Below are 52034 nucleotides of genomic sequence, written 5' to 3'. Positions count from 1 at the left end.
TCCAGTTGGGCGTAGACGGCGGCGGGTTCCCAGCCCGTGTCGGCGAAGACCGCGGCGTCGAACCGCGGGATCTCCCGACGGGCGGCCAGCAGCAGACAGACCGAGCTTTGCACACCGGCGCCGAGACTCAGGTATCGGTGGGCGGCCGTCATCGGCGCCCTCCACCACTGTCCGATGTGGACACATCGGTTCCCGGTCCGGGGGTCGGGGGCTTGGCGAAGATGAGCACGTCCTCGTGCGCGATGAGGTGCATCGGCGTGCCCGCGGCCCGGGCTTTGCGCACCGACTGCAGCTGGAAGAACGACGGCCGGGCGACGAGTTGGCCGTCGCGGACCGCGGCGAGCAGCGCGATACACCGCTCGGTCGGGACGAGTCCGGCGCGGATGCCGGCGCCGATGACCGCGGAGGGCAGGTCGACGAGCTCGCCGCGTTTGCGCCACGGCCGGGCGGTGACCACGACGATCCCGCCGGGGCGCAGCAGGGTGGCGCAGCCGCGCAGGATGTCGGCGAAGCCGTCGGTGAGACCGGTCAGGTCGCGGTAGGCGAGGTTGCCCTTGTCGGTGCCGTCGTTGTACCGGTTGTTGGAGATGTCCAACTCGTCGCCGACGGCGACGTGGCCGTGCACGGTCGGCCCGTACGGCGGTGACGTCACCACCAGAGCGACCTGCCCGGCCAGGGCGGCCGGGACGAGCGACAGGATCGCGGTGGCGTCCCCGCGGATCACGCCGCCCCGCCCGGCCGCGCCCTGGGTGCGGGCGTGACGCAGGTTGGCGTCGGCGATGTCGGACCAGCGGGACTCGTACTCCACCCCGAGCGCGTCACGGCCGGCGTGCACGGCCTCCACCAGGGTGGTGCCGATCCCGCACATCGGGTCCAGGACCAGGTCGCCGGGGCGGGTGTAGGCGGCGATGGCGTGCGCGGCGATCGCGGGCAGCATCCGGGCCGGGTGCTTGACCGAGTCCGGCACGTACCGGCCGCGGCGCTGCACCGGCCCGGTCTGCTGCGCGGTCGCCCACACCGACAGCCCTTCCGGCACCGGCATCGCCGTGGGCCCCCCGCCGATGGCGCGGTGCCGGCCGTCGTACGCCTCGGCGCCCGGCTCGGTGACGTCCGGCCGGCCGGTGCCGCGGCCCGGCTCGTCGGGGCCGGTGGCGAGGACGGTGCGGGGCTCACCCATGGCGCTCACCACCGTCCAGGCCGTCCCGGCGGTGCCGGCGCGGCGCCGCCTTGTGCGGGGTGGCCGGGGTGAAGACGAGCAGGTCGGCGTGCACCCGCAGGTGCGCGACGGTCCACTGTTGCCCGGCGGCGGTCGCGCGGGCGCGGGCCAGGGTGAGGAGTTCCTCGTCGTCGACGTGGTAGACGAACGCGTCGCCGTGCTCGCCGCTGATGTCGGCGGCGACGGCCGCGATGTGCTGCAGATAGCCCAGCCCGGCACGGGCGGCGGCGGTGACGATCGGTGAGAAGTCCTCCGGCGCAGCCTCCTGCCCGATGCCCGGCTGCCCGGCGCTGGCGTGTCCGGCGGGGGCGGCCACGACGAGGACGAGGCAGCCACCGGGGCGCAGCAGCTCCCGGCAGGCGGCCAGCAGCCAGGCCAGCCGGACCCGGCCCGCGGCCGGGTCCGGATCGAGCGGCCAGGTCGCGACGGCCAGGCTGGTCAGCCCGGTCAGCGACACACCCTCGGGCACCGGCGACACGGGCGGGCCGTGCGGCGGCAACTGCGCGTCGGACAGGTCGTCACCGAACCAGTCGGCCAGCGACACCGCCCCGGCATCACGGTCCGTCTCCAGGTCACCGCCAGCGTCGATGCGGGCGGCACGCGCGGGACGGGCGCCGTGGTACGGCAGCCGGTGGTCGGTGTCGGTCTCGTCGTCGGCGTCGGCGGGGCTGCCGGTGCCTGTGGCGGTGGCGGGGCCGACGATGAGGGACGCGACGTCGGTGAACCAGGCCCGGTGATGGCGGCGGGCGCCGGTACTGCAGGCGGTGGTGAGGACGTGGTCGTCGGTCAGGTCGACGACCACCTCGCCGGGGCGGCTGTAGGCGGCGACGAGCCGCCGCGCCAGCCGGGCGGGCATTGACGCGCCGCGGTCGCCGCTGGCACGGGCGGTGCGCCAGACGGTGATCGGCACCGGCGGGTCGCCGGCGACCAGGTCGACCAGCGGCCGGCCCTCGCCGGGCGCGCCGGCGAGGCCGAGGTCGGGATCGGGGTTGGGGTTGGTGGGGTGGTGCGGCGGGTGCTTGCTCATGTGACTGTCGGCTCCGCGCCGCGCCGTGAAGCGCTGACATCCCCCTATCCGGTTCTGTGAGCCCTGGCGAACACCCTTGCCGCTCACAAGCCGCTCACAGCCGCTCACGCCCGCAGACGGTGACCGATCGCGGGGGTGATGTCCGCTCACAGCGGTGATTCCTGTCAAGCACCCGGCCGCTCACAAGCCGCTCACGGCCGCCCGTTCGTCGCGCCCGTACCCGGACTCCGTGCACGGTCCGCCGCGCAGCGGGTCACGGTGCCGCCCGCCGCGCACCGTGGCGCTGCCGGTCCAGCCGTGCCGGTCGCCGACTGGGCCGGTTGGGCCATGCCCCCTACACCTGGGGCGGTGCGCCCGGCGTGGCCGCGCTGCGAGGCCGCCGAGGACGGCGGCGGTGACATCGGCTCCAGTCAGCAGTGACGGCGGGCGCACCGCGCCGCCGACGTGCGGCGGCAGCATGCCGCGACACCGATGTCATCGATGCTGATCGTTGACACGGGCGTGCCGGCCAGCGGAGACCACTGTCACAGGCGACCGCATCGACCGGTCATCTTCGCTGTCACAGGCCGCCGCCGGCGCGGCATGCCGCCAGCGGCGGGCGGCCGATGCTCCCAGCGCGTGAGCGCGCCGTGAGCGGCTGTGAGCGGGCTCGGCGGGGTGCCGCGTGGCGCCGAGCCGCTGGACGGCAGCGCCCGCGCTGCCGCGTGTCACGGCGTCATGGCCGCATGTCCAACGTCGACCGTCGTGTCAATCCGCAGGTGAACGACTGTGACAACCGTCCATGTCAACGATCACAGTCGATGTCAAAGATCGTGTGACTCGGTCGGCGCCGCAGGCTGTCACGCCCTGCCCGCGGCCGTCCTGACCGGCGTTGTGTGTGCCGCGTGAGCGGTGTCTGGCGCACTGATGCCTGCGACACCGCCGTGACACGCCGCCGGTGTCAATCCCCGATCTTCACTGTCATAGGAGCTGTGACATGACCGTGTCCGCCGCCGCGCACCACGCCGACCGTGACACTGCCGCTGACACCACCCCTGATGGCCGCGTCACCGCCACGGCGCCGCCTGACACCGCCGCCGGTCACCCGGCCGCCGCCGGCGCCGGTCCGAGCGTCCAGGACCACGCCGGCGCCTGTACGGCCCGCGACGGGCGTACCGCCGGGCAGGAGGACTGGCCGTCGTCGCCGTTCGCGTGCGTGGACGCCGCGTTCGCCGCATTGACCTGCGACCCGGACCCGCTGTGCATCGACCTGTCCCACCTCGATCCGGCGCTCGGCCTGCCCAGTGGGCCGGTCAACGTGGCGGAGCTGCGTACCTGGCTGGCCCGGCACCGGCGGAACTGGGTCGGTCTGGACGCGGTGTGGCGGGAGCTGATCACCCGCGCCCGCCTGCACGGGCCGGCCTGGGTGGTCACGGCGACCGCGCTGGCCCTGCCTGCCCTCGTGCGGCACGCCGCCGCCCTGGTCGCCGGCGGCTGGCGCGGTGACCCGGACGACGTCGACGCCGAGGTCCTCGCAGGGTTTCTCGCCGCGTTGCGTGACCACGTCGACGTCGCCAAGCCGGCCCCGTACGCCAGCCTGTGCCGGGCCGCGCAGCGCGCCGGGCACCGTCTCGTGGCGCAGCAGCGCGACGTGCTGCTCGTCGATGACCTCGACGCCGTCGCGGCCGGCCCCCGGACTCCGCAGCGGCCGTGGGGTCACCCCGACCTGCTCGTGCGGCGGGCGGTCGAGCTCGGGCTGCTCGACGAGGCCGACGAGCAGCCCTACATCGACACCCGCCTCGGCCGGCGGGCGATCGAACCGATCGCCGTGCGGCTCGGCGTCACCGTCGACGCGCTGCGGATGCGGCTGCGCCGCGTCGACGCCCGCCTTGCCCGGGCCCTCGCCGACGGCGTCCTCACCGGGACGGTCTCCCCGCAGGCCCAGCAGGCCCTCGCCTGGCAGGCCGAACAGCGGCGGCTGGCCCGCACCGCCCAGGTCGCCACCGCCACCGCCACGACCACCGCACCCGCGCGGCTCGCCGCGGCCTGAACCCCGATCCGGCCGCCGACCGGCGGGCCACCACCGTTCCAGCCGTCACCGTCCGGGCCGTGCCGCCGACCACCTCCAGGTCGGCGGCACGGCCCGTTTCCGCGCCTGTTCGCGGCTCGCGGCCGCCCGCCCACCCGGCGGCCAGGCCCACCAACCAAGGCGGCGGCTGGGGGCAGCCGTCCGGTGTGAGCGGGCGTGTCGCGCACACGGGCGGCTGTGAGCGGGGCCTACGCGCACAGCCGCGGCGGTGTGCGGTGTTGTGAGCGGCTGTGAGTGGCGGGGGGTGTTCGCCACAGCTCACAAACCCGGATAGGGGAGTGCAGGACTTCCCGGCCCGGCCGATCGACGGCCCGAACCGCGCGGGTTCTGCCCGCCGCCGGGCGTACGTCCCGGTCGCGAGTGCCGCGCCGGCCTTGCGCTCGGGTGCCGCGCCAACGTGATGCGCTGACACCTCATCCACAGCCGACCCGTAAGGGAGGACGAGCTCCTCCCGAGCGCGCCACGGCTCGCGACGCACTCGCCCATACCGGGATCCGCTCGGCGGCGGCCACATCCGTCGCTGCTTCGAGCATTCGCCCCGCGCCGCCCGCCTCAGCAGCCCCGCCGCCCCGACATCGGGTGCCCGGGGTGCCGGGGCGCCGGCGCGGGGCGGGAGGTGACCCAACCATGTCCCCCACTGTGCGGGCACGCCCGCGTGCCCTCGACCCGCACCCCACCAACCTTGCCCCGGCCGGCGGCAACCCGGCCCTACCCGCTCATCCCGTCGCCGGCGCCGAGGCGCCGTCCGGGGCGCCATCCCGCACCGCGCGGCCCGTCGTGCGGCGAACCGCCCGGATGGTGACCATCGGCACGACCGCCGTCGTCCTGATCGCGCTCCCGTCGGCCGCCTACGCCGATCCGGGCGGGCCGATGGTCCTGGCGGCGAACTCGCTGCCGGTCGTCATCGCCAACCTGCAGAACTGGATCATGGGGATCCTGGCTGCGGTGGCCACACTGTTCCTCGTCCTGGCCGGCGTGTACTGGGCCACCGCCGGCGGTGACCCGGCCCAGGTCGACAAGGCCAAAGGCGCGTTGAAGAACGCCCTGATCGGCTACGGTCTGGCCGTCCTCGCGCCGATCCTGCTGCAGGTCGTCCAGGGCATCGTCGGGGGCTGAGCCGACGATGGTCTGGTTCCTGGACGACATGCTCGACTGGTTCGCCGACAAGATCCTGGCCTGCTTCGACGCGCTGATCGGCCTCATCACGAACGCGCTGCTGATCACCCCGGACGTCACGACGTTGCCGCAGGCGCAGGCCCTGACCGGCCGATCGGTGCTGATCGTCGACCTCGTCTTCGTATTGTGCTTCGTCGCGGCCGGCGTGCTCACCATGACCACCGGCGGCGACGAACGCGCCCGCTACACCGTCAAAGACCTGATCCCGCGCTGCATCGTCGGGTTCGTCACCGCCCACTTCTCCCAGCTGTGGTGCGCCAAGCTGATCGAGCTGGCCAACGCGTTCACCGCGGCGCTCGTGCAGGACAACCTCGCCGGAGACGGCGAGCCGCGCCCCGCCGCCCTCAACGGCATCAAGAACCACCTGCTCGCCGCCCAGGACCAGACCGCCGGGCTGCTGTTCTGCGTCTGCGCGGTCATCATCCTGATCCTGCTCGGCTCGACCGCGCTCTCAATGATCGGCAGGTTCACGACCGTGCTCCTGCTCACCGCCGCCGCGCCCCTCGCCCTGGCCTGCCACGCCCTGCCGCAGACCGACCCGGTCGCCCGGCTGTGGTGGCGCTCCTACGGCGTCGCCCTGGCGATCCCGGCCGTGCAGGGCCTCACCCTTTACGCCGGGCAGTGGATGCTCACCGACGGCAGCACCATGCTGCCCGTCGTCGGCCTGCCGATCGAACCCGGCGGCGTGACCAACCTGTTCGTCGTCATGGTCCTGCTCTGGACCACCGTGAAGGTCCCCGGCCTGATGCGCCGCTCCCTGTCCTCCGGTGGCCAGCGACCGAACTTCCTCGGCATGGTCGTGCGGGTCGTGGTGGTGCAGCAGCTGTCCCGTGCCGTGCCTGGCCTCGGTCGCGCCGCTCGGGCGGTGACCTGATGAGCCACAACCCGGCCGGCCGGGACCGCCGCGACGACGAGGCTGTGCGGGCCCGCATGCCGACGGTCGCTTCATACCGCCTGCTCTGCTGGTGCTGGTTGGATTCGGCACTGCCGGTCCCGCGGGTCGCGACGTTACTGGGTGTTGCTGAGGACTCGAAGCGCTCCCTGAGCCAAGATGTGGCCTGCCTTGACCGCTACGGTGACGCAGGGTGCGTCCAGCCATCCGGGGTCGTGGCTCTGTTCCCATGCGACGATGTCGGTCGCGATGGCCAGGGCCTGACCGTCCTGGGCCTGCAAGAGTGCGTGCGCCAGTTTCAGGTACGCGCCTGGCTGAGTCCCTTCGAGCTGTTCGGTCATGCCGGTGATGTGGTCGCCGGTCTGGTGTGCGTGGTGGGGATACAGCGCAGCAAGACAAGCCAACGCGTATCTGACCGCGGGTGGTTCGGTATTCCATCGGGCCAGCAGCGCGGGAACCTGCGCATCGACGGTGCGGTGAACCTGATGGGCCCGTTCGTCGGCGGCGGGCGGTCGGTTCTGGACAGCGGCGCGGTCGGCGTCGACGAGCAGGCCCTCGGCCCATCGGTCGGCCGCGATGAGCAGCCACACGTAGAGGTCGAGGCGCTGTTTGGCCGGCAGCGCCCCAGAAACGATCATGCGGGTCAGGAACGGCAACGTGGGGGCGGTCGCCGAGTAGCAGGTCCCTTGATGCAGCAGGTCGTCGCCGAACAGTTCGTCAAGGGTCTGGTCCCAGTCGCCGTACGGGTCGGCCAGTGCCCGCAACAGGTCGGGGACATCGTCGGCGGGGCCGTGGGCGTGTTCCAGCTCCGTCCAGGCGATCTCGTCCAGCCCGGACAGGTCGATTGGTATGTCCTCGGCATGGTCGGGTGCCAGTCCCAGGGTCGCCGGCGGCGGCGCCGTGCCGAGGACAACGCTGGGGATGGGAGGCCGTGCACCGGGGTTGGTGTACTCGATCGGGGCGTTGATCGGCCGGATCCGCGCGAGCAGGGTCGGGTCGCAGCGGCTGCCGCCGTTGCGGTAGCCGGCGTGTTGGCGTGCCACCACGGCGGCGTGGCGGCCGACCGCGTTGATGGTGCGGTGGCCCGCGAGGTCGGGCGGGTAGGGGCCTTCGTCGATGGCGGTGACGGTCCAACCCTTCGCCTGGCGGGCGGGTCTGGCGCTGACCAGTGGGAATCCGTACGCGGCCAGCGCCTGCGCCAGTGCCCGCGCGTGCTCCTCGTCCGGCACCACGAAGTCGTGGGTGCCGGAAACCGCAGACCAGCCGGCCATCTCATCGGGTCCTTTCACGATCTCCGCCAAGGTACGAGTGCCCTGCATCTCATGATCGCCTGGGAGCTCGTCCGGACCCACGGTGCTTACGGGTCGGGTGGGGTAAGCCGCACGGATGCTGCCACCTTCTGCCGGTAGATGGCCCGGGGTGGCGGGGTCCCAGGGGATGCACCAGCATCCGCTGGGGCCGCGACGGGGGCGGGGGCCCGGCCGGGGCGCAGCCAGTCGGAGACGGCGTCAGCGGGGATACCAAGCTCAGCGGCGGGTTGCTTGACGCTGACCTCGCCGTCGTGGACCGCGGCGGTCCGCGGGTCGACCGCGTCGACCAGCGCCCGCGCGGCCGTCAACCCCTCGACCGCCAGCCGTTCCGCCGAGGCCGGCACACCCCCGGTCGGTCCACTTCTGGGGCACGGTGACACGCCGCCTCCCTCGACCTCGCACACAAAGAACAGGCCAATGCGCTTGTGCTGCGTAAACAGCACGGCAAGGCGTTGGCCCCGTACCGGATGGAAAGGGTGAGTGATCACCAATGAGTCCGAAGAACAGCGCTGACGAGCCCTACAGGGCACGGGTTCCCACCGACGTCGACGCCCCCGACAGGATCGTCTACGGGCTGACGTTCCGGCAGCTGGCCATCCTCGCTGTCGCCGCCGTCATCGGCTACGGCGCCTGGAAAGCCCTCCACACCCTGCTGCCGGTCCCGGTACTGCTCGGCGGTGCGGTCGTCCTCGGCGGTCTCGTCTTCGGCCTGGCCGTCGGCCGCCGCGACGGGCTGCCCCTCGACGTGTGGCTCCTGGCCGGGCTGCGGCACTGCCGCGCTCCGCGGGCGCTGACCACGACCGACACCACCGCGCAAACCCCGGACTGGGTCGATACCTCCGTGAGCAGGATGCCCCCGCCCGCGCCACTGAAACTGCCGGCCGCCGCGATCGGCGACGACGGGCAGATCAGCCTCGGCGGCGCAAGAGCGGCGATGGTCGCCGCGACCAGCGTCAACCTCGCGCTGCGCACCCCCGACGAACAGGCCGCGCTGATCGACACGTTCGGCCGCTGGCTCAACAGCCTCGCCACCCCCACCCAGATCGTGGTGTCGGCGCAGCCCGTCGACCTGGCCTCCGCCGCCAGAAACCTGGCCCGCGCCGCGGACCGGCTGCCGCACCCGGCCCTGGCCTCAGCCTGCGCCGACCACGCCCAGTTCCTGGCCAACCTGACCGAACGGCGCGACCCGCTGCGCCGGCAGGTCCTCATCGTCACCCGCACCGGCGCCGGCGAACGCGGCGAGCACGCCGCCCGCCGCCGCGCCGACGACACCGTGCGTGCCCTGTCCGGCCTCGGTGTCACCACCCGCGCCCTGGACGGACCAGCGGTCACCGCCGCGCTCGCCGCGGCGGCCGACCCGTACCGGCCACCCCGGCCCGGTGGCCTCGCCGCCCCCGACGCGGTCATCACCGGACCCGCGGTCGCCAGCCGGAAACCCATTCGACGCAAGGAGCCATCCCCATGAGACGCACCAGAACCCGCCCGGCGGCGCGACACACCGTCGACACTGCGGCGCTGCCCCCCGCCGGAGGCGTGGCGGCGGCGGTCGCCCCGACCTCGGTCGAGGTCACCCCGCAGATGCTGCGGGTCGGCGACGGCTACGCCGCCACCCTCGTCGTCACCGGCTACCCCGCCGAGGTCGGCCCGGCCTGGCTCGAGCCGCTGCTGTCCTGGCCGGGCCGGCTGGACCTCGCGCTGCACATCGACCCGCTCCCGGCACCTGCCGCGGCGAAACGGCTCCGCAACCAGCGGGCCCGGTTCGAATCCTCCCGCCGTGCCGACGCCGAGCACGGGAAGCTCACCGACCCCTCCGTCGAGGCCGCGGCCGAAGACGCCGCCGATCTCGCCGAGAGGCTGGCGCGTGGTGCGGCCAAACTCTTCCGCGTCGGCCTCTACCTGACCGTGCACGCCCGCACCGAGGCCGAACTGCTCGACGCGTGCGCGCAGGTCAAGGCCGCCGCGGCGTCCACGCTGATCGAGTTGCAGCCGGCGACGTGGCGGCACCTGCCGGGCTGGACCACCACCCTGCCCCTGGCCACCGACAGCCTGCAGATGCTGCGCACCATGGACACCCAGGCGCTGGCAGCGGCGTTCCCCCTCGCGAGCTCGGATCTGCCGGCGCCGCTGCCCGGCGACCCGGCCACCACCGGCGGCGTGCTCTACGGGACCAACCCCGACTCTGCTGGCATCGTCTGGTGGGACCGCTGGGCCCAGGAGAACCACAACTCGGTGGTCCTCGCGCGCAGCGGCGCCGGCAAGTCGTACTTCGGCAAGCTCGACGTGCTGCGCAACCTGTATCAGGGCGTCGTGGTGTCCGTCGTGGACCCCGAGGACGAGTACGCGCGCCTGGCCGACGCGGTCGGCGGTGCCGTCGTACGGCTCGGCCAGCCCGGCGTGAAGATCAACCCCCTTGAGCTGCCGGCCGGGGACACCCGCCCCGACGTGCTCACCCGGCGTGGCCTGTTCCTGCACACCCTCATCGCGGTCCTGCTCGGCCATCAGCCGCCACCACAGGAACGCGCCGCGCTGGACCGGGCGATCCTGGCCACCTACCGGCAGGCGGGGATCACCGCCGACCCGGCCACCCACCGCCGGCCCGCCCCGCTCCTCGCTAACCTCGCCGCAATCCTGCGCGCCGACAGCGACCCCGCCGCGACGCAGCTCGCCGCCCGGCTCGCCCCATGGGTCGACGGGTCATTCGCGGACCTGTTCAACGGCCCGACCACCACCCGCCCCGACGGGCACCTGGTGGTGTGGTCGCTGCGACACCTGCCCGAGGAACAGCGCACCGTCGGCACCCTCATCGCCCTGGACTCGATCTGGCGCAGCGTCGACGCCCCCGGCAACCGCAGGCTGGCCACCCGCCGACTCGTCGTGGTCGACGAGGCGTGGCTGCTCCTGCGCGACGGTCAAGGCGCCCGATTTCTGTTCACGATGTCCAAGGCCGGCCGGAAACGCAACGCGGGTCTGTCGGTGATCACCCAGGACGTCGCCGACGTCCTGGGCACCGACCTGGGCATGGCCGTGGTGTCCAACGCGGCGACGCAGATCCTGCTCAAGCAGGCCCCGCAGGCGATCGACACGGTCGGAGACGCGTTCGGACTCACCGCCGGAGAACGGCGGATGCTGCTGTCCGCCCGCACTGGCCACGGCCTGCTCATCTGCGGCACCAACCGCACCGCGTTCGAGTCGATCGCCTCACCCAGCGAGCACGCCCTGGCCACCACGAAACCAAGCGAGCTGCTCGACCTCGACGACGAGGAGGACCTGCTGTGAGCAGCTTCCTCACCGGTTCCGGCAGCGCCTTGCCCGCGCTGGAACAACCCAGCCACCCGCCACCCGAACTCGCGTTGCTCGCCCCGCCGTCACCGGCGCCCAGCCCCTCCGGGCCGGGCGCCGGTTTCGGTTCCCCACCCCTATCGCCGGTCGCGGCGTGGCTGGTCGACACGGGGCACTGGGCGGCCGACCGGCCGTGGCTGCTCGGCGTCGCCGCCGCGGCGCTGGTGGCGTGGGTGGCCGGGCGGAACCTGCTCGACGGGTGGCGGCACCGCCGCCACGCCGCCGACGCCCGCCTCATCACCATCGCCCCGCCGCCCGAGGTCGACGAGCACAGCGCCGCCGCCTTGTGGGCGAATCTGCACGGGGTCCTCACCCCGTCGCGCCGGCGCCAGCTCCTCTACGGGTCGCCGCACGTGGTGTGGCAGTACACCTGGACCGGCCGGCAACTGCGGATCTCGGTGTGGGTACCCGGCAGCGTCCCGCCAGGTGCGGTCGAGGCCGCGATCCGGGCCGCCTGGCCCGCCGCGGCCACCACCACCGACCCGGACGCGCCGCCACCCATCCCGCTCGACGCGACGCCGGCGGTTGGTGGCCACCTGCTGCCCCAGGCCGCGGAGTGGCTGCCGTTCAACACCGGCTTCGACGCCGATCCGCTGCGCGCGCTCATGGCCGCTGGTGCCCAGCTGCGCCCTGGTGAGCACGCCTGTGTGCAGATCCTCGCCCGGCCCGCCCCGCCGCGCCGTACCACGCGGGCACGGCAGGCCGCCGGGCGGCTGCGTGATGGCAAGGCCGCCGTGCCGGTGCTCAACCCGGCCGCGCCGGTGCTCTGGCTGCTCGAGGTCTTCCAGACGGGAACCTCCGCCCGCCGCACCTCGTCGGGTGCGACACAACGCCGTGATCCGCAGGTCGAGCGTGATGTCCGGGCGATCCTGGACAAGACCGCGCAGCCGTTATGGACCGCCGGCATCCGCTACGGCCTGGCCAGCACCAGCCACCGCGAAGGGTCCTCGCCGGAGGGGCGGCTGCGGGGAATCGCCGACGCGGTCGCCTCGTCCTTCGCCGTCTACGCCGGCCGTAACCGCCTCGCCCACCGGGCCCGTATGCCCCACCCCGTCGCCGTGCTCGCCGGGCGGCGGCTCGGCGCTGGGTTTCTCCTGGCCGGCGACGAACTCGCCGTCCTCGCCGCGCTGCCGCGAGATATCGCGGTGCCCGGCCTGGACCGGGCGCGGGCGAAGTCGATGCCCGCACCAGTCGCGGTGCCGACCGGCGGCCGCGGGATCAAGGTCCTCGGCGACGCCGAGGTCGGCGGGCACGGCGTCGGCCTGTCCGTGCCGGACGCCCGCTACCACCTGCACGTCGTCGGCTCCACCGGCTCGGGCAAGACCACCCTGCTGGTCAACCTCGCCGTCGACGAGATCAGGGCCGGCCGCGGGACGGTGGTCATCGACCCGCACGGCGACATGATCACCGACATCCTCGACCGGCTCCCCGCGAACGTGGCCGACCGGTTGGTCATCTACGACCCGGACCAGCCCAACCCGCCGTGCCTCAACCCCCTCGAAGGCGACGACCCCGACCTCGTCGTCGACAACCTGGTCAGCATCTTCGGCACCATCTTCGCCAAGGCGTGGGGGCCGCGGATGGACGACGTCATGCGGGTGGCCTGCCTGACCCTGCTGCGCCACGCGAACGTGACGCTGCAGCACATCCCGCCGCTGCTCAACAGCGCCCAGTTCCGCTCGGCGATGACCGTCGACCTCGACGACCCGGCCGGCCTGTCCGGGTTCTGGCAGTGGTACGACGAACTCAACCCCGCGCTCCGCTCCCAGGTCATCGGCCCGGTCCTGGCCAGGTTGCGGGCGTTCCTGCTACGGGACTTCGTCAAACGCACCATGCGCTATCCCCGGTCGAGCTTCGACATAGGCAAGATCCTCGACGGCGGTGCGCTGCTGGTGCGGATTCCGAAAGGCCAACTCGGCGAGGACACCACCCGCCTGCTCGGCTCCCTGGTCCTGGCGCAGGTGTGGCAGGCAGCCACCGCCCGCGCCACCATCGCCCCCGAGAAACGCCGGGACGCCACGCTGATCATCGACGAGGCGCAGAACTTCCTCACCCTCGCCAATTCGCTGGACACGATGCTTGCCGAGGCCCGCAAGTACCGGCTCTCGCTGATCCTGGCCCACCAGGACCTCGCCCAGTTCCCGAAAGACCTCCTCGCCGCCGCGTCCTCCAACGCGAGAAACAAGATCTACTTCACGGTCGCGCCGGAGGACGCCCGCGTACTCGGGCGGCACACCCTGCCCGAGCTCGACGAGCACGACCTGTCCCACCTCGACGCCTACACCGCCGCCGCCCGCCTCGTCGTCGCCGGCCGCCAAACCCCCGCCTTCACCATGCACACCCGGCCACCCAAGCCGGTCGTGGGGGAGGCGACCGCGATCCGGCAGGCCGCCGCCGCGGCGGTGCCCGAACAGGACACCAGCGCCATCGACACGCTCGTCGAGCGGCTGTCGCAGCCGAACAGCAAGGGCGGCGAGGGGCGGCGTGGCCGGCCCAAGCAGTCCCGGACCTGATCCACGCCCGGCACGCCCTTTGGCCGGCGACGGGGCGCACATCGGCCCCGCCGCGCCTGTGCGCTGGTCCTGATGCCCACCGTGCGACGCCCGCCGTCAGCGGATGTCGTCGAGGTGGTCGTCGACCCGGACGCGGTGGGATACGTTCCCGCGTCCCGCCGCGACCCATTCCGGCATGCCTGACCTGCACTGTCAGTGCAGCACGTGCGCCTGACAGCACCCGATCAGGCTGCTCTCACCCGCCAGACACCCTCGCAAACGAGGGATCCCTTCCTGCCCAGGAGCTCCAACACCCATGTCGTCCAACGACCGCAACCCATCCGCGTCCCGCTCCTCCACCTACGGTTCCCACGTACCCGGCTCCGCTGTGCTCGGCTCGCCCGCTTCCCGCGCGTCCGCGTCCGGGTCCGGCTCGTCCGACGCCGCGCTGCCCGATGCCCGTGCCGTGCGCGCCGACCCGCTCGCCGCGTTCCGCCGCATCGTGCCCCGCGACCGCGCCCTCCTCGCGCTGCTCGCCGAGCACTACCTGCTGTCCACGCCCCAGATCGCGGCCGCGTTCTTCGACAGCCGCCGCACCGCACAGCGACGCCTGACCACCCTGCACCGCCTCGGCATCGTGCACCGCTTCGCCTACCCCAACGCCGACCACACCGCCGTGCCCTACCTCTACACCCTCGGCCCGGTCGGGCTGCAGCTGCACCCGGACGCCTACCACGACCCCGACAGCCGACACACCCGCCCGCCCCGCACCTCCCTCGAACGGGCCCGGCGCATCGCCGCCAGCGCCACCGCCGCACACCTGCTCGGCGTCAACCAGTTCTTCATCGACCTCATCGCCGCCACCCGCCTGCCCAACGCCGCCGGCGCGCGGCTGGCACGCTGGTGGTCCGAGCAGCACGCCACCGACATCTACGCCCAGTCCGGCGTCCGCCCCGACGGCCACGGCATCTGGCACGCCCACGCGCACACCGTCGGATTCTTCCTCGAACACGACCGCGGCACCGAGGACCTCCCACGCGTGGTGGCGAAACTGCGCGGCTACGCCCGCCTCGCCGAGTTCGGCCCCCGCTACCCGGTCCTGCTCTGGCTGCCCACCCCCGAGCGGGAAGCCAACATCCTGCGGCTGCTCACCGGCGTGGCCACGCCCATGCCGATCGCCACCGCCGTCCACGGCCCCGACCCCGCCGGGCGGGTCTGGACCCTGACCACCGACCTGCCCGTCAGCCCGGGCCGCCGACGGCGGCTGCACGAACTGCCGTCCGATCACGGCCCCCGCTCCGGCACCAACCCAGGCCGCTACGACCACTGACTGCCCGGGCAGGTTCTCGACGCACTTACACTGACAGCGTGCGCATGTTGCCGCTCCGGGCTACGGCGCTCGCCGGTGTGCTGCTGACGTGCGGGCTGTTAATCGCCTGTGCTGAGCCGCCTGATCCGCCGCCGCTTCCCGAGCCGTCGCCGCCGCTTCGTGCGTCGCCGTACCCGATGGCAAGCGACGTGACATACCGGTCGTACTGCGGATCTTCGCCGAACTGTCCTGCCGGTAGTGTTCCGGCAACGCTGCGCCGGGACTTCGCGGTCGATCAGCAGTGGCACTGCGTGGCGACCTCGAACCGCAACGTCGGCAACCCGTTCGGTGCGGCGCTTGCGAACGAGGGCCCGGTCCAGCTCATCATCGGCGGCAACGTGTCCGGCAACGCTCAGGTCCGGTTCGCGTTTCCGCCGACGGACAACACTCTCTTTGCCGGTACCGGCTACGGTGGCGCCAACATCAACTTCACCATCGAGCCCAGCTATGGCGGTCCGGTGCTCGTACGGGGTCGCCGCGTTGACGGCGACTCGCCGGTCGGCTTCGCCGAGGGTCGGCCGCTGGCCGAACTCCAGCTTCCGCCGACGAGCGAGACACCCGGTGCGTGGCGCGCGTTCCCGACCTACCTGCGGCTCCGCGACCCGGGATGCTACGTGTTGCAGATCGACGGGCTGGACTTTTCCACGCGCATCATGCTCCCAGCGGCGATTGCGCCCTGATGCGAGAAACAGCACACCTCTGAGCTCGAGAATCGGATCGTTGGTCTGGACCACGGCTCCAGAATCGCGAACGATTCCGAGCGGATCGCGGCAAAGTAGTGCCTAGCGAATGAGTGGCCAAGCGACGCTCGGCTACGGGCCTGGGTGAAATTTCCCCACACGCGTTGTCGATCGGGCGGCGGGTCGTTCGTGTAGCTGGTGACGGGCTGGCGACCGGCTGGCCCTGCACGCAAGGAGAGCGCGATGGGCAAGCTCGTTGCCGTTGAGAACGTGACGCTCGACGGGGTCATGCAGGCACCAGGCGGGGCTGACGAGGATGCGCGGGGAGGCTTCCGGCACGGCGGCTGGGCACACCCGTATGCCGACCACGTCATGGCCGAGACGATGGGCAAGGGCATGAGCGACGACGGCGTGATGCTGTTCGGCCGCCGCACCTACGAGCAGTTCTACCGCTTCTGGTCGAAGCAGACCGACGGCAACCCGTACACCGCAGTTCTCAACCGCAAGCACAAGTACGTCGCCTCGCGCACCTTGGCCGAGCCCCTACCGTGGGAGAACTCGTCCCTGCTGAAGGCCGACGTGACGCAAGCCGTGGCCGCGCTCAAGGGCGACGTCGCGGGCGACCTGGTCGTGCTCGGCAGCGGCGAGCTCGTGCGGTCGCTGGCCAGAGCGGGTCTCGTCGATGTCTACACGCTGTCGATCCACCCGCTCACGCTGGGTACGGGCACGAGGCTGTTCGCCGAGGGTGAGGGGGCCTACGGCACGTTGGAGTTGGTCGAGGCCGTGCCGACGACAACTGGCGTGATCATCGCAACGTACCGCCCGACCGCCTGAGAGGATCCTGTGGCATGAGGCAGTACCTGATCAGTGTTTACCAGCCCCCTGCCTGAGGTCCTCGCCCCGATCATGGCCAACCTTGGCACCCTGACCGAGGAGATGAAAGCCGCCGGCGCCTGGGTCTTCGCGGGCCGACCGGCACGCTGAGGCGTTGCTGTTGCACGCGCCAGACGATGCACCCGATCCCGGGCGGGAGGGCCCCGTGCTCGACGACCGGCTTCGGCTGATCTTCACCTGTTGCCACCCCGCGCTCGCGCCCGCCACCCGCGTCGCGCTCACGCTTCGGCTGCTCGGCGGGCTCACCACCGCCGAGATCGCGCGCGCGTTCCTCGTGCCCGAACCGACCATGGCCCAGCGGCTCGTCCGCGCCAAAGGCAAGATCCGTGACGCCGGCATCCCCTACCGCGTGCCCCGCGATGCCGATCTTCCCGACCGCCTCCGCGCAGTCCTCGCCGTCATTTACCTGATCTTCAACGAGGGCTACACCGCAAGCTCAGGTGACAACCTCGCCCGCGACGACCTGAGCGCCGAAGCCCTACGGCTCGGGCGTCTACTCGCGGCGTTGATGCCCGACGAGCCCGAGGTACTCGGCCTGCTCGCGCTGATGCTGCTGATCGAGTCGCGGCGGCCAGCGCGCATCGGCCCCGGCGGCGAACTCGTGCGGCTCAATGACCAGGACCGCACGCTCTGGGACCACGCGCTGATCGGGGAAGGCCAGGGCCTGGTCAGGCGGTGCCTGCGCCGCAACCGGCCAGGCCCCTACCAGCTACAGGCCGCCATCAACGCCGTGCACAGCGATGCCGCCACCGCCGCCCACACCGACTGGCAGCAGATTCTCGCGCTATACGACCACCTGGCCGCCGTGGTACCCACCCCGGTCGTCGCACTGCACCGCGCGGTCGCTGTAAGCCGAGGTGCACGGCCCGGCCGCAGCCCTGCCGCTCGCAGACGCCCTCGACGGCCTGGACCACCACTATGTCCTCCACGCGGTACGCGGCGACCTGCTCCGCCGGCTCGGCCGTGCCGAGGACGCCACGGCGGCCTACGAGCGCGCCGCCGCGCTCACCGACAACGCCGCCGAACGCCACTTCCTCCGCTCCCGCGCCGCCCTCTCAGCTTGAACCACACTGCCCTCAATTCGGCAGTTGCGGGTGCCAAGCGCTGGCCCGGCTCGTCACGCTGCGCTGCGCGCGCCTCGCGGCAGATGCGTGAACCCCAAACTAGCGCGGAAACGGCTTACTGGTCTCGCTCATCCAGCACACGCTCCCACTCGCCGATCAGACCGACTTCGAGCGATTCGTCCATTTGACCATGTTCGACCATGCCAATCACTTCTTCTGAATATTCGAGGACAAACGAGACATCGTGCTCACCAGAGATCCGACAGATCTCCCCGATGAGCTCCTTGACCTCTTCCATGTGGGCGCGATCTATCTGGCGATCAATTTCTTCGTCCCACGGCGGCAAGGCCGTATAGATCGACAGCACGAGCCCCAGCGAGCGGACAGCGCCAACACCTGGTTCGTCGAAGAACTCAGGTGGCCCAAGGATCCAGTGCCGCCGACCGGCCAACTGCTCAGACAACACTCGCAACGAGCTGGCGATCGAATCAGGCGCCGTTCCTTCCACCGCGGCGACCAGAAGGTCGATCGGATGTTCTTCCCGCAAGAAAGGCCTCCGGCTCATCGGACCACCGCCAGCCGGAGCCCTACGGCCTCCGAACCAACACCGGCAGAATTATAGAGTCGTTCGCGCCTGCATGATCAGATGCACTGTTCTCGGCATGAGCGGACGCTGCCAGTCGGCCGACGATCCCATATCCAATGACTCGGCCGTTACTCTCCGTCGATCGGCCTTTTTCGTACCTGCCTCTGGAGATCAGCCCGTACCGTTGTCCGTTGCTTGCTTGCTTGCTTGCTGGCGAGAGCCAAGGATCGATGGTTGACCGGCGTGGCGATTTCCATCGCAGCGGCAACGTGAGCGATTGGACGAGTTCCACAGCGCTCGACAAGACAGCCGCGTCCTTCAATGGACAGCGGTGCGTTGCGTCGCCGACCGCCGGGCGGGCTGTCGAACAGCGAGATCGCCGACCGGCCGGGCGGCGGTGTCGTCGCCGGGCGTCCAGCGGTGCGCAATAGTGATCGGATGAGTTTCGGCAGTCTGGCGGTGGTGTGCGCGGTCGCGCTGCTGGGGCCGCTGCTGGCGTTGCCGCGGCGTTGGCACCTGCCGGTCGTGCTCGGGGAGCTCGCCGCCGGGGCGGCGGTCGGGCGGACCGGCGCGGGCATGGTCGACGCCCGGGACGGCACGTTCGCATTCCTGGCGAACATCGGCTTCGCGCTGGTGATGTTCGTGGCCGGGACGCACGTGCCGGTGCGCCACCTGCGCCTGCGCGGCGCCCTGCGGATCGGCCTCACGCGCGTGGCGGGCGTCGCGGCGCTCGCGTGCATTCCCGCGGTACTGCTCGCGAACATCTTCTTCCACACCGGGCATGCGGCGCTCTACGCGGTGCTGATGGCGTCGTCGTCGGCCGCGCTGATCCTGCCGATCGTCGATGGCCTCGGCCTGGCGGGCGACGCGGTGCTGCAGCTGCTGCCGCAGGTCGCGATCGCCGATGCTGTGTGCATCGTGGCCCTGCCGCTCGCGATCGACCCGCGGCACGCCGGCCGGGCGGCACTCGGCGCCGGCCTGGTCCTCGCGGCAACGGCGGTGCTGTACGTGCTGCTGCGGTGGCTTGAGGCGTCGGGCCTGCGCAACCGGGTCCACCGGGTGTCCGAGCGGCGCAAGTTCGCCATCGAGATGCGCGTCAACCTCGTCATCCTGTTTGCGCTCGCGGCGCTTGCGCAGGCGGCACACATCTCGGTCCTGCTCGCCGGCTTCTGCTTCGGGCTGGCGGTCGCGGCGGTCGGCGAACCGCGGCGCCTGGCACGGCAGCTGTTCGCGCTGACCGAAGGGTTCCTGGGCCCGCTGTTCTTCGTCTGGCTGGGCGCGACGCTCGACGTGCGGGCGCTCGCCGCGGATCTCCGGTCGGCGGTACTCGCCGTGGCGCTCGGTCTGGGTGCGGTCCTGGTCCACGTGGCGATGCGGCTGACCGGCCAGCCGTTCGCCTACGGCGGCCTGGCCGCAGCACAGCTCGGCGTCCCCGTCGCCGCGGCGGCGCTGGGCACACAGCTCGGGCTGCTGCGTCCGGCCGAGGCCGCTGCCCTTATCCTCGCCGCGATGCTCACGATCGCCGTGGCCGTGTGGTCCGCCGCTGCCACGTCGCGTGCGGCAGCCTCGACGCCCTAGCGCAACTGCCCGGCCGCTGACCCCCGCCACGAGGCGGCGCCACTCGCTCACAGCGCAGGTCAACGCCGCCGGAGCCGGTCACCGTTCGGCCGGTCGCAGTCGGTGACCGTCACACCACAAGATCACCTGTGAGTGTGGTGTCGTCTCACCGCGACACCACGCACGACGCGGCCTGCCGCTCACAAAGCGCTCACAGCGCAGGTCAACCCCACTGTCCGCCGATCATGGCGACGGCGGGGCTGTGAGCGCAGGCCGCTACCGTTCACGGCACTACATCACACCTCATATATCGCTCCACCCCGGTTCGGTCCCACCTCGGGCCACCCGCCGCACCATCCCGGTGCCCGTCACCCACCCGCCCTATCGGGCCGGTCGGTACCGCACCCCGTGCGGCGACCCCAGGTCGCACCAGCCACAGCACCACCCAGCACGTCCGGCGCCGCACCCAAGCGCCACCAACCCGACCCGTTCCGCGAACCGACCCATGCACCCGGTGGGCCGGTCACTGCCGCGCGCCCTGACGGCGCCCAACACCTCCGGGAGGTACCCATCATGGCCAAGAAGCACCGCGCCACCACGACGTCGAGCACGAAAGCTAGTGCCAACGGCGCTGCGGCGGCGACACCGGCCCCGACCGTCAAGGTCATGATTGTCTGTGTGCCGGACGAGCTGCCCGGTGAGGCACTCACCAGCCGCCAGCTCGACACGCACTTCGGCGTCTCCGGCACCCTCGCCCCGCGCTTCTGGGCCACGCCCAGCATGTGGATGTGGCAGCGCAGCCAGCTGGTCGACCCCCGCAAGGGCCGCCCGGTCTACTGCGCCGGAGGCCCCGTCCGGCTGCTCGACCTGGCCGGCATGCGCCACGCCGCCGGTGTCGGCGCCGGTGTGCGTCACCAGGTGTGGTCGCGCGTCGTGCAGGGCACTCGCCCCGCGATGCCGTGGCCGCAGCTGCTGCACCAGCACCTCGCCGACCCGGCGCGGCTGTCGCTGCAGGACGCGATCGCCCGGTACAACAACCAGCCCCGCGTCATCGCGATGCGGATGCACAACGCCGTCAGCTACGGCGCCGGCCGCCTCGACCTGCGCGAGCTGGAGATGTTCCAGGCCGGCCCGGTGGCCTACCAGCACTACGCCGCCACCACGGCCCTGGCCGCCGACACGGTCATCTTGGCCGACGGCACCCGGCTGGCCCCGGCCAGCGACGCGGTCGCCCACCGGGTGACGTACCTCGAGCAGGCCACCCGCTACCTCGACGCCATCGACGCCGACCAGCGGCTGCTCGCCGTCGCCCTCTGACACCACATCACCAACGGAACCGGCCGGGCCAGCCCACTCGCCAATCCCTGCACCCGGGGGACTCGCAGTGTGCTGCCCGACCGGCTCCACCACCACGCCAGCGCCCGGCAGGCGCCGACGGCAGCCACGTTGGGCGGTCCACCCCAACGTCACCGTCGCCGCTCACCCACCCGGCTCCGCGGCGAACACCAAACGCAGGGGCGTGCGCCCGCAGCGCGAGCCCGACCTCCCACGACCCGCAGAAAGGGCCGCCCGTGCCCGAACTGATCTTCCCGCTCGACGAGGTCCTCCTCCTCGCCGAGCACGCCGCCGCGGCACCGGCCAACGCCGACCCGGTCGCCGACGAGCCGCCCGGCCCGGCCCTGCTGCTGGCCGCCGCCGACGGCATCTACCTGCTGTCCAACGGCCTCCCGCAACTGGACGCCGCACCCGGGCAGCCGCATGCGTACGGCATCCGCGCCGTCTACGCCGACGGCTACGGCCCCGGTACCCCCACCGCGGCCCGGGACGCCGCGACCGGCACCACTGGCGAAACCCTGACCGGCATTCCGGTACCCGCGCCGGTGCTGCGCCGCCTGCGCGCCACCGCCGCCGACTACGACCTGTTCACCATCATGCTCGGCGCCACCCACGCCCTGCTCGGCGTCGCCCGCCGCCACCCAGGCAGCAACCGCGGCCGGCCGGCGCCGACCAGCGGCTGAGCACGTCCGCCCGGCGCCCCGGGCCGGGGCCGCGATCCAAGCCCGGCCAGCGCACTGGCTGCCCTTTACCTCTTTCCCGTCCAACCCGTCCACGAAGGAGCGCACCGTGACCCATCGACTGTGGTTTCGCCTCGACGACGTCATCCCGCTCGCCGAGCACGCCATGGCGTGCAGCGCGCACAAGATCACCGACGCCCAGGTCCGCGCCGGCGCGCCGCTGCGTCCCGCGCTGATCTGGACCGGCACCGCCACCCTGGACATCCTGCAGTCCAACGGGGAACCCGCCTGGTACGGCAAAGGCGGGACCATCCACGCCGCCGAGGCCCACACCTGGCGGCACACCGCCACCGGCAGCTACGGCACCGCCAACCTCGACGGCTACCACACCGCATACCTACCCCTCGACGACAACGGCAAGCGGCCCGGCCTGATCGGCATCATCCGTGACGCCCGCGAGGAGCTGGGGCACTGGATGTGGGTCGACATCGACGCAGCCGACGAGCACCTGATCGGGCTGCACCGGGTCGGGTTCACCGAGCACCGCGACGACCTCGTCCCGGCCAGCGCCGCCTGGGTGCCCGCCACGGTCACTTGCGACCCCGTCGCCGGCGCCGCCTACCCGGCACTGATCCCCGACGGCTACACCACCGACGCCGGACACCTGCTGCCGCGCTTCGACCGCGCCACCGTCGGACGACTCGCCGCCGCCCACGCCAACCCGGACCGCAACAGCGACCCGATGCCCGGCGAGTACCCGCGCCTGCGGCTGCTCGACGACCTCTACGGCAACATGCTGCTCATCCACGGCGAGCACGACGACGGCACCGTCACCACCGTCCGCGAGGCCGACCAGGTCCACCCCGACGCCGACGGCCGCTACAGCGTCGGCGCGTACACATGGCCCTGGCACCTGGCCTGAACTGAGCGGTCTGAACCGCTGACCGACCACCCTGCCGCAGCCCGGGCCACGCCCCGCCGGCACGGCACCGCACCTGCCGGCGGCTCCGGAGCCCCGCGCGCCCCTTGAACCCGCACGACACGGCCGATGCCCGGCCACGCGCACCCGCGCACACCTTCCGGGCACGGCCGTACGGCCGTGCCCGGATTCCGTCCCGGCCCCTGACAGGGCCGCTGCCGAAAGGAATCCGACCATGGCCACCACCCAGACGACCCAGACCACGCAGGTCACCCGAGCCGTCGGCCGCGCCGACCGGGTCCGGCGACCGGTCACCGAGGCCGACATCGTCCTCGCCGCCCGCGTGCGGGCCAGCGACCGCGACGCCTTCACCGACCTCTATCGGTCCACAGTGGACCGCGTGGCCGGATTCGTCGCCGCCCGGGTCTGGCAACGCGACCGCGACCTGGTCGACGACCTCGTGCAGGACGCGTACTGCCTCGCCCTGGCCGAGCCGCACCGCATCGACCCGGACCTCGTGGGTTCGATGTACCGCCTCGCCGCCCGCGCCATGACCAACCACAGCTGGTCGCAGCGGCGCTACCTGCGCGCCGCCCGCACCCTCTACACCGACCGCACCGCCACCGCCGCCAACCCGGCCACGGCGGCCACGACCGCGTCACCAGACGGGCGGCGCACGATCGCGGCGGTCACCCTCACCGGCGCCGCAGCTGGCGGGTTCGGCCAGGCCCTCGCGCGGCTCACCACGGACCAGCGCCGCGCCGTGCAGCTGCGTTACCTCGACGGGCACACCCGCACCGAGGTCGCCGCCCGGATGCGCCGCACCGTCGACGCCGTCCGCTGGCTGGAAAACCGCGCCCTGCGCCGCCTGCACGACCTGTGCACCACCGCATCCAGTTCCGTCTGATCCCGCACCAGCCGGCGATCCGCACCACCTCTGCCTGCCCCGTCACCAACCACGGTGGCGGGGCGCTTTCCGTGTCCACGGTGGCTGCGGCAGCGCAGCCAGCGCGGGGCCTTCTCTGCTGCCCAAGCACATCCCTGCTGAAGGAGAAGTACCAAGTGGCTACCCGCATCGAACGCATCGTCGTCGACGACTTCGACGCCAGCACCGACGGCGTCGGCACCTACCGCTTCGCGCTGGAAGGCGTCGAGTACGAGATCGATCTGTCGCAGGCCAACCTGCAGCGGCTGCGGACCGTGCTCGCGCCTTTCATCACCGCCGGACGGCGGCTGCCCAAGCACAAGACCAGCAAGACCGCCGCTGCCAAGCCGACGCAGACCGGCAAGGTACGCCGCTGGTGGTCCGAGCACGAGCAGACCCACCAACTGCCCGGCTGGCGGGCAAACGGGCCGATTCCCCATCAGGTCTACGACGCCTACGCGAACGCCCACCCGGCCAGCACCCGCTGAACCCGCTCCTCCACCACGCCCGGCCGGACTGCCGTGACGCTCAAGACCTCCGCAACGGGCTGGAGGCAGAGGCTGCGGCGGCGCCGACCCCTGCAGGGCCGCCGGAAGCCTGAACCCGCCACCTGTCGCTGGTGACCGCCACGTATCGCCGGCAGTCACATGTCCGCACACCACCGGCGCATCCGACCGATCCGGCGCACGCACTTGCTTGTCCGCGCCGGTCAAGCGTGCATCAGTGCGCGCCCAACCACGAAACCCTGCTCCGGCAGGAGAAAGCAGGCTGATATGCCCAAACGCGCCAACCCCGGCACAACCACCGGCACCGATCCGGGCACCGACATCGGCATCAGCGTCGCCGCGGCGGCTGCAACGGCCGCCGGGGGCATGCCGCAGCTGGACGACAAGTCGCAGCAGATCCTCGCCGCGCTCGGCGAACTCGGCGAGGAGACCGCGGGCAACCTCGCCAAGCACACCGGCATCGCCTACCCGACGACCACCCCGAAGCTGCGCAAGCTCGACGCCGCAGGGCTCGCCGAATCCGACAAGGCCGGCAACGGCCAGACCGTGTGGCGCCTGACCGGCACCGGCCGAGCCCTCGCCAGCGCGGAGCCCTCCGACGGCGAGACCGCGCCAGCCACCGCCGAGCCGGTGCAGGGCATGCCGCCGTCGATCGGCAGCAGCCCCGACGTGCTCGACGAGCCAGCCGACACCGAGCAGCCATTGCCAGCGCTCGCCGAAGCACTGGTCGACGCCCTCGACGGCACGGCCGGTGAACCTCACAGCATTGCGCTTGACGGCAGCGCGGCCGCGTTCCGGACGGCCGAGGCCGCGCAGCCGGCTCCCGTCCCCGGCGCCACCACCGCGACAGCGGACCGGCCCGACAGTGCGCCAGTAGACGCAGACACCACGCAGGACACCGAGCCGGACGTCGTGGCGGACACCAGGGGCCTGCCCGACCCCACCACCGTCGCCGAGGCGGCGACCGGCGGCGGCACCAGCGATACCGAGGCGGCGTCAGCGCAGCCCGCCGTGCAGGCAGATGCTCCGCGCCCGACGCGGCGTGCACCCGGCGATCTCGACCGGTCGATCCTGGCCATCCTGCAGGCCCGCCCCGACCAGGTGTACAAGGTCGGCGAGCTGGCCCAGCTGATCAACAATGCGGAACGGGGCACCGGTCTGCCCAAGGCCAGCCCGGGCGCGGTCGTACTGGCCGCGCAGCGCCTTGTCGGGCGTGGCCAGGCCGTCCTCGCGGTGGAGAAGCCGGCCAGCTTCCAACTGCTGCCCGCCGCCGGTGCTGCCGGGGCGGCACCTGCGACAGTGCCCGCCCCCGACGCCGCGCCCGCCGGCTGACCGGACATCCACCCTGGGTCGCCCGAGGGCGGGCGCCGGAAGTATGCCCCTACCCGTGCCCGCCCTCGGCGCTCCCACACAACTGAAGGAGCGTCACCAGTGTCTCCCATCCTGCAATCCGTCCTCACCGCCGCCGGCGGGGTGCTGGCCGGGCTCGCCGCCGCCGTGCTGCCGCTGTGGGCGCTGGCCCGGGCGCTGCGCATCGCCCGGCACCAGGCCGGCCACGACGACACCACCGGCCTGCCCAACCGCCGGGCCCTGGTCACCGCGCTGCGCTCGGCGGTCGCCGAACGCCGCCCGTTCGGGCTGATCCTGCTCGACCTCGACCAGTTCAAGGCAGTGAACGACACCTACGGCCACGAGGCCGGCAACGACCTGCTCACCATCGTCGGGCAGCGGCTCACCACCCTGCCCGTGCCGGCGCGGCTGGCCGCTCGCCTCTCCGGTGACGAGTTCGCCGTCCTCGTCCACGGCGACCCGGACCAGGTCGGCGCCGCCGCCCAGCTCGCCGCGTCGGTGATCGAGTCCGAACCCGCCGCTGTGAGCGATGGGGTGGCGGTGACCGTCCGCGCCAGCGTCGGCTACACCACCAGCCGGCTCGGTGTCCCCGCCTGGACCCTGCTGCGTGAGGCCGACGAGGCCATGTACCACGCCAAGGGCCACCGGGTCGGCGTCAGCCGCTACCACCCGACCAGCGCCGCCACCGTCATGCGGTTCGACGGGCACCCTCAGGCGCAGCGCTGCCGCGACCGTCGCTGAGCCTGCGGCGCCGACAACGCCCTGTCCACCGGCCGCCGGTGCCCCCCAGCATCCAGGGGGCGCCGGCGGTTGTTCGCCGGCCCGTCGTGCGCGACCTCGCGCAGGCGCAGCGCACGCGATGCGCACACCTCACGCTGCGCCAGCCCAGCCCGACCGGATCAACACGTCCCGCCCGTCGCGCCGGCACCCGTCGACCAGATTCCGCCGCCAATCCGGAGTTGCGATGCTCGCCCCTGACACCGTCCGCACCCTCACCGTCCGGCTGCTGGCCGCCGCCGAACCCGACCCGCTCCGGCCCGAAACCGCCGGCCTCGATCCCTCCGCGCCGGTCCATCCCGCCGTACGGGCTGGCCGCGACGCCCGGTCACCATCCCAAATACCATCCGGGCCATCGTCCAGGTACGCGCTGCTCGTCGTGCACGACGGGGCCGCACCCGACACACCGCCCGGCACCCGCCGCATGTCCTGCATCGCGGTCGCCATCCACCCGCAGATGGTCGAGGCCTACCGCGGCGGCCTACCCGACCTGCTGGCAGACCTCGCCGCCGCTGTTTACCCGTCCGGCCAGGCGGCCGAAACCGGACTGTCGAAGATCATCCGCCGTGGCGCCGCCGACGTGCTCGCCGACGCCTTCGCCGCACCAGAGCCGGATATGCGACTGCTGGCCTGCGCGGTCAGCTACGACGACATCCACATCGGCGACACCCAGACCACCGACGCCCGCACCGGTGACGCTGGCGAGCAGACGAACCGCAGCCGGGACGGCGCGGACCACACAGACAGCCGCGTAGCGGTCCTGCCCGTGCGGCGGGTCGACGCCGTCGACATCGACGGCCGCGTCTACCAGGCCGTACGCCACCCCGGCGGGCACACCACCGTCCTGGTCGACGACGAACCCGACCCGCTCGACACCCCGGCCACCCACCCCGGGCTGACCGCCCTGCTCACCACCGCCGTCCACGCCACCGCGACGGCACCCACCGCCGGAGACAACTGATGCCGGCCACCGATCCGGGCGAGCTGGCCATCGCGATGCTGTTGCGGCAGGCGGCCGAGGCCCGCGACCGCGCTGCCGTGCACGCGACCCACTGGATCGGGGTGTGCGTCGCCGATCTCACCGCCCTGGCCGAAGCCCTCAACAACCAGCACCCGTGCCGCTGGCGATCCATCACCGCCATCGCTGAAACACGCGAGCAGCGGCGGACGGTCGAAGACATCCGGACCATGGTGCGGCGCTGCGCCGACGCGATCGCCGCCGGGCACGTCACCTACCGCACCCTCGACGACCTGCGCACCGCGGCGCTGTTGCTGCGCTTCACGCGCCCCGCACCACCGGTCCGCGACACCGCAGAGACCGCGAACCCGCTGTACAACCTCACCATCTGGCTGCTCGATGCGATCAGCGACTGCACCACCATCCTGCAGGCCGAACAAACCCTGCGCACCGCCGCGTTCCTCGGCCACACCAACGGATGAGCCACGGACGACTTGACCTTCATCCAAAGGCAAGCGTCGACCAAGTCCGTCGCCGTCCGGGGCCGCGCGACACCAGATTCCCAGGCCCTACGACGCCAGCCCGCGGTCGCCGGCGCCAGCACTGGGGCCGACCCAGCCCCAGGGTGAAGCAGGCACGCGACCTGATCACCCGCGCCTGCGCCGACCTGGCGACCCTCGGCGGCGCCTACGCCGCTGCATGGGCGAACATTCGCCGACCTCACCCGCTGACACCTGGGGCCCGCCGGGCCCTGGCAGGGCAACCCCCGAGCCGATCACCGCGCCGCCCCGCACCCCGGCGGTGCGGTGCTTCGCCATGCCCGCGCCGGTCCCGCGCGGGCGCACTCAGCCCAGTTCGTTCCCGTCCCTGCTCGGCGCCACAGCGCCGACCGTCCACAGTGGAGTTTTTTGATGCAGTTCGAAGCCGGACAGCGCGTCGCGCTGATCCGCACCACCGACCCGCACACCGATCTGCGCCCTGGCGACCAGGGCACCGTCCGCGGCGTCGACCGCGACCAGCGACGCGTCGACGTCGCCTGGGACCGCGGCTCGACCCTGTCGATGCTCCTCGACGCCGGCGACGAACTCACCACCGTCCCGGCCACGGCGGCCGTCGCCGCCAACCCGACCGGTCCGTCCCGCTCAGCCGGCGCGGGTGCGGCCGTCGCCTGGCCGGACCTGTTGACCGCGCTGTGCGCCGTCCGTGCGGTCGGCGCCGCCGACGGCGCGGACGCGGCCGAATGGTGGGTCCAGGACACCCTCGGCGGACGGGCCAGCGGCGACACCGCCGCCACAGCCCGGCGGATCCTCACCGGGATCGACGACGGCGACCCCGCGATCCTGGACACCCTGCCCGGCACCAACGCCGGCTGGGCCGCCAGCGGCGCCGCCCGCTACCACGGCACCACCGGCGCCGTGCACGCCGAGACGGCGGCCGCGCTCACCGGCGAGCAGTGGCAGCAGGCCGAAGCCGCCTACCTCGAGGGCTTCGACACTGCTGTCACCGACGCGATTGCCGCGGCCTGCCGCCGCACACTGCACCCGACCGGTGACGACCGGGACCTGGCGCACCTGCACCCGGACCGGGTGACCCTCGGCAGCGTCGGGGTGTTCTCCGGTGACTGGAACGACGCCGGCGCAGGCGCCGCCTTCCCGCTCACCGCCGGCTACGTCGGCACCCTCATCGACCGGTGGAACGGGTGGGCGGTGTTCACCTGCACCCGGGCGGTGGCGGAGGCGATCGTCGCCGACCAGCAGCAGGCCCGCGAGACCTACCGCGGCGGCCTCGCCCAGGCCGGGGTGCCGGAGACCGACCTGGACCGGCAGACGGACGAGACCTACCCGCGCATGTGGTGGGACGGCGACGTCATCGTCGTGGACTCCACGACCATGTACGCCGACCCCGAGGCGGTCGAACGGATCGAGCCGCGCCAGGACGGCGGGTACGTGGTGATGGGCGGGTCCTGGTGCTGGCAGGCCGTCGATCCGTACGACTGCGCCCGCATCGCCGGTGACCTGCCCGAACCCGGCCAGCAGCAGGAATGGATCCTGCTCACCCACACCCCCTACACCGTTGTGCCGCCCGCCCCGTACACGATCGACAGGCTGGTCGACCTCGGCACCGGCCGCGGGTACACCGCAGAGCTGCGCCACGCCGGCGCACCGGCCGCGATCGCCGTCGGGGTCGCCGCACCCACCGGCGCCGCACCACCGGCGCGGCTGGCCGCCACCAACGGCCGGTTCGACGCCGACGACTGGCGCTCCTACGTGGCGGCGGCCCGCCGCTGCGGCGAACCCATGACCGAAGCCGCCGTCCTCGACGCCCTCACCGAGGACGCCCTGCTTGACGCGGCAACGGCCGAGGCCGTCGCGGCCGGGGCCACCCTCGTGCGGCTGCTCGACGACACCGGCGGCATCCTCGCGCTGCACCGATTCAGTGTCGCTGCGTCCAGCCCGCAGGCGTTTGGCGTCCTGTGCGCCCACGTGCGCGGTGTGAAGCCGGACCCGCGCGGCTTCAGCTGGCAGTACTTCAACGGCCGTGTCTGGCGGCACCTGATGCCGGCCGCCGCAACCGAGCCGTTCCCGCCCGCCGCACCCGGTATCGAGCCCGCACCGGGCAACTGACCCGCCGCGTCACCGGCGCCTCGACGCACCCAGCACCAACACTCGCGCGACCGCGTCACCGCCATACCCCGGTGACGCGGTCGCTTGCCATGCCCACCCACCCGGCCCGCCCGACCCAGGCCCTGGGCCGCGCGGGCCTGCCCGAAGCCATCACGTGCCCGAACCGCAGGAGGACAGCGTCCATGTCGTACGAGCACCGCAGCCACACCCGCACGCATCCGAACACCGCCAGCACGACGAACCACACCACCATGGCCGACGTCCGCTGCATCGGCGCAGTCACCCGGCAGGCGCGTATCGCCGCCGAGACCCGCGACTTCGCCGTCCACGCCGCCGACCTGGCCACCGATCTGCTGCCGGCCGGATGGACCGCGCACGCCGCCCCGGCCGGCCGCGGCAGCGTCTACCTGCTGGTGCTGACCCCACCGGCCGGCACCGCCGTCGCGCAGCTGCTCGCCCCGCACGCCGGGCACGGCTGGGCGATCAGCGTCACCGACCCGGTAGCCGGCACCGACACCGTCCTGCGCACCGGCACCGGCGACGTCGCCTACCAGGCCACCCTCGCCGGCGCGGTCCGCGCCGCCCTCGACGCGCTCGACGCCGTGGCACCGGCAGCGCACCGCAGCGGCCGACAGCTGCCGGCCGCCGCCCGGTACGTCGACAGCGACTGCCTGATCGGGCTGACCGACCCGCGCCGGCCCGACCTCGTCCGGGCCCGCACCGTCGAGCGTGGCGGCCACCCGCACGTCATGCTGCCCACCCTGCGCCGCATCTGGACGCGCACCGGCCACGACAGCACCCGCCTCGCCGCCCGGCTGCTCGCCCACGACTGGCACTGCCTCGACCCCGCCACCACCCCGCCCACCGCCGCGACCGTCCCAGCCACCGGCGGCCCGCACACCACCGGCGGGGGCGGTGCCGTGACCCGGCGGCGGGTCGTCGCCGGGATCGGCATCACCCGCACCCCGACCGACCCCGACGGCACCGTCCTCGGCCCGGAGCCGGCCGCTGTCGTCCCCCTCGCCCACCTCGGCAACCTCGACGCCGCCTGGCTGTACCTGCTCGACCCGCTCGCCGACACGGTCACGGTCCACACCGGCGACGGCGACGTCATCAGCCGGCACCCTCTGCGGCCCTGACCACGCCGGCCACACCGGCGTCGCCCGCCGTCCGGAACACCGGCAACCTCCTGCGGCGCCTGACCAGCCGACACGTCCAGACCCTAGATCGGGCCGGGCACGAACGCACCGGCTGGTTCGGGCGCCGCGCAGCGTGCCCGGCCCGGCCGCGTCAGTCGCACCATTCCCCGCACCTTGTGCACCGCTGGAAGGACCACCTGTGACGCACCGCCCTGCCCGCAACCACCACGCCATCGATCCGCACCAGCCGGGCCGGCACCCCCGCACCGGCCGCGACCGGCCACACCGCCCGGCGCGTACCGGCGGGCCACCGACCCCCACACAGCGGCCATGACCAGCCGGGTCCTCGCGCTCGCCGCAGCGCTCGTCTGCGGCATCATCCTCATCTGCGCCGGACTGGCCGGTGCCGTGTTCACCTACGGCAGCGCCGCTGGCTGCGCCTCCGCCCTGCCCGGCACCGCCCCACCCGCCGGCCAACCCCCGGCCGGCCCGCCCTCGCCGAGCGGTCCGTTCCCTGCGATCGGCCGCTGGGACGCCACCCAGGTCGGTAACGCCGCCACCGTCATCACCGTCGGCGTCACGCGGCAGCTGCCCGCCCGTGCGTGGGTGATCGCCGTGGCCACCGCCATGCAGGAGTCCAGCCTGCGCAACATCGCCTCCGGCGACCGCGACTCGGTCGGGCTGTTCCAGCAACGCCCATCCCAGGGCTGGGGCACCGTCGAGCTGCTGCTGGATCCCGTGTACGCGGCCGGGCGGTTCTACGACAAGCTCGTCACGATCCCGAACTGGCAGACCATGCCGCTCACCGAGGCCGCGCAGGCCGTGCAGGTCAGCGGGCTGCCCGACGCCTACGCGCAGTGGGAACCGGACGCGGTCACCATCGTGCAGACCCTCACCGGCCTCACCGGCGGCTCGATCGGCCCGGCCGCCTGCAATGTCACCGTCAGCCCGGAAGGCTGGACCCAGCCGGTACACGCGAAACCAGGCTCGGGATTCCGCACCCCGCAACGGCCCGCCCACGACGGCGTCGACCTCATGGCCGCCCGCGGCACCCCGATCCACGCCGCCTCCGCGGGCACCGTCAGCCGAGTGCGGTGCAACGCCGTCGACGCCCGCACGGGCGCCGACTGGGGCTGCGACCGCGACGGCGACCCAGAGCTGACCCGGGGCTGCGGCTGGTACGTCGACATCGACCACCCCGGCGGCGTCGTCACCCGCTACTGCCACATGCTCACTCACCCCGCCGTGATCGAAGGCCAGCCCGTCGCCGCCGGCGACGTCATCGGCGTGGTCGGCACGTCCGGCCACTCGTCCGGCCCGCACCTGCACTACGAGGTGCACGTCACCACTGACGGTAGTCATGATCACGGCCGTGGAAGCGCGGTGGATCCGGTGTGGTGGCAAGCCGAGGTCGGCGCTCCGCTCGGCGCCTAGCCGACGCAAACCCTCGCCACGCAAGCCGTTCACGCCGCAACGCCCGCGGCGACCTGCTTCGCGAGGTACGGCAAGCGTCGATCGGACGGTCACGCGCGCCGGGCCCTGCTCATCTACCCAAAGTAACCGACGGCCGGGCGCATCGGCGCCCGACTCAACAGAGAGGAGAACCCGTTGACGACCCACGTGTCCCGCCCTGTCCACGCCGACCCGGGCGAGGCGTCGCCGGCCCTACGCGCCGCCGTCGCCGCCGTGCTGACCCAGCTGGAGGCCAGCCTGGACCGGCACGGCTGGGACCAGCCACCCGCCCTGATCGGCATCTTCCGCCACCCGCAGCCACAGTACGTCCCGCGCACCGCAGGCGTCGCCACCACCGACCGCAGTGCCCGCACGGGTTTGTCCACAGTGGAGTTTCTCGTGGAGGTCGACGCCGGCCTGGTTGGACCGGCCACCTGGCACCGCCCTGACTCGGCGCAGCCGGCGATCAACCTGCACCCGGTCGACGTGCTGCTGCGGCTACCCGACGAACTCGCCGGACCGGCCATGCGCACCTGGCTGCACGACTGGCTACACCTCGACGGCCGCCGACTCGTCGGGTTCGGGTTCTGCTTCGAAGGCTGGCAGGCACCGATCCGGCCCGGCTACCGCCACGGCGACCTCGCCAACGCCCGAGCCGACCAGCGCACCGAGGTCCGCGCCATCGCCGCCCTCGACGTCCACGGCCACGCCTGGCAGCTCATCCGCCCCCGCAGCGCCACCCGGCCGGAGCTCACGACCAGCGACACCACCGGCTGGCGCATCGCCGCCAGCCGCGTCCTGACCGGCCTGCACCGCCTCAACCAGCTCGGCCGCGCCCGCTGAACCACCGCGCTGCAGACAGACCACGTCCCCGAACCAAACGATCAACAACGATCAACGAAGGAGCGAACCCCGACATGGGAACCCGAGGCTACGTCGGCCGGCCCGACGCCACCGACCCGACCCTGCTGCACCTGCGCTACGTGCACTCCGACGCCGTCCCCGAGTACATGGCGCCCACCCTGGTCGCCATCCAACAGGTCACCTTCGCCGGTGACACCACCGCCACCGTCACCGCGCTGCTCAGCTGCGTCTGGGCCTACCTCGGCGCCGACGTGACCGCCAGCAACGCATTCCCGGCCGGCGACACGCCCGTCCCCGGTGTCGGCATGGCCATCCACGCCGCGCCGGCCGACCCGCCGATCACCGTGCCGACCCACCGGATCGGCGAGTTGTCCGGGCAGTGGATCTACCTGCTCGACCCGCAGACGAACACCCTCACCGTGCTGTCCACCGACGACCCCGCCAACCCCGCCGCCACCTACACGTTCACCGAACCCTCCACCACAGCCGCCACCGGCGGCCAGCAATGACCATCGAAAAGCCGACCGGCCCGGCCGGAACCGCCAGCGCGGCGCAACCGCCGACCCTGCACCAGTGCACCTGCCAGCAGCGCGCCGAACGCGCGGAAGCCGCGCTCGCGGAACAGCGCCGACAGACCCGCCAGTACCTGCGGGACCGGGTCGTTGCCGGCGACTTCGACACCGACGTCACCAACGACCTGCTCACCGCGCTCGACCTGCCGCCGTTGCCGCGGCACTGGACGGTCACCACCCGCACCACGCTGACCGTCACCGTCGTGGCCGACAGCTCCGACGACGCGTTCGACACCGCCCGGGATGTCATCGAAAACGCGGTCGACCAGATCGGCGCCGACGCCGACTTCGACGTCATGGACGTCGGCCAGGCGATCCCCGGCGAGCTCGCCGACGACTCTGTCGCCAACCCGGTCGCCGCGGCGGTGCACCACCCGACCCGCGCATAGCCGCGCGGGTCGGGCCGACCGCCGCTCGCCAGCACGACCAGCCCCTGATCGGCGCGACCGAGCGGTTGCCCTGCCCAACATTTGCCCTGCCCAACATCCACGCCGGTGCTCGGCTGCGCCCGCCGCCGAGCGGGTGCAGCCGGCCCGGCCCAGCCCACACGAAAGCGAGTGCACCTGCCGTGTACCGACGACTCTGGTTCGATCTGTACGCCACCGTGCTGCACGCCGAACACGCCCTGATCCGGGCCGCCGCCAGCCCCGCCCTGCCTGGGCCGGCCGAGACCGAGTCGGCTGAGCCGGCCCTGATCCTGCGCAGCCGCCCGAGCCCGCTGCTGGCCAGCAACGCCATCCCGGCCTTGCGGGCCACACCAGCGGTCCCCGCGACGCACACCGACCACCTCGACACGGAGGCCGCCAGCCCGCACATGCACACCCCAGACAACGGTGGTGGGGGCACATACCGGCTGCCGCTGCGCACCCGATCGCCGCTGACCGGCCTGCCGCTGCGCGATCTGCTGCGCCGAGGTGCACACGCCGGCCACGCCTGGTTCACCGTCGACTTCGACGACGCCGGCCTGCGTGCGGCCACGACCCGCGCCGACCGCGACCTGCGGGCCGGCGAGGACGTCCCGGACAGCATGCGGTGGCGCGACATCCTCCTGAGCGCCGCCGGGCTCGGTACATATCCGGGCCAGACCTGCCCCGGCTACCGCCAGCACGGCAGCATCCTCGCCTGGGTCCTGCCCAGCGTGCTCGTACGGCTCATCGCCGACACCCGCTGCAGCCACACCACCGTCAGCGGGTTCTTCGTCGCCGAAGACAACGGCCGCATCTGGCTGGTGGACGACCTCGGCGAGCGCACCGAGCTCATCACCGATCCCGACGGCTTGTGCCGCGTCACCCACCCCACCCTCGCCTGGACCGCAGCACCGATCGTGTCCACCGACGACGAAGCCGACGCGGTCTTCGGATGGGACCCCACGCAACCGGAACTCGACCAGTGCTACATCTGCGGCGCCGTCGACGAAACCGTCCGGCGCGAACTGCCGTCGATGGCCGGCTACGGCACCGACACGACCACCACCTGCACGATCTGCGGCTCGTGGGAAGGCACCGACCCCATCTTCGGCTGGCGACCCCACCCGAAGCCGTGGCCACCGCAGCCCGCAGGGCCAGCCGGCGAGCCCAGCCAGCGGCCCGGCCGGGAGCCTGGTCACGAGCCTGGTCACGAGCCCGGTGGGGCGGTGCCGTCGCCGTGATCGACGACGACTGGACCCTCGACGAGGGCGACCCGATGCCAGCCGTGTGGTGGCGGCTCGACGGGCGGATCCCGCTCACCGTCCGCAGCGGCCCCCGCAGCAACATCCCGGGTCTGCCGCTGCTGGCCTACGGGCCGGAGTTCTCCGGCGGCGTGTTGTCGGTGTCCGGACCGATCTACCTCGACCTGGCTCACTTCACCTGCTGGGACGCCTACCGGCCGTGGCAGACCACGCCGCAGCGGGCCGCGTTCGACGCCCTGCAGGCCGCGCACCCGGACACGTTCAGCACCGTCATCGGCCGCGACGGACCGACCGCCGTATGGCTCACGCTGCGCCTGACCCGGCTCACCGACCCGATCACCGACACCCTGCTCGCCGTCCACGACCGCACCTGCCCCACCCGCACCCACCCGTGGGTCGACCTCACCCACTGACCGCGAACAGCGGCGGCACCCGCCCGTCGAACGCCACAACGACAAGACCGAACGAACCGGAGAGGACCTGACCGTCATGTACCGCCACGACCATCCTGACAGCGACGCAGACGAAGACCTCGGCCACGAGGGACTCCTCGAAGCACTCGTCACCCACCTGCTCGGCAGCGACACACTCGAGCAGCTGTGCACCGACGCCGACCTGCCCGTCCTCATCGACAGCGACGGCGACCCGGTCACACTGACCGCCCGCACCTACCGCGACGCCGGCGTGCTCAGCATGAACCGCGGCATCTTCCTGGACCTGTCCGACGGCAGCGCGTTCGGCCTGACCGTCACCGTGTCCCGCCGCCCCGGCGCCGAGGTCACCCTGCGCCACTGATCCCAGCGCAGCACCGGGACCATCTCGACTTGATCAGTACGGCCGGGCTGGGTTGCATCATCGCGCCGACCCCGACTCCGACCCCGACCCCGACCCTGGTCCCGCGCCGTCGGCGCCGCCTCTGAACGACCACCCGCACCACCGGCGACCCGCCATTGGCCCGCCGTGCACCACGCTTCAGCACCACCGGGTGTGGTCGCCCCCACCTGCCCCGGCCTGACGGCCGGCAGGGGCCGGCGCCTGCCCGTCTCCGCTGTGCGGCACCCACCGCCCGCGCATCCGGAGACGGGTGCGCGGGCCCGACTGCGAATCGAGGCAACCACATGACCACACCAACCCCAGCAGCCACCCCAGCCGGGCCGGCGCCGAGCGGGACCGCCGCCGCGCCAGCCCCCGCGGCGGGCCCGACGCCGGCCGCGAACCGGCCCGGCTACCTGTACCGCAAGGTCGCCCTCTACCTGGTCGAGCACCCCGACGACATCTTCAAGGTCGGCGAGATCACCAAAGCGCTCGGGGTGCCGTCCTCCGGCGCGGTGTTCGAGGCGCTCAAGAAGATGGCCGCCGCCGGGCATGCCACCCACCATCCCGACCCGCACCGGTTCCAGATCACCCAGGCCGGTATCGACGCCGCCGGCGCCATGCCGCCCGCCGCGCCCCACACGCCCGGCAGCGGGGGAGGCGGGGCCGCGCGCGCCGGGCGGCGCAGCCCGGTCACCCGGCCCAACGGCGAGCTGTACTTCCCCCGCAAACTCGCCGGCGCCACCGATGTCGACGTGCTGCGCCGACTCCGGGACAAGCGCATCCCCGTGCTGCTGTACGGGCCGCCCGGCACCGGCAAGACCGCCATGGTCGAAGCCGCGTTCGACGACCTGCTCACCATCACCGGCACCGGCGACACCGTCGTGGAGGACTTCCTCGGCAACTTCATCCCCCTGCCCGACGGTGGTTACGAGTTCGTCTACGGCCCCCTCGTCCAGGCGATGCGCGAAGGGCGGGCCCTGCTGATCGACGACGCCACCCTCGTCCCACCCAAGGTCCTCGCGGTGCTGTACCCGGCGATGGACGGCCGCCGCGTCGTCCACATCCCCGGCTATCGCAACGAGCGGGTCGAAGCCGTCAGCGGCTTCTACGTCATCGCCGGACACAACCCCGGTGTGCACGGCGCGATCCTCACCGAAGCCCTCGCGTCCCGCTTCGACGTGCACATCGAGGTCACCACCGACTGGGACCTCGCCAAGCACCTCGGCGTGCCCGCCGCGGCCGTCGCCGCAGCCATCACCCTCAACGCCGACCTCGCCACCGGCAAGGTCACCTGGGCCCCGCAGCTCCGCGAACTGCTCGGCTTCACCCGCGTCCGCAAGACCCTCGGCCTGAGCGCCGCCGTCGCCAACCTCGCCGGCCGCGCGCCCGAGGACGACCGGGACGCGGTCATCAAGGCCCTGTCCACCGCGTTCGGCACGACCGTCACCGCGCTGACCCTTGGCCAGCAGCGCTGAGCACCAAAGCCCAGCAACGAAAGGAGCTGCACCGTCATGCCACATCCGAGCACGCACCTGCACCCGGACCCGCTCACCGCGGCACACGAGGACTGGGCCGACTGGGACCGGGCCTGGACCCGCCACATCGCCAAGCTGACCGGCCGGACCGACCTGACCGTGGTCGTCGCACCCGGCGCCGGGGGCGGCGCACCCGCCTGCTTCTACCCGCCCGCCGGCCGGGTCGAGGTCGACGCGACCTACATCGGCGCCCCCGACGTGGCCGACCCGCGCCGCGCCGGGCACAAGAACCTCGTGGCCACTGCCTACGGGCTGCTCGTGCACGAAGCCGCCCACGCCGCGCACAGCCGGTGGAGCACCCCGGCAGGCACGCCACCGATCGTGGCCAGCGTCGCCGACCTGCTCGAGGAATCACGCGCGGAAGGCCGCCAGCGTGCCCGCCGCCGCGGCGACCGGCGCTGGCTGCGCCACACCGTGCAAACCATCAACAGCCCGGACGACGCACCAATCGATGACGCCTGGCACGCCGCCCAGGCCGCCGGGCTGCTGCTGGCCCGGGCCGACGCCCGCATCCTCACCGCCAAAGACGTCAAGCCGTTGCGCGCGGCGGTCACCGCCGTCCTCGGCCGCAAACGCCTGAACCGGCTGCGCCAGGTGTGGCGGCAGGCGCACACCGTCGACGACACCGACGCCGACACCATGATCGAGCTGGCGTGGCAGTGGTGCCGCATCCTCGGCATCGACCCACACCGCCAACCCGACACACCCACCGCCGACGAGGGCGCGTTCGCCGGTGCGCTCGCCGCGGCACTCGGCGAGGTTCTCGCCGCCGTGGCCGGGCTCACCCCAGCCGAATACACCGCCCGCATGATCGGTGACCGGCACGGTGCCCCCGCGTCGTGGACGCTGCGCGACCCCACCACCGGCGAGCAGCACGCCGCCCGCCGTCTCGCCGCACGCCTGCGGCAGGCCCGCACCACCAGCGTGGAACCGGCCACCCGACCCTCGGCAATCCCACCCGGCCGGTTGCGGGCCCGTGCCGCGATCACCGCCGACGCGCAACGCGCCGCCGGGCAGCTGCCCACCGCACAGCCCTGGCAGCAACGCGCGAGCCTGCCGCCGCACAAACCGAAGCTCCACCTCGCCGTCCTCGTCGACGTGTCCGGCTCCATGCGCGCCTTCGCCGAGCCGATGTCCTCGGCCGCGTGGATCCTCGCCAACGCCGCCCGCCGCACCGACGCCACCGTCACCACCATCGCCTTCGGCGAAGCCGTCACCCTGCTCGTCCCGCCACACCACCAACCCGCCCAGGTGCAACAGATGCACGCCCACGACGGGTACGAGCGGTTCACCGAAGCGGTCAAACTCGCCGACCAACTCCTCAACCTGCGCCACCGCGGCAGCGTCCGGATGCTCGCCGTGGTCTCCGACGGCTGGTTCCCGGACAACGCCGCCGCCCAACGCCTCATCACCACCCTGGCCCGCACCGGCTGCGCCGTGCTGTGGCTGCACCCCCGCGACCAGGAGTCCTGCCACACCTACGCCGACACCACCGCCGTCACCGTCACCAACCCGGTCGAGGCGATCGACGTCATCGCCGACGCCGCCGTCGCCGCCCTCACCGAGGCGTAAACCCCCGCCCGAACCCGCGACCAGCGCCGCAGTGCTGCCCGGCCGTGGCCGGGCCTCAACGACGCCCGCAATCGGCCTCCCGCCGAGCCTGCCGGTCATCGACATCGAGATTAGCGGCGTGCGCTGGGGCCACCAGTGGGAACTGTTCGACCTCTACCAGGCACCGGCGCCCGGCCGGCCGCTGTCCTCGACGACGCCTTCGGCGGCAAAGACCCCGACCACGCCCGGACCCGCACCCGTGGAGGCCGGCCCACCCTGCCAGTCCCGGTCAATCCGGCCACCGGCCTGCGCCGCGCCGACATCGACACCGTCCTGGCCTGGCTGCACGACCCGCACCAGCCCACCGACCGGTAGGGCACCACCCACCAACACCGCGCTGCGTCGGCGGCCGTTCCGATTCGCTTCGGACGGCCGCCTCGCAGCGCTGAGGAAGGAACGACATGGACTCCGTGCCCGACCCCGAGGCCGCCGACACGGCCCGGGCACCGCTCAGCGTCGGTGACCCGATCACCGGCAAGACACGCCTGCTGGCCCGCCAATGCGACACCTGCATCTTCCGTCCCGGCAACCGCATGCACCTCGACCCGGGCCGGCTCAAGCAGATGGTCGACGAGGCCCTCGCCGAGGGCGGTTTCGTCATCTGCCATGACACGCTGCCGTACGGCAACTTCCCCGAGGCGCAACCGGCGGTCTGCCGAGGATTCGCCGATCGCTACCGCACCTGGCGACTGCAGGTCATCGCCCGGCTGTTCGGCTTCGTCGAGGTCGAGCCACCCCAACCATCGCCTCCCGAACGGCCCGGCTGGGAGGCGTAGCAGCCATCCACCGCCGGCGCATACCCGTGCCAGCCACGACGACTTGACCTTCACCGATAGTCGAACGTTGATCACCAATGGTGCCGTCACCCGGCAGCCAGTCATCGCTCCAGAAGCAACGCTGCCCGGGCGATGACGGCTGCCCAGGCGACCACTGACGCGGGAGGCGACGCCATGTACACCGAGACCACCATCAGCAGCGACCGGTACCGGCCGTCCGCTGACATGCCCGTCCCGGACGACGTCGTCGACACCCTGCTGTGGCGGCTGGCGGCCGACGTCATGATCGAGCACCAACCCGGACCCGACGGCCACTGCGCCAACCTGCGTTGCGCCGACGAACAGGGCCCGTGCACCGCCGCTGTCCAAGCGGCGATGTCCCGGACCCGCCGCCAATAGAGCTGAAGGAATGACGTGAACGCACACCACACCATCGCGGAGCTCCATGCCTACATCGATGGGCTCGCTGCCAACGGCGTCGTGGCACGCCGCACCGCCGGGGCCTACCACATGGCGATCAGATCCCTCCAAAGCACCCTCGGCCTCGGCGATGACACCGACCTGGCCGCGGCCGACATCGAGCAGCTCCTGGCCAGCTACCTCAACGCGACCGCAGGCAGGTTCACCCGTCACTCGATCAACACGTACGTCAGCAACATCCGCCGGGCCGTCGACCTGTTCACCGGACGAGCTGCGCACCACGTGAGGCGACGCCGCGCCGCTGCGGCCACGCCACCGGCGACCCTCGGCTACACGATCCAACTGCGGCCCGGACAGTTCGTCCACTTCCGCCTGCCGCCCGATCTGACGGCTGCGGAGGCGCAGCGCCTGGCCACGTTCATCATCACGCTGCCCATCGAACCGCAGGACCCGACCGGTGCCCTCGACGAGCCGACATGACCGCCCGATCCCGCCTGCGCCGTACCAGCCGCTGACCCGACCCGTCCGTGGCGCTACCGGGGCGCTGGGACGCCCATCAACCACATCGTGCATGGCGGCCCCTATCCACGGACACCGGCCACTGCTCTGGAACGAAGGAGCGACGACGAACAGCATGTCCCGCCCTGTCAGCGAGCCCAACGGCGAGGGTGTGCCTCGGCTCAACGTCGGTGGCTCGGTACTGGGCAGGACGCGCCTGCCCCGCCCGGCGATCTGATGTACCTCAACCCCGGCGGGCTCAAGCCATGGTGCGTCAACCGAGCGAACCCGACCGAGCAGGACGCTGCCGTACGACGCTCACCTCGAGGCGACTTGACCTGCGGCGAAAGTCGAGCGTCGATCGCAATGCCCGCCACCGGCATGACCCTCACACGTCACTCGCCGGCGCTGGCGGCTGCCCAGACGACAGCGACACCGGGAGTCCACGCCATGCCCACCATGCTCACCACCGCCACCGAAGACCACCACCCGTCCAGGGACATACCCGTCCCAGACGACGTCGTCGACGTCATGCTGTGGCGGCTGGCGTTCGACGTCGCCGTGGAACATCAGCATGGTCCCACCGGCGACTGCACGAACCTGCGTTGCGCAGGCGAACGAGGGCTCTGCACCCCTGCCAGGCAAGCCCAGCGGGCACTGCAACTGGCGCGGCGACCCGCAACGTCCGCACCGTTGCCATCCCCCTCCACCGCACCGCTGACCGTGGTTCCGCCCACAGCACGGACCCGCGGTCGAGCGCCGGCCGCCGTCGGCCGCGCTGCCGTCGGCCGCCCGAACATCGCCCGGTTCACCGGCTGGTTCACCACCGCAGCCGCAGCGGCCAGCCGCTGGCCCGCCAGCCACCTGCCCCAACGAACACCAGGCGCCACACTCGCTGCCGCCTGAGATCAGGGCGCCGCAACGAATTCTGAACCCGCACCAGGCCGCGCCGCCCGCAACCGAGGCGCGGCCTGGTGCGTAACCCCGCTTTACCCGGTACCACCCGTAGTCCGCAGCTGAAGCCCGCAGCCTCCGGGCGCGGCCACGAACCGTGGTCGGGACCTACGGGCATCACCGATCCCCATGCGTTCATCCGCCGCCAGGACGCGATCGCCCTGACTAATCTGGCCACGCGGCGTCTGCTCACGCTGATCATCGTGGTGACCGCCGCGATCACCGGCACGCTGCTGACAGCCGGCGCTGCCACCGGCCGCGCACAGCAGACGCTGCCGCACGTACTCGTCGACAAGTCCTGATGGGTGGCGGCTACCCCGCCGCCGCCGTGTTGGCCTGCCGGCCATCCGCGCCGTTTGCTGCGGCCACACGCGGAAGGACCGGCAACCTCGGGGGAAGATGCCGGTCCTCGACGCACAGCCGAGCCGCACGTGACGCAGCCCCCAAGGGACCAGAGGCGCAATCGTGTACGGATCGATCGATCTCGACTTCGATCACGCCCAGCCGAATCAACCTGTCGCCCCCGCCGGGCTGCCGCGGCGGCACCACAGCGCACGCGGCATGGACCGGCTGGCATGGCGTCGTGCGCCGCCCGTAGCGGCGAACCACGACTTGGAAGCCGCCCACAACCACGGTTCCATGCAAGCCAAACGATGATCCGGGCATGCGGCGCAACCATTCGTCCGGATGCACAGACGCGCCCAGTCACACGCAGACGTGACCGGGCGAAAAGCGTACGCGCTGCCCTGCGACACGGCCGAGGTAGCGAAGGTAGGAGGAACATGAGCCCGGGAATCGCCAGGGTGCCGAACGCCCAAGGATGGCAGTTGCCCGCTGTCCGGGCGGCGTCGGCCGCGTTGGCGTCCGGCGGACGCGGTCAGATCATTGCCGCGTGCGGGACCGGCAAGACCATCGCGGCGGCACACGCAGCGCTGCAGACCTGCCCAGCCGACGGCATTATCGTCGTGGCCTGCCCGACGGTCGCGCTTGTCGCACAAGCCCTGCAGGCATGGTACGGCGTCTGTGATCACGTACTGGCCGTCTGCGGCGACGACGGCGTCACCGACCCGGGCATCGTGGCCGCCGACCTGCCGGCTGTCACGACCACTGACCCGGACACGATCACCTCATGGCTCACCGAACCCGGCCCCGGACGGCGGCTGATCGTCACCACCCACCGCTCCGCCGGACACCTCGGACGGGCGCTACGCCGCGCCGACCAGGTCGCCGAAATCCTCATCGTCGACGAGGCACACCACACCGCCGGCCGCGACGACAAACACTCCGCACTCCTGCACGACGATGCAACCCTGCCAGCCAGGCGACGGCTGTACCTGACCGCCACCCCGCGCCTCGGCGACACCGGCGACGACACCGCCGTGCTGTCCATGGACGACCCGGCGGTGTTCGGGCCGGTCCTTTACCGCTACCTGTTCGCCCAAGCCATCGCCGACGGCTGGCTCGACGACTACCGCATCGCCATCGTCGCGGTCACCCGCACCGAGATCCTGCCGCTGCTGCGCACCCTCACCGGCCCCGGCCGCGCGAACATGCATAGCAGCGCTGACGGCACCGTCGATGGTAGGGACGGGCCGTTGCGCACCGCGATGGTCGTCACCGCCCTGGCCCGCGCCGCCACCGAGTTCGACCTGCGCCGCGCGATCGTCTACCACCCGCGCATCGCCACCTCCCGCGCGTTCGCCGACGCCATGCCCGACATCCTCGAAGCCCTGCCCAGCACCGCGCAGCCGGCACGGCCGCTGACGTGCCACCACGTCGACGGCCGCCACGACACCACCTACCGGCAGGCGGTACTCGCCGACCTGACCGATCCGCCGCACAACGGGTGGACCGTAGTGTCCAACGCCCGCTGTCTCGGCGAAGGCGTCGACGTCCCAGCCGTGGACACCGTCGTGTTCGCCCACCCGAAGACGTCGACCACCGACATCGTCCAAGCCGTCGGCCGCGCCCTGCGGCGTAACCCCGCCGGTACTGGGGTCGCGACCATCCTCGTGCCGGTCCTCGCTGCCGACGAGCCCGACGCCGCCGCACAGGCCGACCTGGCCGGCTACCACACCGTCTGGGAGGTCGTGCGGGCGCTGCGCGCCCACGACGAGACCCTCGCCGCCGCCTTGGACCTGCAACGCCAAGCCGACCCCGCCGACCGGTGGACACTCCCGGACAAGATCGTGGTCCGCGTCCCGGACGGCTACGACGTCGAGCAGTACCTGCGGCACCTCACCGTCCGGCTGATCACGGCCACCACCTCACCCTGGTGGGAAGGCTACGGCGTGGCCACCGCGTTCCACGCCGCCTACGGCCACCTCGACATCCTCGTCGAGCACGTCACCGACAGCGGCTACCCCCTCGGCCGGTGGCTGCACCACCAGCGCAAAGCCCGCCGCCGCGGCGTGCTGCCCGCCGCCCGTATCGCCGCCCTGGACTCCCTCGGCATGCTGTGGGACCCGCGCGGCGCCCGCTGGCAGGTCGGACTCACCCACGCCACCGCCCACCGCCACCGCGAAGGCCACCTGCGGGTGCCGCCCGACCACGTCACCGCCGACGGTTACCCGCTTGGGTCGTGGATCCGCCGCCAGCGCAAGCTATACACCGCCGGCCGGCTCCCCGCCGAACGGGCCGCCGCCCTCGAAGCTCTGGGCATCGAGTGGTTCCCGTACGAGGCGATGTGGCAGCGCGGCATCACCGCCGCCACCGCCTTCCACGCCCGCCACAGCCATCTTCGGGTCCCCGACGAGCACACCGAAGCCGACGGCTACCGCCTCGGCCAGTTCATCGTCGCCCAACGCATGCTCTACCGCCGCGGCACCCTCACCGCTGACCGCGTTGCCGCACTGGAAGCGCTCGGCATGATCTGGAACTCCCGCGAGCACCGCTTCAACCTCGGCCTCGCCGCCGCCAGCCGCTACCACCGCGCCCACGGCCACCTCCACGTCCCGAAGGAACATCAGACCAACGATGGCCACCGCCTCGGCGCGTGGCTCAGCAGCCAACGCACCAAGCTCCGCCAAGGCAGACTCCCCGCCGACCGAGCCGCCGCACTCGACGCCATCAGCGTGACCTGGCGCACCGAGTGACCCACCTCGGCGATACGCGGCAGGTTCGCAGGCATTTCCCGTGCGGCCCTCGCCGGATGCACCGTTCGAGCCGTTCCCTGGCCGCCGCAGCCATGGCGACCCGTCAGGCTGAGGCTCGCCCCTTGAGCCGGTACGGCGGTCCACCGCCGCACGTTCCGACTTGATCGCTGATCGCCCAGCCGTAGCCCGACAATCCCGCCGCCCGTGCGCGGTGGAGCCGGACGTCAGCAGACGTCCGGCTCCAGCCGGGTACGAATCAGCCCGGCGGCTCGCGGGCCCGATCCGCTCGGCGCGGGCCTGGTACATGACCGGATTCCGGTGGCCGGCGCCACCGGACCCAGAGCAAGAAGACCGGCCTTTTGTCGTTGAATATCGCGAGTGGGCGGTGCGGGATGAGTGCGGTCGGCTGATCGTGATGCCGCCGCGGCAGCTCGGCGCTGCCTCAGGCTGCGTCAAAGAGTCGGTTGCGGAGTCGTCGCTTGGTCATGTCGTGGCCGTCCAGTACCGGTACACGGTGCGTTGGGAGCGTCCGATGCGCGCGGCGATTTCGCCCGACCTGAGGGTGGGGTCGCGTTGCCGCCAGTATGCGACGGCGGCAGCCGTCTCGCGCGGGGCCGCGCCGTCCCGGTCGCTGCCCTCGTCGCGGTCCGGCCGCTCGTTGTCACGATGGCGTGCGTGCACTTGCTCGTCCGATGTCTCGTCACCTCGATCGTCGTCGGCACGTCGTTCGACCGCGTCGGCAGGGACCTCGTGGTTCGGCTCGGGTTGCTGGTGGTCGTCAGCCCAGTCAGCCCGGTCCGTCTGCTCGGGTTCCGGTTCGCTGTGGTTACCTGCGGCGGGAGCGGGTGAGGGTGTCGGCGCTGCCTGGGTTGGGGCGGGCTGGCTGGCGTTCTGGTCGCTGGTGGTCGCGGTCATCGGGTTGTCTTGGGCCTCAGGCGCTGCGCTGGCGACGCCCGAGCCGGACTGGGTGGTCGCCACAGTGCCGCGTTGCTCGCCGGGGTGGCTGTCCGGCACCGCCTTCGGTTCGGGGGCCGTCGGCGCTGGGGTCTGGGCGGCAGCAATCTGGGCTTGGGTAAGCCGGGCCGGGCTGAGGTCGGCGGCGATGAGCGCGGTCAGCCCGTCGTAGTCGGCGCCGTCGGCGAGGCGCACCGCGATCTCGTCGAGGTCGTAGACGGCGACGGCGATGTCGGCCGTGGTCGGGTCGACCGCGGCGCGGATCTTGCGGTGCAGCACCTTGGCGATCGCGGCGGTGCGCTGCTCCTTGCGCTTTTCCGCCTTCGCGGCCGCGATGGAGGTGTAGAGGCCCAGGCGGGAGTCGGCCTTCGCGAGGTTCTTCGCGCGCAGGGTCAGCCAAGGGTGCCGGACCCAGTGGCCCACCACCTCGTAGGCCGGGGTGGTCGGCGGCAGGTCGCCCTTGGCCCGCAGCCGGTCGCGCCGCTGGTTCTCGGTGTGCATCAGCCAGACGAGGTACCCCAGCGCTGACATCCCGGCGAAGAAGCCCGCGAGGAGCTTGTTGTCGTGCGCCATCCAGTTGAACGCGACCGCGAACGCGGCGATCGCGGCCGACAGGATGCGCGAGGCGACCGCGCGCTCGCCGAGGCGCCGGCGCACGTCGGCGTTGGCCAGCACGACGATGCCGCCGAGCTCCAGCGCGCCGACCGCGGGGATCGCCCAGATCATCGGGATACCCAGCGCCTCGACGGCGCCGGAGACCTGACCGGCCAGGGCGACCAGCAGGACGACGACGTAGAACAGCTGCCGCAGATGGGAGGTGCGCCGCACGGTGCGGAGCAGCTCCGTATCCATGTCCGCACCGGTGACGCTCGGCGTGGCCTCGGCGCCGTGCACCGCGTACACCGGTGACCGTCGCCTGTGCGCTGATGCCTGCGGCCACCGGCGCGGGGACACCGTGCTCGCGGCGCCGGACGCGTGACCCGGTGTGGACGCACCTGTGGACAACGCTGTGGAAAACCTGGCTGGTGCTGTGGATGACGCGCCAGTCACGCGGCATCCCGCCGTGGCAGCGGCCGGTGCTGATCGTGCTGCTTGTTGTCGTCCATGGGCTGGCTAGTGTTGGTGGGGAGCTGCTCGACGAGGCTGCGGGTGTCGGGGCCGGGTTCGGCGTCGATGCCGCGCAGCTGGTCGGCGAGCTGCTGGTGCAGCGCGCGGACGGCGGCGGTGTCGCCGCTGGCAGCGTGCAGCCGCATCGCCGCCTGGTACAGCGATTCGGTGTGCGGGTGGTGGCGCAGCGCGGCAGTGAGGACGGCGAGGGCTTCTGCCGGCTTGTCGTGCAGGGCGTCGGCCAGCGCCTCGGCGGCGTCGAGGGCTTGGCGGCGCGCGGCCTCCCGGTAGGGCTCGACCCATTCGTAGCCGGCGCCGTCAGCCAGCGGGCCTTCGTATGTCGCGACCGCCCGGCGCAGCGCCGCGACCCGCTCGGCAGGCTGGGTCGCGGTGGCCGCCTCGGCGACGGCGGCCTGCATCTGCCACAGGTCGACGTCGTACGCATCCCGGTCGAGCACGTAGCGCTTCGCCACCAACTCCACGTATCGCCGCTGCCCGGCGGTTGCGCCGCCGGTGTGTTTCAGGACCCGGCGCAGGTTGGAGACGTAGGTGTGCAGCCGGTGCGGCGCCTTCTTCGCCGGCGCGTCCGGCAGCAGGTCATCGAGGATTGCGTCCTGGCCAGCGGCACCATCGCGCGCGATCAGGTACGTGAGCAGTTCCAGCGACTTGGCCCGCAACGGCTCCCCATCCACGGCTGGGTCCATGATCCGGGGCTGGCCGAGGACCGCCACCCTGACCCGATCCGGACTGCCGCCACGGGTGCGGGTGACGGCCGCGGGGTCGCCGCGTGCGTCGCCCTCGCCGCGGTCGTGTCCGGCCGGCTCCGGTGGGCTGTCCGGTTGTGGTGCCACCGGTGCCGGCGGTCCCGTGGGGCTGCCGGCCGGCGGCTGCGGGTGTTGCACGGTCGCCGTGAGCCCGGGGGACGTCGGCGCCTGCTGCGGCGATTCGGGGGTGGCGGGTCCGTCGGGTGATCGGCTGGCGGACACGGTGGTCGACAGGGTCGCAGCCTCAGCCCCGGGTTCCGTGCGCTGGGCGGGGGGTTCGGGCGCCAGGTCGGCGAGGCTGCCCAGCGGGACCGGTGGTGGCCCGGCCGGGTCGGCGGGACCGGGGTGTCCACCGCCGACTGGCCGCCGATCGGCGAACGGACGGATACCCTTATGCAGGCCGCTGCCCAGGCCGGCAAGCGTCTGGCGGCTGCTGGCGACCGGCAGCCGTCCAGCACCGGCTGTGAGCCAGTACGCGACCTCCCGGTCGTCGCCGACCGTCCGGGTGACGGTGCCGTCGGCGGCGACGCTGACGGTGGTGCCATCCGGCCAGGGGCCGAGCAGCACCCCGCGGACACCGAGTGTGCAGCCCTGCGCGAGCAGGGCGGCCAACCGGACCCGATCCGCACCATCCCCCGCCTCGGTGACGAGCACCAGCTCTGCTGCATCGCCGACGGCGCCATCACCTTCGCCCGGTTCGCTGTCCACAGCGAGTCGATCACCCTCGGCCGCCCGGCGTGACCGCCGCAGCAACGCCTCCTCCACAGCGCTCAGCGCCGCCTCGCGGCTGACCACAATGTCCCACGCCGCCACCGCTGGCAGCAGGCCCGTGTCCGCCAGCCCGAGCAGCGCCGCAGCATCCACCGCGGCCATGACGACGCGACCCGACCGTCCCCCGATCGTCGATGTGGCCGCGGCCAGGAGCACGCCCCGGGCAGCGGCCAGCGCCCCAGGCCCGGTCAGCCCGAGCCCCCCGGCTGCCCACCGTGCCCCGGCGGGGCGGCCGGCCAACGCCGACATCGCGCCGCGTCCCGGCCCCGTATCGTCCAGCACAACTGACTGTGGCGCGGCCTCTGCGTCGGCCGGCTGAACGGCTATGTCCGTCGCAGGCTCGAGCAGCTCATCGAGGGACACCTCAACGTCCCGGGGTGCGTCGACGCCCTCGTCTGGGCCTTCATCCGGGCCTCGATCCCGGCTGGGCAGCGGATCGGGCTTCGCGTGGTCGGCGCTGCTCGGCCCCGGCGCCGCACGTGCGCCGGTGAGGGTCGTCGCCTCAGGTCGGGCTGCACGCTGGTTCAGTGGTCGCGACCGGTCGAGGACACCTGGTTCACGTGGCGCCTGCGGCCGGCGATCAAGCGTCGTGGCGGCGGAAACGGGCTGCGCCGGGGCCGAACCACCGCGGGTCAGCACCGCGGCCGTCGCGGCCGCGCCGAGGGCCGCGGCACCAGCTGCGACCGCACTGTGGACGAGCCAGCCCGGCACCACCCCGCCCTCGCCGGTACCGTCATCCGTCACCGGCGCCGCCGGTGACGGCTGCGATTCCGCGCCGCCGAGCGTCGCCGCGCCGGTCGAGGCTGGCGGGTCCACGTCGCCGGTGGCGCCGGACGGCGGATCATCCCCATCTGCGGCCATGGCGACCGGTAGCCGCAGGCGCCAGCCCGGCCGGATCACGTCCGGATCGGTCAGCCGCGCCCCGTCCGGCTGCTTTGTATTGCGGTTGAGCTCGTACAGCTCCGGCCACCGCTCAGCATCGCCGAGCTCCCGACCGGCGATGCCGAACAGCGTGTCATCTTCACGAACCACGTACACCCGCGGCGGCTCCACCTTCACCGGTGTCGCACCCGCGCGCCCCGCGCCGCCGCCGTCCGCCAGCACAGCGGCGAGGACCGGGCCGTCATCGCCCGCGCCGACCTCAGTCTCGTCGCCGCCCTGTGCCGGTGGTTGCGGCCCGCGGTGGTACGCGGCGGCGAGGCGGGACAGGCCATCCTCGTCCAATGCCATGCCGGACCCCGCCGACGGGTACACCGACCCCGTCGCAAGCCGCACACCGTCGGTGGCGAGCGCGCCCGGCTGGCCGGCGTTGGCGTCGCTGGCCGGCGGCCACAGTCCCAGCAACGTGTCGACGAGACGCCGGTCGGCCACCGCCATGCGGGCCAGCACCGCACGGCCGTCGTTCCCGGCCGCGGCATCGTCCAGGTCGAGCAGGTCGACCAGCAGCGCCCGATCGTGCACCTGCACCTCGGCGTAGCACACACACGCCGCCGCACCCGCGGCCAGCGCCGCGCCGGCCGCGGCGACCTGCCCGGCCAGGTCCTCCATCGTCGCGGCGGCGGCCTCACCCGCGGGCCCCTGCCATGGCAGACCGATGGCCAGATACCGCAACTCGACCGCCAGCTCGGCCAGCGCTACGGTCACCGGCTGGACGTCGGCCCCGGCCTGGAACCGGCTGAACGGACCGGTCAACGCCTGCGCCACACCGAACGTGTCGCCGGCCCCGGCGCTCGGCGGGCCCGGCACCAGCACCAACCGATCCCAACGCACGGCCGGCGGGCCGACCCCCGGATCCGGCCGATGCTCGAGCCGGGCGACCGCTGCCCGATCCGCCGCCTGATAGCCGACCGCGGCCGACCGGGCCGCCTCCGACCAGATCCGCACCCGACCTGCCGTCCCAGTCAGGTATCGCCCCCAACCGGCAGCCCAGCCGGACGCGACCCGCAACGACGCCAACGCCGACGGACCACCCCAGCAGCTCGTGGCAGCACCCAGCGCGGCCACCGCCGCATCCAGCGACCCCGCCAGCTCGAGCCCCGCCTCCGAATCCCGCACCACACAAGCCGCATCGACGCCAATGCGGACCCCGGCGACCTCTGCCACAACCCGTTCCTCCCCGTGCACGCCATCCGCCGACCGCGACATCGATCGACAACCTTGACGATGACAAGGAGTGCTGCGGCGAAGCCAGAGCGAGTTCGGCCTTGTGGAAAACTTTGCGCATCACGGACGAAACGACCGGTGATGGAAGTCCGGACGACCCCGACCGACCACACGGCGATCGCCTGCTCAGACGGCGAGATCAGGAACACTCTCCCTCCGCTGAACGTGCGCATCGGCCGGGCGCAGATCGTCATAAGCCTGTAGCCGGCCTTCGCCGTTTGAACATGCCGCGTTGCCGATCTCCCATGTCCCTGCTGGTGGCGCATGGCACACCTGAGCGCCGTAGTCCCCGTTGATGATGTAGGAGCCGATTGTCGGTGGGCGATTTCTCGCCTGTGTGCAGGTCAGGCCGAGTCCGCGGGACGCAGACTGGCGGGCAGGTCAGCAACCACCAGTTCGGCCAACTGGTACAGGAACGGCGGCAACAGAACCGACAGCAACTCGAACTGGCTGCCGGGCACCATCACCCGCAATCGGCTCATCCCGGTGGCCAGGAACAGCAGCATCACTGCGGTGCTCGTTCGGGCCGTCATGGACGGCGTCGGCTCGAGCAGGGCTTGGCGCACCAGCAGGCGGTTAGAGCCGAACGCGATACCGAGGAACCACTGCTGCAGGCCCGGGCACTCCGGCAGGGGCTCGCCGACAGCCAGTGCGTCGAGCTCGGCCTCGACGGTGTCGCACAGCGACACCGCCCACCGGTGCATGTCGTCGACGGCCAGCCAGGCTGCCCGCAGCTGCGCGAGGGACGCCTTGGTCACGATCCGATTCAGGTCGGCGCGGGCGTCGCCGGCCGGCAGCAGGGTCAAGCCGTGACCGTCGTTGATGTCGGCAAGCTTTGGGCCCTCGTCGGGGTATTCGAGCATGGACGCGACCGGGACGGCTGCACCGGACGGGACCATCGCCCGCGCGACGGCGGCGAGGTCGCCCTCGGACAACTCGCTGATGCCGCCCAGGGCAGCAGAGACGGCCATGGTAAGAAAGTCGCGGCTCGTGTACGGCTCGGTCTCGTACGTGCCCTTGTCGAACGGGGCCAGTTCGGGCAATACGAATGGGATGCCGGCGGCGCCGATGCGGGCGTCGATCTCGCGGATACGCTGGGGCAGCAGCACGCTCTTGCCGCTGTGCTTGGC

46 protein-coding genes and 1 pseudogene (1 of these 47 only partly in view) are annotated in these 52034 nt (G+C 72.5%); 39 read left to right on the top strand and 8 right to left on the bottom strand.

The annotated features are described in order from the left end of the window. Positions 1–148: 148 nt before the first annotated feature. Entirely contained in the window at positions 149–1177 is a 1029-nt protein-coding gene (locus ACGFI8_RS38615) for a TRM11 family SAM-dependent methyltransferase (protein WP_392812272.1), read from the bottom strand. Further along, entirely contained in the window at positions 1170–2243 is a 1074-nt protein-coding gene (locus ACGFI8_RS38610) for a hypothetical protein (protein WP_392812271.1), read from the bottom strand. Before ACGFI8_RS38610 ends, ACGFI8_RS38615 begins: the two co-directional genes overlap by 8 nt. Before the next feature lie 976 nt (positions 2244–3219). On the opposite strand from ACGFI8_RS38610, the gene ACGFI8_RS38605 reads away from it, so the two are divergent. The 3 genes from ACGFI8_RS38605 to ACGFI8_RS38595 all read left to right on the top strand — a co-directional run bounded on the left by ACGFI8_RS38605 (position 3220) and on the right by ACGFI8_RS38595 (position 6361). Further along, the gene (locus ACGFI8_RS38605) at positions 3220–4272 is read left to right on the top strand and encodes a hypothetical protein (protein ID WP_392812270.1); all 1053 of its coding nucleotides are present in this window, start codon (positions 3220–3222) and stop codon (positions 4270–4272) included. A gap of 834 nt (positions 4273–5106) precedes the next feature. Beyond that, on the top strand, positions 5107–5427 hold the full coding sequence (locus tag ACGFI8_RS38600) for a pilin (protein ID WP_392812275.1): 321 nt from the start codon (positions 5107–5109) through the stop codon (positions 5425–5427). Positions 5428–5434: 7 nt separating this feature from the next. Then, positions 5435–6361: a hypothetical protein gene (locus ACGFI8_RS38595; protein WP_392812268.1), complete on the top strand. Its 927-nt coding sequence runs from the start codon at positions 5435–5437 to the stop codon at positions 6359–6361. 134 nt (positions 6362–6495) lie between these two features. Here the strand turns inward: ACGFI8_RS38595 and ACGFI8_RS38590 are convergent, their stop codons facing one another. Together ACGFI8_RS38590 and ACGFI8_RS38585 are read right to left on the bottom strand one after the other, a co-directional pair. Next, complete coding sequence (locus ACGFI8_RS38590; RefSeq protein ID WP_392812266.1) at positions 6496–7731, bottom strand: hypothetical protein; 1236 nt, start codon at positions 7729–7731, stop codon at positions 6496–6498. A gap of 5 nt (positions 7732–7736) precedes the next feature. Next, the gene (locus ACGFI8_RS38585) at positions 7737–8033 is read right to left on the bottom strand and encodes a hypothetical protein (RefSeq protein ID WP_392812264.1); all 297 of its coding nucleotides are present in this window, start codon (positions 8031–8033) and stop codon (positions 7737–7739) included. Positions 8034–8179: 146 nt separating this feature from the next. On the opposite strand from ACGFI8_RS38585, the gene ACGFI8_RS38580 reads away from it, so the two are divergent. The 7 genes and pseudogenes from ACGFI8_RS38580 to ACGFI8_RS38550 form a co-directional block, all read left to right on the top strand. After that, entirely contained in the window at positions 8180–9154 is a 975-nt protein-coding gene (locus ACGFI8_RS38580; protein ID WP_392812263.1) for a PrgI family protein, read from the top strand. Continuing rightward, positions 9151–10965, top strand: a complete 1815-nt coding sequence (locus tag ACGFI8_RS38575; protein WP_392812261.1) for a VirB4 family type IV secretion system protein — start codon at positions 9151–9153, stop codon at positions 10963–10965. The genes ACGFI8_RS38580 and ACGFI8_RS38575 overlap by 4 nt, the downstream gene beginning before the upstream one ends. A 161-nt stretch (positions 10966–11126) precedes the next feature. Further along, positions 11127–13541 carry a type IV secretory system conjugative DNA transfer family protein gene (locus tag ACGFI8_RS38570; protein WP_392812274.1) on the top strand — a complete coding sequence of 805 codons (2415 nt, stop codon included), beginning with the start codon at positions 11127–11129 and terminating at the stop codon, positions 13539–13541. A 295-nt stretch (positions 13542–13836) separates the two neighbouring features. Beyond that, positions 13837–14850 carry a replication-relaxation family protein gene (locus ACGFI8_RS38565; protein WP_392812259.1) on the top strand — a complete coding sequence of 338 codons (1014 nt, stop codon included), beginning with the start codon at positions 13837–13839 and terminating at the stop codon, positions 14848–14850. 38 nt (positions 14851–14888) lie between these two features. Next, positions 14889–15569 carry a hypothetical protein gene (locus ACGFI8_RS38560; protein ID WP_392812258.1) on the top strand — a complete coding sequence of 227 codons (681 nt, stop codon included), beginning with the start codon at positions 14889–14891 and terminating at the stop codon, positions 15567–15569. Between the two features lie 243 nt (positions 15570–15812). Further along, a complete protein-coding gene (locus tag ACGFI8_RS38555; RefSeq protein WP_392812257.1) occupies positions 15813–16403 on the top strand; it encodes a dihydrofolate reductase family protein in 591 nt (196 codons plus the stop codon). Positions 16404–16527: 124 nt separating this feature from the next. After that, positions 16528–17527: pseudogene (locus ACGFI8_RS38550) on the top strand (RNA polymerase sigma factor); the annotation flags it as partial. A 115-nt stretch (positions 17528–17642) separates the two neighbouring features. Here the strand turns inward: ACGFI8_RS38550 and ACGFI8_RS38545 are convergent. Next, positions 17643–18074, bottom strand: coding sequence for a hypothetical protein (locus ACGFI8_RS38545; protein WP_392812255.1), 432 nt, complete (start codon positions 18072–18074; stop codon positions 17643–17645). A 477-nt stretch (positions 18075–18551) separates the two neighbouring features. Between ACGFI8_RS38545 and ACGFI8_RS38540 the strand changes: the two genes are divergently transcribed. The 28 genes from ACGFI8_RS38540 to ACGFI8_RS38405 all read left to right on the top strand — a co-directional run bounded on the left by ACGFI8_RS38540 (position 18552) and on the right by ACGFI8_RS38405 (position 45145). Then, a complete protein-coding gene (locus ACGFI8_RS38540; RefSeq protein WP_392812254.1) occupies positions 18552–19691 on the top strand; it encodes a cation:proton antiporter in 1140 nt (379 codons plus the stop codon). 552 nt (positions 19692–20243) lie between these two features. After that, positions 20244–20987 carry a hypothetical protein gene (locus ACGFI8_RS38535; RefSeq protein ID WP_392812253.1) on the top strand — a complete coding sequence of 248 codons (744 nt, stop codon included), beginning with the start codon at positions 20244–20246 and terminating at the stop codon, positions 20985–20987. 254 nt (positions 20988–21241) lie between these two features. Then, positions 21242–21688, top strand: a complete 447-nt coding sequence (locus tag ACGFI8_RS38530; RefSeq protein ID WP_392812251.1) for a hypothetical protein — start codon at positions 21242–21244, stop codon at positions 21686–21688. A gap of 106 nt (positions 21689–21794) precedes the next feature. After that, entirely contained in the window at positions 21795–22607 is an 813-nt protein-coding gene (locus tag ACGFI8_RS38525) for a hypothetical protein (protein ID WP_392812249.1), read from the top strand. Between the two features lie 232 nt (positions 22608–22839). Beyond that, the gene (locus ACGFI8_RS38520) at positions 22840–23511 is read left to right on the top strand and encodes an RNA polymerase sigma factor (protein ID WP_392812247.1); all 672 of its coding nucleotides are present in this window, start codon (positions 22840–22842) and stop codon (positions 23509–23511) included. Continuing rightward, positions 23484–24017, top strand: coding sequence for an Lsr2 family protein (locus tag ACGFI8_RS38515; RefSeq protein ID WP_392812245.1), 534 nt, complete (start codon positions 23484–23486; stop codon positions 24015–24017). Before ACGFI8_RS38520 ends, ACGFI8_RS38515 begins: the two co-directional genes overlap by 28 nt. 285 nt (positions 24018–24302) lie before the next feature. Next, the gene (locus tag ACGFI8_RS38510) at positions 24303–25367 is read left to right on the top strand and encodes a hypothetical protein (RefSeq protein ID WP_392812244.1); all 1065 of its coding nucleotides are present in this window, start codon (positions 24303–24305) and stop codon (positions 25365–25367) included. Positions 25368–25466: 99 nt separating this feature from the next. Then, entirely contained in the window at positions 25467–26126 is a 660-nt protein-coding gene (locus tag ACGFI8_RS38505; RefSeq protein WP_392812243.1) for a GGDEF domain-containing protein, read from the top strand. Positions 26127–26349: 223 nt separating this feature from the next. Beyond that, positions 26350–27123 carry a hypothetical protein gene (locus ACGFI8_RS38500; protein WP_392812241.1) on the top strand — a complete coding sequence of 258 codons (774 nt, stop codon included), beginning with the start codon at positions 26350–26352 and terminating at the stop codon, positions 27121–27123. Beyond that, the gene (locus ACGFI8_RS38495) at positions 27123–27602 is read left to right on the top strand and encodes a hypothetical protein (protein ID WP_392812239.1); all 480 of its coding nucleotides are present in this window, start codon (positions 27123–27125) and stop codon (positions 27600–27602) included. The genes ACGFI8_RS38500 and ACGFI8_RS38495 overlap by 1 nt, the downstream gene beginning before the upstream one ends. Before the next feature lie 429 nt (positions 27603–28031). Continuing rightward, positions 28032–29744 (top strand): DUF4314 domain-containing protein, encoded by a 1713-nt coding sequence (locus ACGFI8_RS38490; protein WP_392812238.1) that lies wholly within the window; start codon positions 28032–28034, stop codon positions 29742–29744. A gap of 182 nt (positions 29745–29926) precedes the next feature. Beyond that, entirely contained in the window at positions 29927–30883 is a 957-nt protein-coding gene (locus ACGFI8_RS38485) for a hypothetical protein (RefSeq protein ID WP_392812236.1), read from the top strand. 330 nt (positions 30884–31213) lie between these two features. Next, positions 31214–32317 (top strand): M23 family metallopeptidase, encoded by a 1104-nt coding sequence (locus ACGFI8_RS38480; RefSeq protein ID WP_392812235.1) that lies wholly within the window; start codon positions 31214–31216, stop codon positions 32315–32317. 174 nt (positions 32318–32491) lie between these two features. Further along, the gene (locus ACGFI8_RS38475; protein ID WP_392812233.1) at positions 32492–33178 is read left to right on the top strand and encodes a hypothetical protein; all 687 of its coding nucleotides are present in this window, start codon (positions 32492–32494) and stop codon (positions 33176–33178) included. Positions 33179–33252: 74 nt separating this feature from the next. After that, entirely contained in the window at positions 33253–33708 is a 456-nt protein-coding gene (locus ACGFI8_RS38470; RefSeq protein WP_392812231.1) for a hypothetical protein, read from the top strand. Then, positions 33705–34160: a hypothetical protein gene (locus tag ACGFI8_RS38465; protein WP_392812229.1), complete on the top strand. Its 456-nt coding sequence runs from the start codon at positions 33705–33707 to the stop codon at positions 34158–34160. Before ACGFI8_RS38470 ends, ACGFI8_RS38465 begins: the two co-directional genes overlap by 4 nt. 179 nt (positions 34161–34339) lie before the next feature. Further along, positions 34340–35419: a hypothetical protein gene (locus ACGFI8_RS38460; RefSeq protein ID WP_392812228.1), complete on the top strand. Its 1080-nt coding sequence runs from the start codon at positions 34340–34342 to the stop codon at positions 35417–35419. Further along, on the top strand, positions 35416–35853 hold the full coding sequence (locus ACGFI8_RS38455; protein ID WP_392812227.1) for a hypothetical protein: 438 nt from the start codon (positions 35416–35418) through the stop codon (positions 35851–35853). Before ACGFI8_RS38460 ends, ACGFI8_RS38455 begins: the two co-directional genes overlap by 4 nt. A gap of 76 nt (positions 35854–35929) precedes the next feature. After that, positions 35930–36235, top strand: a complete 306-nt coding sequence (locus ACGFI8_RS38450) for a hypothetical protein (protein ID WP_392812225.1) — start codon at positions 35930–35932, stop codon at positions 36233–36235. Between the two features lie 323 nt (positions 36236–36558). Then, on the top strand, positions 36559–37731 hold the full coding sequence (locus tag ACGFI8_RS38445) for an AAA family ATPase (RefSeq protein WP_392812223.1): 1173 nt from the start codon (positions 36559–36561) through the stop codon (positions 37729–37731). A 36-nt stretch (positions 37732–37767) separates the two neighbouring features. Beyond that, a complete protein-coding gene (locus tag ACGFI8_RS38440; RefSeq protein ID WP_392812221.1) occupies positions 37768–39363 on the top strand; it encodes a VWA domain-containing protein in 1596 nt (531 codons plus the stop codon). Positions 39364–39498: 135 nt separating this feature from the next. Next, positions 39499–39717, top strand: coding sequence for a hypothetical protein (locus tag ACGFI8_RS38435; RefSeq protein WP_392812220.1), 219 nt, complete (start codon positions 39499–39501; stop codon positions 39715–39717). A gap of 86 nt (positions 39718–39803) precedes the next feature. Beyond that, positions 39804–40178: a hypothetical protein gene (locus ACGFI8_RS38430; protein ID WP_392812218.1), complete on the top strand. Its 375-nt coding sequence runs from the start codon at positions 39804–39806 to the stop codon at positions 40176–40178. Positions 40179–40352: 174 nt separating this feature from the next. After that, positions 40353–40577 carry a hypothetical protein gene (locus ACGFI8_RS38425; protein WP_392812217.1) on the top strand — a complete coding sequence of 75 codons (225 nt, stop codon included), beginning with the start codon at positions 40353–40355 and terminating at the stop codon, positions 40575–40577. Between the two features lie 15 nt (positions 40578–40592). Next, a complete protein-coding gene (locus ACGFI8_RS38420) occupies positions 40593–41078 on the top strand; it encodes a hypothetical protein (protein ID WP_392812216.1) in 486 nt (161 codons plus the stop codon). Between the two features lie 992 nt (positions 41079–42070). Further along, complete coding sequence (locus ACGFI8_RS38415; RefSeq protein WP_392812215.1) at positions 42071–42352, top strand: hypothetical protein; 282 nt, start codon at positions 42071–42073, stop codon at positions 42350–42352. Positions 42353–42515: 163 nt separating this feature from the next. After that, entirely contained in the window at positions 42516–42707 is a 192-nt protein-coding gene (locus tag ACGFI8_RS38410; protein ID WP_392812214.1) for a hypothetical protein, read from the top strand. A gap of 170 nt (positions 42708–42877) precedes the next feature. Beyond that, positions 42878–45145 (top strand): Helicase associated domain protein, encoded by a 2268-nt coding sequence (locus ACGFI8_RS38405; RefSeq protein WP_392812212.1) that lies wholly within the window; start codon positions 42878–42880, stop codon positions 45143–45145. A gap of 483 nt (positions 45146–45628) precedes the next feature. Here ACGFI8_RS38405 and ACGFI8_RS38400 read toward each other — a convergent pair whose 3' ends face one another. Beyond that, complete coding sequence (locus tag ACGFI8_RS38400; protein WP_392812210.1) at positions 45629–46951, bottom strand: hypothetical protein; 1323 nt, start codon at positions 46949–46951, stop codon at positions 45629–45631. On the opposite strand from ACGFI8_RS38400, the gene ACGFI8_RS38395 reads away from it, so the two are divergent. Continuing rightward, on the top strand, positions 46950–47078 hold the full coding sequence (locus ACGFI8_RS38395; RefSeq protein ID WP_392812209.1) for a hypothetical protein: 129 nt from the start codon (positions 46950–46952) through the stop codon (positions 47076–47078). The two genes, ACGFI8_RS38400 and ACGFI8_RS38395, sit on opposite strands and share 2 nt — an antisense overlap. Positions 47079–47145: 67 nt before the next feature. On the opposite strand, the gene ACGFI8_RS38390 is transcribed toward ACGFI8_RS38395, so the two are convergent. Both ACGFI8_RS38390 and ACGFI8_RS38385 read right to left on the bottom strand, forming a co-directional pair. After that, complete coding sequence (locus tag ACGFI8_RS38390; protein ID WP_392812208.1) at positions 47146–50625, bottom strand: BTAD domain-containing putative transcriptional regulator; 3480 nt, start codon at positions 50623–50625, stop codon at positions 47146–47148. Between the two features lie 623 nt (positions 50626–51248). Then, positions 51249–52034 carry the 3' portion of a hypothetical protein gene (locus ACGFI8_RS38385; protein ID WP_392812206.1) on the bottom strand. It continues 396 nt past the right edge of the window, so only the last 786 of its 1182 coding nucleotides appear in the window; the start codon falls outside the window, past its right edge; it ends in the stop codon at positions 51249–51251.

The sequence above is a fragment of the Dactylosporangium sp. NPDC048998 genome (genome assembly GCF_043197855.1).
Classification (GTDB): Bacteria; Actinomycetota; Actinomycetes; order Mycobacteriales; family Micromonosporaceae; genus Dactylosporangium.
Note: the sequence above shows the minus strand (reverse complement) of the source record. Positions and strands in the feature narration are given on the sequence as shown.

Coding starts and splice junctions, on each gene's coding strand:
- ACGFI8_RS38615 (WP_392812272.1), bottom strand. CDS start 1,177: ATGGGTGAGCCCCGCACCGTCCTCGCCACCGGCCCCGACGAGCCGGGC.
- ACGFI8_RS38610 (WP_392812271.1), bottom strand. CDS start 2,243: ATGAGCAAGCACCCGCCGCACCACCCCACCAACCCCAACCCCGATCCC.
- ACGFI8_RS38605 (WP_392812270.1), top strand. CDS start 3,220: ATGACCGTGTCCGCCGCCGCGCACCACGCCGACCGTGACACTGCCGCT.
- ACGFI8_RS38600 (WP_392812275.1), top strand. CDS start 5,107: ATGGTGACCATCGGCACGACCGCCGTCGTCCTGATCGCGCTCCCGTCG.
- ACGFI8_RS38595 (WP_392812268.1), top strand. CDS start 5,435: ATGGTCTGGTTCCTGGACGACATGCTCGACTGGTTCGCCGACAAGATC.
- ACGFI8_RS38580 (WP_392812263.1), top strand. CDS start 8,180: ATGAGTCCGAAGAACAGCGCTGACGAGCCCTACAGGGCACGGGTTCCC.
- ACGFI8_RS38575 (WP_392812261.1), top strand. CDS start 9,151: ATGAGACGCACCAGAACCCGCCCGGCGGCGCGACACACCGTCGACACT.
- ACGFI8_RS38565 (WP_392812259.1), top strand. CDS start 13,837: ATGTCGTCCAACGACCGCAACCCATCCGCGTCCCGCTCCTCCACCTAC.
- ACGFI8_RS38555 (WP_392812257.1), top strand. CDS start 15,813: ATGGGCAAGCTCGTTGCCGTTGAGAACGTGACGCTCGACGGGGTCATG.
- ACGFI8_RS38540 (WP_392812254.1), top strand. CDS start 18,552: ATGAGTTTCGGCAGTCTGGCGGTGGTGTGCGCGGTCGCGCTGCTGGGG.
- ACGFI8_RS38535 (WP_392812253.1), top strand. CDS start 20,244: ATGGCCAAGAAGCACCGCGCCACCACGACGTCGAGCACGAAAGCTAGT.
- ACGFI8_RS38520 (WP_392812247.1), top strand. CDS start 22,840: ATGGCCACCACCCAGACGACCCAGACCACGCAGGTCACCCGAGCCGTC.
- ACGFI8_RS38510 (WP_392812244.1), top strand. CDS start 24,303: ATGCCCAAACGCGCCAACCCCGGCACAACCACCGGCACCGATCCGGGC.
- ACGFI8_RS38500 (WP_392812241.1), top strand. CDS start 26,350: ATGCTCGCCCCTGACACCGTCCGCACCCTCACCGTCCGGCTGCTGGCC.
- ACGFI8_RS38495 (WP_392812239.1), top strand. CDS start 27,123: ATGCCGGCCACCGATCCGGGCGAGCTGGCCATCGCGATGCTGTTGCGG.
- ACGFI8_RS38490 (WP_392812238.1), top strand. CDS start 28,032: ATGCAGTTCGAAGCCGGACAGCGCGTCGCGCTGATCCGCACCACCGAC.
- ACGFI8_RS38485 (WP_392812236.1), top strand. CDS start 29,927: ATGTCGTACGAGCACCGCAGCCACACCCGCACGCATCCGAACACCGCC.
- ACGFI8_RS38480 (WP_392812235.1), top strand. CDS start 31,214: ATGACCAGCCGGGTCCTCGCGCTCGCCGCAGCGCTCGTCTGCGGCATC.
- ACGFI8_RS38470 (WP_392812231.1), top strand. CDS start 33,253: ATGGGAACCCGAGGCTACGTCGGCCGGCCCGACGCCACCGACCCGACC.
- ACGFI8_RS38465 (WP_392812229.1), top strand. CDS start 33,705: ATGACCATCGAAAAGCCGACCGGCCCGGCCGGAACCGCCAGCGCGGCG.
- ACGFI8_RS38450 (WP_392812225.1), top strand. CDS start 35,930: ATGTACCGCCACGACCATCCTGACAGCGACGCAGACGAAGACCTCGGC.
- ACGFI8_RS38445 (WP_392812223.1), top strand. CDS start 36,559: ATGACCACACCAACCCCAGCAGCCACCCCAGCCGGGCCGGCGCCGAGC.
- ACGFI8_RS38440 (WP_392812221.1), top strand. CDS start 37,768: ATGCCACATCCGAGCACGCACCTGCACCCGGACCCGCTCACCGCGGCA.
- ACGFI8_RS38430 (WP_392812218.1), top strand. CDS start 39,804: ATGGACTCCGTGCCCGACCCCGAGGCCGCCGACACGGCCCGGGCACCG.
- ACGFI8_RS38425 (WP_392812217.1), top strand. CDS start 40,353: ATGTACACCGAGACCACCATCAGCAGCGACCGGTACCGGCCGTCCGCT.
- ACGFI8_RS38395 (WP_392812209.1), top strand. CDS start 46,950: ATGTCCGCACCGGTGACGCTCGGCGTGGCCTCGGCGCCGTGCACCGCG.
- ACGFI8_RS38400 (WP_392812210.1), bottom strand. CDS start 46,951: ATGGATACGGAGCTGCTCCGCACCGTGCGGCGCACCTCCCATCTGCGG.